The organism is Billgrantia sp. Q4P2 (genome assembly GCF_052806135.1).
In genome coordinates, this window is record NZ_JBRBAI010000006.1 from 223256 (window position 1) to 278268 (window position 55013).

The following is a 55013-nucleotide window of genomic DNA, read 5'->3' on the forward strand; positions in this document are numbered from 1 at the left end:
CCACGGCGATACTGCACCTCAACCGCCTGGGCGCGTTCAGCTCGCCCCGTGCCACAGCGGGTACCAGCCACCAGCGATTGACCGCGCCGAGCAAGAGCAGCAGCGCCACCAAGGCCAGCTTTACCGAGAGCAACTGGCCATAAAGGGTATTCAGCAGTGAGACGGGGCGTCCACCAAGGAGCCATATGGCCAGGCTACTCCCGGCGATGAGCAGCAGCGGCACCAGCAACAAGCCGAAGCGTCCGAAGCGCAGCAGCAGCCGGGCCGACTCGCCAGGCGAGCTGCTTCTGGCCAGGCGGTAGAGCGGCAAGAGTGCTGCGGCCCAGAAGGCAGCCAGACTCAGGTGCAGCATCAACAGCGCACTTTGCCATGGTGAACCTCGAGTGTGGCCAACCTGGGCGAAACCCACCAACACCAAGCCGATGCCGAGCACACTGACGACATAGCGCACGGCCAGCGGTGTGCCCTGCCACAAGACCAGCGGCAGCAGCAACAGTCCCACTATGGCCAGGCGCAGCCGCTCGCCCTGGGCACTTTCGCCAACGATGCCGAGCAACACCGGATTGAAGGCCGAACTCCAGTTGCCGCCTCCCAGGTAGGCGGCTTGCAGCAGCCACAGCAGCACAAGCATGCCGGCACCGCACCAGGCGGCGATACAGGTGCAGCGGTCGAGAACGAGGGTGTCACGTGGCGGTAGTGCGGGAAAGGCGAAGCGAAACAGCACGCCCCCCACCGCCAGCAAGGCGGAGACGTAAAATCCCGCCAGGACGTGAACACGACCGATCGTCCATGCATCCAGGTCGGCCAATGTCATACCGTTCATTGCCTACTCTTGGATCGTGAAGCGATAACCACCTGACATAGCATGGCCGTCTTCGGCGATACCACGCCATACGACCTCGTACTCCCCTGGTGCCAAGGGTTCAGCAGGCACGGCGGCATGCTCCGCCGCCATCGGGCCGAGCAGATCCTCGCTCAGCTCCACCACGCCTTCCGGGCCAATAACGTCGAACTGGGTGATACGGATCGGCGAGTCGAACTGGAGCGCCAGCCGCTCCGGCGCCTGTTCCAGCGTCGCACCAGCCTCAGGGTATGTGGCAGTTACGTGGGAGTGCGCCCATAGCAGCGGGCTTGCCATCATCAGCCAAATCACCGCGACCAAGGACGCCAGCGTGCCGATATACTTGGCTACTCGCGCTGCACCGGAAGCTCTCTTCTCGACACTCATTCTGCTCTCCTTCGATTCTTGCTTGGGGCCGGGCCACGCCCCGACGCAAGGTTCGGGGGCGTGGCCGCAGGGCTATCCCGCCTTCGCTCAGGAAGGATGCCTCTGCTGGTGGCCCGTATCGTCGCGCCCAGGCTCTTGCTGATGTTGCTCGTCACTGTTCCGTTCGGGCTTGGCCGAGCCTTGGTGCGTCAGGCGTTCGGCCTGGTCGAGCCGCGGGTGGTTGTCGAGAAATTCGCGGTGCGAGTCCGGCAGGGCGTCCAGCGCCTGGAGCGTGTAGGTGAGCGCATGAATGGCGGCCAGCACGTCCTGGGTATTGCCGGTCTCCGAGATGGTGTGCATGTTGCGAATGGGAAAACCGATGGAGGTTGCGGCGCAATCGATGGCGGCCAGCACGCCGGCCATGCCGTCGGTACCGGTATCGGCGCCGACGATGTCGCGCTGCATGGGAATGCCATGCTCCCGGGCGGTGGTTTCGATAATACGATTGAGCTGTTCGCTGGCGATCGCGCCCACCGACATGGTGAAGCCCTTGCCCATCTCCAGCGGCTGCATGCGCCGCTCGCCGATACCAGGAGCAGCCACGTAGTCGTGGTTCACGTCGACACCGATCACCACGTCGGGTTCGAGTTCGCCAGCCAGCACGCGGCTGCCGAAGCGGCCGATCTCCTCGTAGCTGGCGATGGCGAACAGCATGCGCACCTTCTCGGTACCGCCGGCCTCGGCGATCAGCCGCGCCACTTCGGCGGTGACGAAGCAGCCCAGGCCATTGTCCAGGTAAGCACCGTAGAAGGTGTTGGGGCTGAAGCCGCGACGAATGGGGCGGTCGAAGATGATCGAGTCGCCGGGGCGCACGCCGAGGTTGAGCACCTGCTGCTTCTTGTTCTCGCCGTGGATCTGCAGGTCGAGGTAGATCTGCTCCTTCTTGATGCCCTTGCGCCCCTCGCGCTGGGCCGGATCGGAGAAGTGGATCGCCCCCAGCGCCTCCACGGTGCCGCCCTGAATGATGCGATAGCGGCCAGGCTGCTCCGGATCTTCGCTGAACAGCTTCACCTCGTGGCCGACCAGCACATTGGGCAGGAAGGCGTCGGTATTGATCCAGATCTTGCCATCGTCGCCGATGCTGCGCACCTGCATGCGGATCTTGTCGGCGTGCCCGATGATCATCACCTTGAACAGGTCGTCACGGCCCGGGTGGGTGTCCCACACTACGCCAGCGTGGCCCTTGTACTGGTGCAGGTGCCAGCCCTCGGGGGCGAAGCTTTCGAAGTGGGGCTTGAGCACGCCGTAGGTCATTGCCCCTTCCAGCCCCACGGGGCTTGGGGCATCCAGGATGCGCTGCATCAGGGTGAACTGCGTTTCCGACATGGGCTCGGCCCATGGTCGATGCGTCTCGCTCATAGGGCTTCCTTTCTCGACGGATCAGGATACGGTTCAGCGTAGTCTGCCAGATGTCGTGCGACATCGCCTGACCGAGCAGTTCTTGACCACAGGGGCGGCGCTCCCGGCCATGGCAAGAACTCACAATAAAGGCAAGGCCAAATGGCCTTGCCTTTGCTATCGCCAGCGGCGTTGCCGGCTTGGGAACCTCAGCGCGGCGAGTTACTGCCCCCAGGCATCGCCCAGGGTCATCTCATCGTCGTCCAGCTCGGTGTAACGCTCCTCATCGTACTCCTCGGCGGACTCCTCGAGCTCTTCTTCGCCATAGGCTTGCTGGGTTACCAACTGGTCGTCCTGCAGCCGCATCTCAGCCAACGGCAGGGTAATGTCGGTGCCACCCATGCCCCACAGGCCGCCTACGGTGACGACGACATGCAGGTCGCCGGTGTCGTTGTCCCGAACGACGTTCTGGACGTCACCGATCTCTTCGTCTTCTTGATTGACGACGGTCATGCCCTCGATTTCGCTGACCTGCTTGTCGCGCAGCGAGTCGTCCAACTGGTTACCTGTCGCCATGTCATCGGCACCCGTTGTGCCGACCTCAGCGCCTGGAGCCGCCTCATCGGCCTCCATGTCTGGCGCATCTTCCATCAGGTCGGCATCGTCCTGGTTGCCTTCAGGCTCCATGGTGGATTGCTCTTCGCCTACGGCGGCATCGCCATCGAGAACGTTCTCCTCGTCTGCGTTGTCCTGGGCCAGGGCACCTCCTGCCAAGCCAGTGGAAATAGCGCCGATCATGATGGCCAATAATGTCCTTTTCATCACACTCCCTCCTAGAGTTGACTCAATACCCACCTTCTGACAATAGCGCTTACCCTGGCCGCCAAAAGAAAAATTAGGATACGGATGGCAACCGAAGGTAACTGCTACGTTGTTTCCCTGCCTCTCAAGAAGCAAGGCAAGGCCACTGGCCTTGCCTTGCCCATTACCCAATACCTCATACCCGAAGGGAGAAAGCTAGCGACCCATCGCATCGGACAGAGTCATGTCACCATCCACTTCGCTGTAGCGATCCTCGTCGTAATCGGTGGCCAGGTCATCGAGCTCGTCCTGGCCGATGTTGTCCTGTAGCACCAATTGCTCGCCTTCGAGCTGCATCTCGGCCAGCGGCAGGGCGACTTCGGAGCCACCGAAGATCCAGAAGCCACCCACCGAGACGATGGCATGCAGGTCGCCGGCATCATCATGACGCAGCACGTTTTCGACCTGGCCTATCGTCTCGCCTTCGGCATTGACGATGGTCATGCCTTCGATCTCGCTGACCTGCAGGGAGGCAATCGACGGATCCAGCGAAGCGCCCGTCGGCTCCATCTCCTCGAAGCCCGCCTCGGGCTCGCTCTGGGCGGCTTGCCCGGCCGGGTCTTCCTGCTCGCCTTCGGGGGCCTGTTCGGCCTGCTCCGCGGAAGGTTCGGCTGAAGTCGCCTGCTCGCCCGGATCGGTCTGCATTTCTTCGTCGGCGTTGGCTTCCGGGTCTTCTGCAGCAGCCTGATCGCCGTTTTCGTCCTCTTCGTCTACCGAGACATCGGCCTGCTCGTTCTCCTCGTCGGCTGGAGCATCCTGTTCTTCCTCAAGTCGCTCCCTCTCCTCTTGCGCTTGCTGGGTTTCGACAGCCTGTTCTTCGCCCACCGCGGCTTCGTCATCGAGTTCTGCCTCGTTGTCCTGCGCCAAAGCGCCGCCGACGAGCCCGGCAGAGATGGCACCGATGGCGATAGCCAGTAAGGTCCTTTTCATGGCAGTTTGCCTCCTTGGGGATCCTCTCTCGTCAAGATAGGCGGGTGCAACCGCGTACCGCCAGAAACGTAGCGAAGCAAAACGTTAACGAATAGCAACCTGCGTTGTCGTTACGCAACCCAACCTTACTCCGTGATATGGAAACGATAGCCTCCCACCGAAGCGGTACCGCCCTCGGCCGTGCCGCTCAGGACGATAAGAGCAACGAGGCGCCACGGCCCCAGGCTCATGCTTCTGGATACACGTAGCCACGCCACCCCTGGCCGGTGCCCAGGTGCGTGGCCTCGCCAATCACATCCGGCCGATGCGTCGAGATGGCCGCCCGCCCCTGCTGGGTACCCAGGTGGGTGGCCACCATGCGCTGCGGTGCCTCCTGACGGGCCGGAATCGTCGTGCCACGAGGCAACGGCAGGTGCGTGTCGCCAGCGCGTACTGGTCCCCGCGCGCCGGAGCGCAGTTGGGAGGCGACCAGCCAACCCAGGCCAACGCCAGCCACCAGTGCAGGCATGGGATGCTCGCGGATCGAACGCCGCAGGCTGGCGAGAAAACTGGCCGTTGCCCCATGTCTGCTGGGCATGTGCTGCAGGGCGTTTTGCTTGAGCCGTGCCGGTGCAAGCCGGTTTTCGAGTTCATGCAGGGTGTCGTTGAGCTGGGCACGGGACTGACGGATATCGGCCTCGAGTTCGTCGGCCCGTCGTTGCTGATAGCGGCTCATGTTCTCGCCTCCTTGGCTTCCCTGTTGATGCTGACTTCCCTTGTCTTCAAGCTGGCCCCGGTAGCGAGCTTCGTCAAGGCGACGCCCCCCGAGTCGCAGCGGCACTCAGGCCGCCACGGCCTCGAGAGTCTGTTCGATGGCCTCGCCGCTGGCAGGGCGCACCAGCCGAGCCACCTCTTCGCCATCCTGAAGAAAAACCAGCGTCGGCCACAGCTTGATGCGAAACGCCCGCCCCAGGCGCCGGCCGGGGCCATCCTCGACCTTGAGATGATGCACGTCGTGGCGACGCGCCAGAGCCCGTTCGAGGCCGGGCTGGGCGATCTGGCAGTAACCGCACCAGGGGGTGCCGAACTCGAGCACGGTGACACCGTCGAGGGAGCTCACCTCCTCGAGGCTCGGCGCCGACGCCATGTAATCGACCTGCATGGTCATGTCTCGTCCTCCTTGATAAGCCCTGAGGGAACGATAGCAGCCGCGAGCATCGGTGAGATGTTGCAAAATGCATCCCGGATGCGGCAGGCCGGTGCCTACGCGGATATGCTAGGGGTATCGTTCTAATACTAACGGGGTAAGCCATGTCCGCTCTGTATCGTCAGCACCGTCAGCGCGGCGGACGGTGGCCGACACGCATCGCCGGGTTCAGTGTGCTGTTGCTGGTGTTGGCCGCGTTACTGCTGGCCGGTGCCGGACCCGCCTACCGGCTGGACCTGCTGACGCTGGGTGGGGCCTTCAATATGCTGCGTTTGGGCGGCCTGCTGGGCCTCGGCGCTATCGCAATCGCCCTGCTGGCGCTGCTGGTGGCACTCCTATGTCGACGCAAGCACGTTGCCTGGACGTCGTTATTCGCGATGGCCGCTACGATTGCCCTGTTGGCGATACCCTGGACGTACTGGCAGCGAGCCCAGACGGCTCCACCGATCCACGACATCACCACCGACCTGGAAAATCCTCCGGAATTCGTCGCCCTGGCTCCTGCTCGCGAGGCCGCGCCCAACGCTGTCGACTACCCCGGCGAGTCATTCGCCCGCCGCCAGCGCAGGGCCTATCCCGATATCCAACCTCGCCATTTCCCCCTGCCCCTGGCGACGGTTCGTGCCGCCGCCGAAGCCGCCGTGCTGGATATGGGCTGGGAGATCGCCGACATCTCCATCGATACCGTCGATACCATCGAGGCCACCGCAACGACACGCTGGTTCGGCTTCAAGGACGATGTGGTGATTCGGCTGACGCAGGAGGCCGACGGCATACGGGTCGACGTGCGCTCGGCTTCGCGCCTGGGGCGCGGCGATGCGGGCGCCAATGCGCAAAGAATTCACGACTATTTCGATGCGCTGGAGCGACGCACCGGCTGAGGCATCGCCCGATTGATGTTCGGGAAGCGAAGCTCGACTCCCGGCCGGCACGACAACATCCAGCCGGGAGCCGCGGAGTCCATCATGCTTCGGGCGGCAGTGCCTCGATGGTGCGCAGCGCCTCGTTGACGATGCCTTGACGCTTGGGCAGATCGGCCATGCGGTTGGGCGTTTCCATGTTGAGAGCGAAGAACACCGGGCCGCTCGGGCGCTCCACCCAGCCTACCCACCAGCCGAGCTTGCCGCTCCAGCCGGTCTTGCCCCGTAGGATCCAGTCGCTACCGGCGGCGGTAATCATCAGGTCCTTGACCAGGCGCTGGTCCGCCTCGTCGAACGGCAGCTCGTTGCGGTAAAGCCGCTCGAGGAACTCGATCTGCTCCTCGGCGGTGATTTCCAGCATGTCTTCCTCGAGCCAGAAGTTCTCGACGTCGTCGCCGATGTCGGCGTTGCCATAGTCGATCGCTTCCAGATAGCTTTTCTCCCTCTCCTCACCGAGTTCCCGGGCGAAGAGCTGGTAGAGCCATACCACCGAGAGGCGCATGCCCGAGCGCAGATCGTGGTCGGCGTTCCACTGCGGGAAGTCACGCTCGACCCCATCCCAGGGAAAGACCTGGAACTCGTCTTCCACCACGTCAGCATCGAGGACGAAAAGGGTATGGGGAATCTTGAAGGTGGAGGCGGGCACGAAGCGCTGCCGGGCTCGCTCGCCATCGTGCACCAGCGTCGTGGTAGTACCGTCGCGCTTGTCGACCACCAGCAGCGTGCCGCTGGCTTCGTTGGCGCGGAAGATCTCGCTCCAGTCGGCACGCTCCTGCCAGGCATCGGCCACGGCACCAAAGGGCACCAAGGCCAGCACGAGAACACCGGCCATCAATGTCTTTTGCGTCAGATTTTTTAACTTCAAGGGTCTTGGGATCATGGTTCCATCCGCTCGTCATGGGTTCATTCCAGGGGGAAGCGACGCGTCGGAGGAGAGATTAGCGGGGGTCTGGCGACTGCCACAAACCATGATATCTTGCATGAGCCATAAACTGAGCTTGGGCTTATGACGAGACCCTACCTGCCATTGAATGCCCTGCGAGCCTTCGAGGCCTCGGCCCGCCACCTGAGCTTCACCCGCGCTGCCGACGAGTTGAACGTGACCCAGGCGGCGGTGAGCCATCAGGTCAAGTTGCTGGAGGAGCGCCTGGGCGTGGCGCTGTTCAAGCGCCTGCCTCGCGGGCTGATGATCACCGCCGAGGGCGAGGCGCTGCTGCCGGTGATGCGCGACGCCTTCGACCGCATGGCGAACATGCTGGAGCGGCTCGAGGGCGGCAAGGTACGCGACGTTCTCAATGTGGGGGCGGTGGGCACCTTTGCGGTGGGCTGGCTGCTACCGCGCCTGGCACGCTTTCAGTCCGCTCATCCCCTTGTCGAGGTGCGCCTTTCGACCCACAACAATCGGGTCGACATGCCCATCGAGGGGCTGGACTACGCCATTCGCTTCGGCGATGGCGCCTGGCACGGACTCGAGGCTCAGCGGCTGTTCGATGCCCCGCTTTCTGCCCTGTGCACCCCTCGCCTGGCCGAATCCCTGCGCACGCCGGCAGACCTGGCCCGCCACACCCTGCTGCGCTCCTATCGCGAGAACGAATGGACGCACTGGTTCGCGGCGGCGGGTGTGTCGCGGCCACCGGCAAGGGCTCATGGCGTGACCTTCGACTCGTCACTGGCCATGATGGAAGCTGCGGTGCAGGGCGTTGGCGTGGCCCTCGCCCCGCCGCGGATGTTCGGACGACAGTTGAGCAGCGGCCAGGTCGTCCAGCCCTTCGACATCCATGCCGCGCTGGGTAGCTACTGGCTCACCCGGCTCAAGTCGCGTACCCCGAGCCCCGCCATGGAGGCCTTCCAGACCTGGCTGCTCGACGAGGTGCACCACGCCTACGGCGACCAGGCCTAGACCAAGGGCAACACCAAACCTCTACTGCCGGCCCTGTGTTAGCCTGGGCGCTCAACACGATGAACGGGCAAGGGAGCGATGCTGCGCATTTCCCATACCGTGGAGCTGGGCGACCACGAGATCGAGATCAGCCAGATCCGCGCCCAGGGAGCGGGCGGCCAGAACGTCAACAAGGTGGCCTCCGCGGTGCACCTTCGCTTCGATATCTCCGCCTCGAGCCTGCCGCCCTTCTACAAGGAGCGGCTACTGGCGCTTTCCGACCGGCGTATCACCAAGGAAGGCGTGGTGGTGATCAAGGCGCAGAGCCACCGCACCTTCGAGCAGAATCGCGAGGATGCCCTGGAGCGCCTCAAGGAGTTGATTCGGGATGCGGTGAAGACGCGCAAGGCGCGCAAGCCCACCAAACCGACCCTCGGCTCAAAGCGCAGGCGCATGGACAGCAAGACCAAGAAGGGGCAGACCAAGGCGTTGCGCGGCAAGCCAAAGCTTTAAATAGCGGCTGGCTGCTAGGCTAAGGAGGCGTATGCCGAACCGAGGAGAGTCGATGCCATCGCCGAGAGCGTCACGCACCTTACCCCCCGGCCTGGAACGCCTGCACCTCGCGTGGGACCTGCTGATCATGGTGCTGGTCGTGGCCAACCTGACGCTGCTGCTGTTCGACAGCCTGTTCCTGCTGCCGCCCCTGAACGAGGTCTTCGCCGCCGTGGCACCGAGCATGCACGGTGCCTATGACCGCCACGTGCATGCCAATTTCATCGAGATCGATCTGGTCTTCGTCGCGATCTTCGTGCTCGACGTGTTGCTGGGCTGGGCCGCGGCGATCGCCGAACGGCGCTATCACCGCTGGTTCTTCTATCCCTTCGTGCACTGGTACGACGTGCTGGGCTGCATCCCGCTGAGTGGCTTCCGCCTACTGCGCGTGCTGCGTATCTTCTCGCTGCTCTTCCGACTGCAGCGCCTAGGGCTGATCGACGTACGCCGCTGGCAGCTCTACGCGTTCTATGCCAAATACTACGACGTCTTCTTCGAAGAGCTTTCCGACCGCGTGGCGATTCGCCTGCTGGGCAACATGCAGGAGCAGGTCCGTTCCAGCGATTCACTGTCGACGCGGGTCATCGACCGGGTGGTGATGCCGCGCAAGCAGCAGCTGATCCACGAACTTTCGCGGCGGCTGGAGGAGATGACCGGCAACGCCTACGCACGCAACCGCCAGGAGACGATGCACTACGTGAGTTCGCTGGTGGGCCGTACCGTGGCGGAGAGCCAGGAGATAAAACGCCTGCGCCGCTTGCCGATGGGAGATACGTTTGCGCGCAGCATGGAGTCGAGCCTGCGCGACCTGGCCTGCCGCCTGGTGGACGAGGCGATGGCGGGGCTGCGCTCGCCGGAGTTCACCGCGCTGGTGGAACGCCTGGCCGACAGCGGCTTCGATACCTGGCTGCAGGTCGACGAGCACACCGACCGGGTAACCGAACAGGTGCTCGTCGACATGCTCGAGCTGGTCAAGGAGCAGATCGCCGTCAAGCAGTGGCGGCGCCGCTACGACTGAGGCGCTGCGGCCCCGGTCAGGGGTGGCGTGAGCTGAGAATGTGATGCACCCCGCCACAGTCGACCATCGGATCCTCGCAGTTGACCACGATTTCCGAGCGCGCCAGCACGTAGCTCTTGCCGGTGATGGTGTTCTCCACCACCTGGTGCTTGCCGCCGGCCTCGCGGGCTTCGACGAACTGGCCGATGAAGCCGGTCTCGCGCAGGGAGACGGTCTCCAGCTTGTCGCCGGGTTTGATGGTGCCCTCGTAGTGCATCAGCGCCAGCCGCGCCGAGGTGCCGGTGCCGGTGGTGCTGCGGCAGATCACGCCCGGGTGAACGTAGGTCGCCGAACGCGAGCGGTAGAAGTCATCGGCGATCTGCTCCACCGGCCCCATGAAATGCAGGAACGGCAGCGGCCCCACGTCGCCCAGGGTGTAGTGGGAGAAGCCGCTATGAGTCTGGATCGCCTCGACGATGCGATGGGCGCACTCGGCCAGCGCCCGCTCCTCCTCGCGCTTGAGCGAGAAGCCGAGCTCCTCGGCGTCCACCAGGGCATAGAAGCCGCCGCTGTAGGCGATGCTGTAGGTCACGTCGCCCACCTCGGGCACGTGGATGCGCGCGCGATGGGTGTCGATGTAGCTCGGCAGGCCGCCGCAGGTGATCGCTTCGACCACGCCGTTCTCGACCCGCGCCTCGATCTGCACCAGGCCGGCCGGGGATTCCAGCGTGAAGTGCTGGATGCCCTCGCGCTTGGGAATCAGCCCGGTCTCGAGCAGCGCGGTGGCGGTGCAGATGGTGTTGGAGCCGGAATAGACCGGATAGCCCATCACCTCCATGATGATGTAGCCCATCTTCGCCCTGGGATCGGTGGGAGGCACGATAAGGTCCACCGACATCTCGGGGATGCCGTAGGGTTCGTTCAGCAGCAGCTTGCGCAGGCCATCGGCGTCGTTCTCCAGGTACTCCATCTGCTGGCGCACGGTGGCGCCAGGCAGCGGGTCGATACCGCCGATCACGATGCGGCTGACGTCGCCGCCGGCATGGGTGTCGAGCAGTTGCAGGGTGAGTTCGTGGCTCATGCCTTGTCCTTGAAAACGTTGCCTTCGAGCGCGAAGGGCGCGCCGTGTTCGGCCCACTGAGCGTCGGGCACGACGACTATCTTGCCCAGGTAATTGCTGCCGCGATTGACGAAGTAGCGCTCCGCCTCATGCAGTTCGGAGAGCTTGAAGGCGGCATGCAGCACCGGCTTGAGCTGGCCGCCGCGGATCCACTCGACCAATTGCTCGGCCTCCTCGCGAGTACCGTGGGAGACGCCGAAGATCTGCACCTGGTAGAGATAGATGCGCGTCCACATGATTTCGCTCAGGTTGCCGCCGCTGGCTCCGGCGATGGAGAGCCGCGGGTAGGTGGTGCGGGCCTTCATGTCGCCGATCATGGTGTCAATGAACAAGTCGGTCATCTCGCCGCCGACCAGGTCCATCACGGCGTCGATGGGCGCACCGCCGGTGGCCTCGAGCACGCGCTCGACGAAGGTGGGCAGGTCGCCGCGGTCGATCACCGCCTCGGCGCCCAGCTCAAGTAGCGCGTCCGCCTTGTCGGGCTGGCTCACCGCATAGGGAATCGCGCCGACGATGCGGCACATCTGGATCAGCGCGGCGCCCACGCCGCCGCTGGCGCCGCTGACCAGCACCCGTTCGCCCGCCGCTACCCTGGCCGAGGTCATCATGTGATAGCCGGTCTGGTAGGAGCACATGCCCATCGCCGCCAGCTCGGCGTCGGCGAGTTCGGGGTTGGCCACGTGGTGGAACTGGTCCGACGGCACGGCGATGTACTCGGCATAGCCGCCGTCAGCGCCGTGGCCGTAGTAATCGGGTGTCAGGTTGATGTCGCGGCGCTCGTCGGCGTAGAGGTTGAAGTCGAGCAGCCCTCGCTCGCCAATGCGCGAGGCGCTCACGCCCTCGCCTACTGCCACCACGCGCCCGGCCACGTCGGCGCCCTGTATCCGCGGGAAGGTCAGGGTCGGCTCGCCGCCCATGGCGAACGAGGTCACGTCACCCTTGTCCTTGGTGGGATAGAGCCCCTCACGGGCCTTGCGGTCAGTGTTGTTCTTGGCCGTGGCGGTAACCTGCACCAGCACCTCGCCCGGCCCAGGGCGCGGGGTGGCAACGTCGTCGCGATAGACCAGCTTGTCGATGTCGCCGTGGCCGGTCAGGACCATGGCTTTCATGGTGGCCGGAATGGTCGGCACGTTCTCTTTTGGCACGGTGGTCCTCCTGGCTGAGCCTCGATGGCGGTCGCTTTCCACACCTGGCAAGCGGCTCCCCTCGCCATCATCGCCTCGGCGTTTCCAGGCAACGACATGCCGATAAGCCAGCACGCTGTTGGCGCCGACCGGGTGTCGTGGTGGAACGGGGAAAACGAATGAGGTGGGGCAGCCTGTCCGGCGTGTCGATATGGGGCAGATTGAATCATGCCCTGCCCGGGGCTGCATACCGTTGAGCCCGTGGATTTTTTTCTGTTTTGAAGGGCTCCGAGTGGGTGTTCTTTCGGCGAACAGGCATCACCCAGGCTAAGGCGCAGCCAATGATAGCTCGCTATTCTTACAGCCAGGAGTGGACCGAGGTGAAGGAGACACCGATGAACTACTGGCTGATCGTCAACGAGGCCGCCGGCGATGGCCGCCGAGGCGAGAACTATTGGCGCGAGCACCTCCAGGCAGCGGGCATCGATGAGGTACATGTTCGCGTGCTCGCAGATACCGCGTGGGAGCACGCAGTGGCGCCGGGTGACCGGGTCCTGGCAGCCGGGGGCGACGGCTCGGTCAACCGGGTAGCCTCCGTCTGCATCGAGCGTAATGCCGTCCTTGGGGTATTACCCTCAGGCACGGCGAACGACTTTGCCCGCAACCTGGGCTTGCCGGAGGATCCTGCCGCACTGTGTCGCCTGGTGCGGTCGGGCCAGAGTGTGGAGGTCGACGCCGCCTGGCTCAACGGCCACTTGTTCCTCAATGTCGCCCATATCGGGCTTGGCACCCTTCCCGCCCGGGATGCCTCGCAAGCACAGAAGCGGCGATTGGGCCGCTTCAGCTATCTACTCACCCTGGCGCAACGGATCGGCCTGCAGAGAGGTATCCAAGGCCGCATAGAGTGCGGCGACCAGGTTGCCGAGGGACGCTGGCTCACCATTGCCATTGCCTCAGGCGCTTACTTCGGCGGCGGCCATGATATCGCCGAAGCCCGGATCGATGATGGCCTGCTGGACGTGGTGGCGGTGCGCCAAAGCTCCTGGCCGCGCCTGTTGGTCGCCTTCATCATGGTCCGCCTGCTACGGCGTACGCCCCAACGCGACGACACCGTGGTGCACCTCCAGGCGCCCCAGTGCCATATTCAGTTGCGCCATCCCCATACCCTGACCGCGGATGGCGAGAATCTGGGCCGCATGGCCAACGTCTCCGCCTTCACGCGATGCGGCGTACTCGAAGTGCTGTGCGAACGGCTCGTCTCGGCCCAGCCTTCGTCGCCGGAGACGGTGCGCGACACGCCCACCGATGCGCCCCCGATGGTGCGGCCAAGCCCCGGGCCGCTCTGACGTTTCGATGGCCCAAGCACGAGAACAGGGCATTGCCGCGGCAATGCCCTGTGCGGAGGAGCGCCCATCGTTCCAATGACACGCTGCAAGAGTGGCACTCTGCGATAATGCGCTTCCGATGAATACGCGCTCAGTGATAATGCTTGCTGCAGTTGGCGATCTCGCGGGCTATTTCGTCATCCTCACAGCGATCGGCAATGTCGCTGAGCGTCACCACACCGACAAAGCTCTTGTCGTTCTGGTTGTTGAGCACCACCAGACGCTGCACCCGTTGTTCCTGCATGTTGCGCAGCACATCCTTCACGTCCTGATCCTCGAAGGCGTACAGCACATCGGTAGTCGCGACGGAGCTTGCCTTGTCGTCTGGGCTCTTGCCCTCGGCGAGGGCGCGAATCGTCAGATCGCGGTCGGTGACGGTGCCGATGATCCGGTCGTTTTGAACCAGCGGCTCGAACCCGGAATCATCCTTGCGCATGCGCTCGGCAACCTGGCGAATGGTAGCGTCGGCTGGGCAATAGTCGGGACGCTTGGTCATTACTTCACGTACTTGCATGATCACACCTCCTTTCTTACCTGTCGCACGGTCGAAACCGCGCTGCTTCCTGCTGGATGTACCTAAAAAATAGTTCCTGGCATTGCCCGTATCAAAACTAACTCTGTCTTTGTTTATTGCCATTGGTTAAGGGAGGTTTCTCCTGAAGTAAAACGCGAGCCGTGGGGAGCGAACCTCCACCACCGGGCAGGCTGGCGGGACATGATCGCGGTCGATGTCACTGACTGGCCGAATCAGGCCTGGCGGGGGGATCGCAGCAGCCAGGAAGCCACGGCCACCAGCAGCAGGCCGACCAGCGCCCCGGGACGGGCCCCCAACACCAGGCTGACGGCCAGGCCGGCGAATAACGCCAGACCGCCAGCCACGATTCGGCCCGGCCGCTCCGCCGCGGCGACGTGCTGCTTGCGATAGCGCTCGAAGGCCACCACCGCGAGCATTACCGGTACCACCATCAGGGCACACAGCCCAATCCATTCCAGGCGACCGATCCAGAACCCCGGCTCGCCCGGCAGGCCTGCATCGATCGGCCAATCCAGCCGTTCCCCCAGCCAGGTCGCTGGCAGTTCGGCAAGCTTGTGCCAGAGATAGAGCTGCAGCCCGAATGCTCCGAACATCGCCATCCAGCGGCCCAAGTGCTGGCGCCGCAGGAAGGTACGCACCGGCGTTTCGAACAGCACGACCAGCCCGACCTGGAACCACATCACGCCAAGCAGGGCCAGGGTCGGCGGCAAGACGTTGGTTGCCCCTCCGGGGTTGCCATTGACCATCGAAGGGGGATAGCCCAAGGCTACCGCCGAGATCAGCCAGGCCAGGCCGAAAAGCATCAGCACGATCCCCGTGTGCCGCCCGGCGAAGCGACCGTTCCACCAGGCGATGCCGAGCTGCTGGGGGAGCAGCCAGAAGAACAGCGTATTGATCCAGGCGAAATAGTCGTGACGATCAACGACCAGAGAACCCAGCTGGAGCCACTCGTCGACCGACGCGGGACGCGAGCGCAGCAGGTCTACCGCGGCGATGCCCACGATCAGCATCGCCGCCGTCCACAGGCCGAAGCGCCGGTCGGCCCAGACGCAGAGGGGCAGCATGAGCTGTACCCCGAGCAGAGCCAGCAGGAACCAGAGATGTACGGTCAACGAGTGGTTGAGGGGCCCCAGCACGCCTTCGCGAGTGAAGAAGGCGATCCCCACGAAGACGGCCAGCACGGCCAGGTAGGTCACGGTGGGCCGGGCCAGGCCCAGGGCACGCTCCGCCCACCAGTGTGCATGAGGCTCGCCGGCCCGATAGCGCTCCCACACCCCTTCCGAGCTGACGGCAGCGGAGACGAAGATGAACAGCGGCACGACCTGAACGCCCCAGGTGAAATACCCTGCCGGCGCCCAGGCATTGAGAATGTGCCCGGTCTCCACCAGTATGCCATTCTCGATTCGCGGCAACGTGGCGACCCAGTGCCCGAGCACCACGATCAACAGTGCGATGGCGCGCAACGCATCGGGATACGGGTCGCGTGCGCTGCTCATGATCTCTCCTTCCCTGAACGGATGATGACACACCCGCTTTCAGCCAGCAGCCTAGCCCAGGCTGGCTGGGCGAGCCAAAATTGACCGATTCGCATTCGAAGAGCCGCGCAATCGTTGCTACGTTGGGAAAGCATGGCATCGGCAAAGGATAGGCTCGAGAATGCAAGGTCCCCGCAATATTCGCGCGCCGCTCTCCAAGGCGGTGCGCAGACTCTCCGTGCTGGCGCTCGTGGGAGGCCTGCTCGCCAGCTTTTCAGCGGCGGTGAAAGCGCAGTCCGGGCAGGTCGGCCTACCGCGCTTCCCCTCCATCAGCCCGGACGGTTCGGAACTCATCTTCAGCTGGCGCGGTGACCTGTGGCGCGCCTCGACCGACGGCGGCGAAGCGGTACGCCTGACCCGTCACGATCTCGACGACCTGCACTCCAGTTGGAGCCCCGACGGGGAGTGGATCGTGTTCGCCTCGATGCGTGACGGCTATCTCAACCTATGGCGAATGCGCCGCGACGGTAGCCAGCTTGCCCAGCTCACCCACGGCGACCAGCACCTGCGCAACCCATCCTTTGGCCGCGACGAGGACGGCGAGCCGGTGATTGCGTTCTCAGGCATGCTCGAGGCCGACGTGTACCGCGACCAGCGTCCCTACCTGCTCTCTCCGGAAGGCGGGGAGTACACCCGCCTGCACGATGCCTTCGGTTCCGAGCCGCAGCTCTCGCCCGACGGCCAGCGCGTCGTCTTTACCCGCGGCGGCGCCTATCACGACTGGAACCGGCGCCACTACCGCGGCCCGGATGCCATGAACGTCTGGCTACACGAACGCGGCACCGATCGTTTCGAGCCGCTGACCGAGCGTGACGGCGACGACGGCATGGCCCGCTGGGTCGACGAGGACACCCTGCTGTTCATGTCCGACCGCGAGGACCAGACGGTCAACCTCTACCGCATGGAGCTCGACGCCGAGCGCACCATCGAACGGCTCACCCAGTTCGACGAGCATGATCTGCAGCATTTCGATGTCTCCCGGGATGGCAACACCGCCGTGCTGCAGATCTGGGATACCCTGATGACCCTCGACCTGGCGGCGCCGGACGCCGAACCCAAGCCCATCGCCCTGCGCGCGCCCGACGATGGCCGCGACAACCATTCCCTGCGGCGTATCGACCGCGACGTCAGCGAGGCGGCATTGAGCCCGGACGGCCAGACCATGGCCTACATCGCCTATGGTCGCGTCTACGTGCGCCACGTGGACGAGCAGAGCCCGACGCTGCTGGTGACGCCGGGCTCCCACGCCCGCCACCGCAGCCTGGCCTGGTCGCCCGATGGCCTGCGGCTCTATTTCGTCAACGATGCCGACGGCAGCGAGTCGATCTACGAGGCACGCGTGATACTGACCCGGGACGAGGTGCGTCGCAGCCACGAGCGTCAGCGGGCGCGGGGGCGGGTCTCGCCCCGTCACTGGGACGGCGCCCCCACCGTCTCACTGGTCTCGCAGGCCCCCAGCGCCGCTCCCGACAACACGGAAGAGCCTGAAGCGGACTACGACCCCGACCTGGCGGTGCGTGGCGAGGAGCCGGAGGATCCCTTCGCGCCGCAGGACCCCGGCTTCATTCTGGATCCCGTCCTGATCCCGCAGCCCGGCGACCCCACCGACGTGCCGCCACCTCCCCAGGAGCCCCAGGTGGAGGTCGAGAGCATCCCCGAAGAGGAGCTGGAAGAGGAGCTGCCTGACGATGTTCCCGCCGACCGCGACCCGACCCGCTGGCACGATGCGATCCAGTTCGAGGTCACCCCGGTGGTCGCCGAGGCGACCAACGACCGCGGGGTGTCGCCTTCACCGGACGGACGCTCCCTGGCCTTCCGTCGCGGACGCGGCGATCTGGTGATCCTCGATCTCGAGAGCGGCGAGGAGCGCACCCTGGTCGAAGGCTGGGACAGCTTCATGCAGTGGCGCTGGTCTCCCGACAGCCGCTACATCGCCTACTCCCAGAACGACCTCGACTACAGCGCGAATATCTTCGTGGTACCGGCGGATGGCTCGGCGAAGCCGGTCAACATCACCCGTCATCCACGCAACGACCTCAACCCGCGCTGGTCGGCGGACGGTCGCAAGCTGACCTTCATTTCCAACCGCTCCGGCGAGAACTACGACCTCTACCGGGTCTACCTGGACCGCGACATCGAAGCCTACACACCGCGTGAACTCAGCACCTATTACCGCAACGCCCGGGACGAGGCACTGGGCAGCTCACCGTTGCCGGTGGATGACGAGGCCGAGGAGCCAACGGCAGCACGGGAAGAGGCGGAACTCGAGCTGGAAGACGCCTGGCGTCGCGTCGAGCGCATCACCGCCTCGCCGTCCCATCAGACGGCCAACGAGATGACCCCCGGGGGCGACCGCTACGTCTTCAATGCCGGCAGCGAAGGGCTCGTGGTGATGAACTGGGACGGCAGCAACCGTACCCGCATCGCCCCCACGGCCAACGTTCAGCATCTCAATATCACCGGCGAGCAGGTCGTCTACATCGTCAATGGCCGGGTTGGGGTCGCCAGCCTCTCCGGCGGCGGCTCTCCCCGCTACCTGGACATCTCCGATCGGCTGCGCATCGACCTGCGCCGGCAGGCGCTGCAGAAATTCCACGAGGCGGCCCGGGTCATCGGCGAGAACTTCTACCGCACCGACCTGAAGGGCTTGGACTGGCCCGCCGTGGTAGAGGAGTACGCTGCACTGATTCGCCGCGCACGCACGTCCAGCGAATTCAGCGATATCGCCAACCGTCTGATGGGCGAGCTGGCGGCATCGCACATGGGGGTATCCAACCCCGGTCCGGTGTCGGCCCTGCGCGAATCCTCGGGCCGGCTGGGCATCGAATACGAGCGCATCGTCTCGCAGCAGGACGGCCGCATCGGCTATCGCGTCACCGCGGTGATACCTGAGGGGCCGGCCAGCCGCGGCCCCATGCCGCTGGCCCAGGGCGATATCATTACCGCGCTCGGCTTGCAGCCCTTCGAGGAGAACGAGACGCTGCTTCAGCGACTGAGCGGCCAGGTGGATCAGGAGGTGATCGTCACCTTCGACCGCCCGGGCGATGACGGCTACACCGAATACCGCACCATGCTGCGCACGATCGGCCTTGCCGAACTGGCCCGGCTCAAGTACGACGCCTTCCGCGAGGAGAGTCGGCGCCGCGTCGACGAGCTATCGAACGGACGGCTCGGCTACCTGCACATCCAGGCCATGAACCAGACTTCGCTGGAGGGTTTCCAGGGCGACCTCTATGCCGCGGCGGCCGACAAGGACGGCCTGATCATCGACGTGCGCAACAACGGCGGCGGCAACACCACGGATCGCATACTGACCTCGATCATGGCCGGCGAGCATGCCTATACGATCCCGGCAGGCGCCGACCGCGACGAGACCGGCCACTACCCGCAGGATCGCCTCGATGCGCCGCGCTATACGCTGCCGATCAACATGCTGGCCAACGAGAAGAGCTACTCCAATGCGGAGATCCTGGCGCACGCCTTCACCACGCTCGGTCGCGGCACGCTGGTCGGCCAGCAGACCTACGGCGGGGTGATCTCCACCAACAGCCACACCCTGATCGACGGTGCCACCGTGCGACGCCCCTTCCGCGGCTGGTACCTGCCGAACGGCACCGACATGGAGCACAACGGCGCCATGCCGGACCTGCTGGTCGAACAGACACCGCAGGACGAGGTGGCCGGACGCGACCCCCAGCTCGAACAGGCGGTGGCCGACCTGCTCGAACGCATCGATGGCGAGGAGTAGGCCCGCCCCGGCACCTCGGATGCCGGGGCGGTTCAGTCCTCGAAGTCGCTGCGATCGCCGAAGGCGTAGTCGCGTTCGACCTTGGCGATGCGTACCTGGAAGGCGGCATACCAGTCGTTGCGCCCGAGGCGCTGCGCTTCGCGGTGTTCCACGTGCTGCTTCCACTGCTTGATCGCCTCCAGGCTCTCCCAGTAGGAAACCGTCACGCCAAGTTCCTCGCGTGCCGATTCCAGCCCGAGAAAACCCGGCTGCTGGGCAGCCAATTCGGCCATGCGCTCGGCCATCAGCCCATAACCGTTATCGCCCGCGGTGCGCAGCGAGGTGAAGATGACCGCGTAGTAGGGCGGCTCCGGGGTGTTCGCTATGCGCGACATAAAGCCTCTCTGGTTGCGTTCTTGGTTTTCTACGGTATTTCCCCTAACGCCATTCTCGGAGAGTATAAGCGCGCACACATACTGCTCGCCTCTTTCCTCAACCCTGGGAGAATGCATGCCGTCGCTGACGAACGATCACGGTAGCCGGGTCACCCTGACCTATTTCGTCACCTTCATCGCCATTGGCATGTGTGTCGGTCTGCTCGGTCCGGCGCTGCCACACCTTGCCGACATGACGGGATCCGGCATGGGCCAGATCGCCATCCTGTTCACTGCTCGTGCCCTTGGCACCATGCTGGGCTCGGTGCTGTCCGGCGTGCTGATCGATCGTTTCGATGGACACCGGGTACTGGCGGCAATGCTGCTGCTATTGGCCGTCGGGCTCGCCGCGGTACCGTTCAGCCAAGCGCTGGCAGTGCTCACCGCCGTGATGTTCCTGCTCGGCCTGGCCGAGGTATCGGTCAATGCCGGCGCCAACACCCTGCTGCTGTGGACCCACGGCACAGCGTCGCCGCCCTGGATCAGCGCGCTGCATTTCTGCTTCGGGCTGGGCAACATGCTGGTACCGCTGGCCCTGGTGGCGGTGCTGCGCCTGCAGCTCTCCTTCGCCTGGGCGTTCTGGCTCGTCGCCCTCTATGTTGCGGTTCTGCTGATCCCGATCTTGCGCCTGGCGAGCCCGCGCCCGCCCGACATCAGCGTTGGCGAACGCGCCGCCCCACCGCCCCAGGATGGCTGGCGACTGGCGATCTTCCTGCTGATGTTCGGCCTCTACGTCGGCATGGAGGTCACTTTCGCCGGCTGGATAACCGCCTACGGCGTCCTCAGCGGCCACGCGCCGGGGGATGCTGCCCTGCTGGTGACATTGTTCTGGCTGACGCTGTCGGCCGGGCGCCTGCTGGCCATCCCACTGGTTCGCCTGCTGTCGCCCTGGAAGGTGCTGCGCGGCTGCCTCGGGCTGGGCCTCTTCAGCGCCCTGGCGCTGCACTTCCTGTGGTTGCCGTTGCCGCTGGTGGCCCTGCTCTTCGGCCTCGCGGCATCGGCCATCTTCCCCACCCTGTTCGGGTTGAGCAATCAGCTGATGCCCATCAGCGGGCGCACCACCGGCTGGATCTTCCTGGCCTGCGGGCTCGGCGGCATGGCGCTGCCATCCCTGACCGGCCCGCTGCTGGAACGCGCCGGTACGAATGCCTTTCCTTTGCTGCTGGCCGCCCTGGTCGGTCTGTTGATGCTGGGGCTCGTTGTCCTCCGCGCCAGGGTGAGGCACAGCACCGGTCGTTGATCTCCTCTCAGTGCCGCTTTACCCGCCAGATTCGCCAGGCCAGCAGGCCAACGATCAACACGCCAAGCGGCCCGAGGATGGTCGCCGCGGTGTGGGGCGGGACCGCGACACCCAGCGCCTCCAGGCTCTCCAGGCCCAGCTTGAACAGGCTGAAGATGTAGTAGCTGATGACGATGATCGAGAGCCCTTCCACGGCCTTCTGGATCTTCAGCTGGCTGCTGGCCCGCTCGTTGAGGCTGTTGAGGATGCTCGAGTTCTGCTCCTCGATCTCCACCTGGGCGCGGGTGCGCAACAGGTCGTTCAGCCGGGCGGCACTCTCGGCCAGGCTCTCCTGGCGCCGGTGAATGGCGGCACAGTAGTGCACCGTGGGACGAAAGCGCCGCAGGATGAAGGTGCCAAGGCGCGGGCAATGATCGACCCGCGTCTCTCTCAACTCCTCGATGCGCGAAAAGACGATGCGCGCGTAGGCATCGGTCGCGCTGAAGCGCTGGCGCGACCGGGTACCGCTGCGCTCCAGCCGTGCCGAGAGCTGCGACAGAGCGGTCAGCAGCGGCCGGGGGTTGGCCTCTTCCTGCTCGGCATTACGATCGGAGAGTTCGCCCAGTTCCACCTCGTACGCCTGGAGTTCGAGCGCCAGCTCCTTGGCCAGGGGCAGCGACAGCGAAGCCATCATGCGGTAGGTCTCGATCTCCAGCAGACGACGCACCATACGCCCCAGCCGGAAGGCATTGAGGCCATGATTGAGCAGCAGCAAGCGGTTGATGCCTCCCGTGTCGAGATGAAAGTCGCCCCATACCGTGGCGTCGCCACCGCCGACCTGGGAGCCGGCCGGGTCAATGAAACCGTAAGCCTCGGCGCTGCCCCGCCAGGTATCGCTGCCCTCCACCAGTACCAGGGTGGCATTGATCAGGGCATCGTTCTGAGACTCGATGACCTGCGCCAGCCACGCCGGCGGCGCAGCCCAGGAATCGTCGTCACCGGCTTTCGGCACCATCAGGGTCAGGGTGGAGAATTCGGTGTGCCTCTCCCACTTCAGCACCTTGCCCTCGTGAGTGAGGATCTGCTGGACCACCTCGCTGTCGAAGACGAGGCCGGTCGTCTCGCCCAGCCGCGCCAGGAGATCGGCATGACCCTGGGCATCGGCCAGGAAGGCGTAGTGGTAGAGATGCGCCGGCTCCGAGAAATAGATCGACGGACGGGCATGCAGTTCGTTGTGCAAGCGTTCACGTTGTGGATGCATCTAGTGGGCCTGAAAGGGAGTCGAGCCTTGAGACTAAGGTCTACAGGGCGCGGCGCCAACCCCGCTTTCGACTGTCATCACACGCGCTTTGGTAGCATCAGGGACTGGCGGCGATAGATGCCTCTTCCGCGGCGGCGTCCTCGGCCAGGGTCTCGAGCGGCACCGGCCCCTGCAGAAAGCGCCCTATCCAGGCCAGGGCATTGGGCAGGCTAGCTCGCCAGACACGCCAGGTATGCCCGCCGTTCAGCACCTCCATGGCCACCAGGTCTGGCTGGTGCGGGGCCAACGCTTGGCGCACCAGCCGGGCGTAGTGCACGGCATTGTAGGCGTCACGGTTCCCGGCACTCAGGTAGAGTGGCACGGTCTCCTCCCGCTCCAGGTAGCCATCGAGATAGGCGGTGTAGTTGCGACGCTGCCACAGCGCCTCGTCGAAGTTACCCGCTGCATCGAGGTAGGCGGGGTGCCGCCACGCCGAGGAGTGTCTCGGTGGCAGCGGGTGATAGCTCGCCGGGCTGAGCGCCGCAGCGGCAGCAAACAGCTCCGGGCGTTCGAGCACGAAATTGAGAGTACCGTAGCCCCCCGCGGAAAGCCCGGCAATGGCACGCCATTCCCGCTGGGGAACGATTTGCCAGGTTTCCTCCACGTAGAACATGAACTCATCGAGGAAGGCCGAGCGCGCCGCCTCGTTGTGACCGTCGATCCACCAGCTCTCGCTGCCAGGCATGACGATGACCGTCGGCGGTATGACGCCGTTTCGAATCATGCGGTCGGCGATCTCCTTGAGATTGCCGCTCTCGACCCAATCCCGCTCGCTGCCGAACGAGCCGTGCAGCAGGTAAAGGATGGGGTAGGCCTGGTTCGTCTCGTGATAGCCGTCGGGTAAATAGAGCGAGTAGTGGTAGTCTCGCCCCAGAATTTCCGAAGAGAAGCGGTGAAAGGTGATCTCGCTGGCCTGGGCCACCGGTCCGTACCACAACGCCGCCAGCAGAGCGGCAATGGTGCGCTTGAGTGTCATAGCACTTGGCTCCCTGTGCCGGAAAAAGACGTGCTGAAAACAGCTAGCGTGTTAATGGAATTTTTCCGCCTCGTCATGGTCCGACAGGGAAACGACGACCGATGTTCCTTGCTCCAGGGAAGGCTAGGCGCTCATGAGGCGGATCGAAGAGATATACTGGCTGCGCTTCTATGGCTGCCTGGCCGTGTTCGGCTTCCATTTTCTCGACCGCTTGAACCAATACCTCAACAACGTCTACATCGACCTGGCACGTATCCCGACCGTGCTCGGCACACCCATCTTCATCTTCATCTCGATCTTCCTGTTCTCGGCCCGCTATGGCGACCGGCCGCCTTCCGGATTCCTGGCCAAGCGCCTGCAGTACGTGATGGTGCCCTACGTCGTCTATGGCTTGATCTACTCACTGACGAAATACGTGAACCTGCGCCGCGAGGACGTGCCGGTCGACCTCGTCGACACCTTGGTCGACTACCTGATCTATGCCGGCTGGCACGGTTATTTCCTGATCATCGCCATGCAGTTCTATGCCTTCTACTGGCTCTATTCCCGCTACGGCCTGGAGCGCTGGCTACCCCCCGGCCCCTGGCTCGTGCTCGGCAGCCTGATCGGTATCGCCTACTGGGGGCTGACCCGTCACTTCGCCATCGACCCGCCAGGCTACCTGCTATGGATCGCCCCGCTCGGCTGGATCTACCTGTTCTTCCTGGCCATGCTGGTAGTACGTCATTATCCGCAGCTCGCTTTGCAGCGGCTGCACGAGGTGCCCTGGATCAAGTGGCTGTCGCGGCCGGAGCTACTGCTGGCCTATGTCGTTGCGATCGCCCTGTTCACCTGGTTCGGATGGCTGGAGCACTCCTCCAAGGAAACCTGGGTCGTACCGCTCTTCATCCTGTTCACGCTGTTTACCGTCACCCGGCTGCGGAGTGTACGGGCCACGCCCCTGGTCAAGTTCGTCAATCGCTACTCGTTCGGCATCTATCTGGCCCACCCCATGTTCTTCGCCATGGTGGACTTCGCCCATGAGTTCGTTCCCTTCTCGCTGTTCGTCTATTCGCTGTTGCTGATCGTGGTGGGCATGGCCGGCTCCATCACGCTGAACCGGGTCGCCAACGGCATCCCCGGGGGCGGCATGCTGTTCGGCAAGACCCTGCATGTGCCAGCAGATCGGCAGACGCCCGCCCCTCAAATACGCTAGGCTATATGCCTGAAAATGGCAGCTCTCTTCTCGAAATCAGGGGGAACCTTGCATGAGTGATCACATTTCGCTCGTGATCGTACCGGTCGATGGCTCGCCCACGACACACGCCGCCACTCGCCATGCTGCACTGCTGTCCCAACTGCTCCACGCTCCCCTGCGGCTGGTGCATGTCATGCCTCTCAATCCGGCAGAACTCAGCGACGTTCCAGCCAACCGGCAGGCCGAGCAGGATCGCGACCGCTCTCAACGGCTGGCGGCGGCCAAGGATGCCTTTGCCAGTGCCAGACAAGCCTTAGACCCGACGCTCGACCCGCCCCCGCAAGAGGTCACGCTGGAAGAGAGCGGCTTTGTGCGCCACCCTGCCCGCACCCTCGTCGATTACGCACGCCAACACGAAGGCTGCCTGCTGGTGGTCGGCGCCCGTCACCTGAGCGACCTTGGCAAGTTCGTGGAGGGCAGCATCAGCGACGAGATCGTGCACAAGGCCACTTGCCCGGTCACGATAGTGCACCCCGAAGCAGCCGCCGGGGATGTCAGGCGGATTGGCAGAGTGGTATTGCCGGTCGACGGTTCTCGCCACAGCGACCACGCCGCCAGGCTGGCGGGTGACATTGCCCGCAGCGCCGGGGCCCAGGTGGAGTTGCTGCTGTGCCGTCCAGCCGGAGTGCAGCCCCCTCAGAAGAATGGAGCGGACGAATCCGAGCAGGTCTTCAGCCAGGCGCTGGAGTATCTGGGCGAGGTGCCGGCGGGCGTCACGACCCACCTGCTGGAGGGCGAGCGCTACGCGGAAGCGATCACCGAGTTCGCCCATGGGCTGGAAGACGACCCGATCATCGTCATGGGCCGCAGGGGAATGGGGTCCTTGCGCGAGAAGCTGGTGGGCAGTGTCAGCCATCGCGCCATCGACTTGGCCCACTGCCCGATCACCGTGGTGGTGTAGCGACGCCTCCCGCTCGAGCTCGTCTCAGTTGGCACCCTCGTAAGCCGACTTCAAGCGATAGAACTCGGCGACGATGTCGTCCATGGCGGCGGCGTCGTAGTCGCTAAGGCCGCTGACGACCAGCTTCTTCGAGCCACTGCCGACCGGCTCGCCATGGTCGGTGATGCGAAACTCGAGCCTGACGTCACCGCGCTTGCCGGTAACCTCGAGGCTCGAGTCGACCAGTTCCAGGGAAGGGGCGGCCAGATCGAGCCTGTCCAGGGAAAAGCCCATGCTGTCGTAGATCACCAACGGCCGCTTGGGGTTGAACATCACGCCCCGAGATTCGAGCAGTGGCTTCAGCACATGGGGAAAGTTCTTGCCCGAGAAGGCCACGTAGCAGCGCGTGAAGGCTTCGATGGCGGCGACATCAAGGTTAGTATCGCCTTCCCGGTTCACTTCCAGGTACTGCTTGCCCTCTTCGTCCCTGACCTCGACCTGTCCTGCTGCATTCTGCTCCAGGCTCAGCAGGGTCCCGTCGCCCACCATGCTGCGAAAGCGAAAGTCCATGTGCCGCGAGAGCCCGAACCGGCTCAGCACCAGCGCGAACAGCAGGTCACCGGGCACGCAGAACCGCCGGGCTCCCGCATCGTGTATGGGGTTGAAGTCGCCGGCGACACGTTTGGCGAAATCGCTGGCCTGCTGCGCGGAAATGCGGATGCCCGCACCCGCTTGCGTGTGGTAAGGGTCGAGAAACATGCGTGTTCTGGCCTGTCCTTGGTTGGAATAGCTCGAGTTGGCGATAATGCCATTTTTTTCATCGACGCGGCCACTTTGGCCCGGGGCGAGCACACACGACACCCGCGGCGGCGCCTCCCCGGCCTTGCCCCGGCCTGCTCATCGCACCGAAACATAAACCATTGAATTCATGCTACTGTGCCAGCTGGAGGCGGCCAGCACCATGGACATTGGCACCTTTATCCGTCCTCGTCATTATTGTGATATACGTATATCGTACAACGACACCTAGCGGCTAAAGTACGATACATAATCACTAGGGAGCATGACGCTACGGGCATGGTCGCTCCAGCTCAGTCAGGGATCGGGGGGATAACATATCGATACGCTCATGAAGTCCTGGCCAGCCATCTATGCCGTTGAGCCAGGCATGGGAGCCGTTTTTCGGGGTCGCGCTGGTTCAGCGCAGCAAAGCCTTCGGGAAGGTGGCGCGTGGCTGGACTGACACGTTGGCTGCTATTGCCGCTGGTGCTGGCACTGCTGCCCTTGTCCGTGCAGTCAGCGGAGCGGCAGATCGTTCTGATCGCCCACCCGAATGTAGCCAACGCCTCTCTGACCCGCGACACCACTCGGGCAATCTTTGCCATGCGCCAGCGCAGCTGGCCCGATGGCCAGGCCGTGCGTGTCTTCGTATTGCCCAATGCCCACCCCGTCCATGCACGCTTCGCCAAGGAGCGGCTTACCGTTTACCCCCATCAACTGCAGTTGGCCTGGGATCGCATGGTGTTCTCGGGGATGGGACAGGCACCAAGCCAGGCCAGCAGCCAGTCAGAGATGCTGGAACGCGTCGCCACCACACCTGGCGCCCTTGGGTATCTGGAAAGGGAGTATCTGGATGAGAGAGTCCAAGTCATCACCATGGAGTAGCCGTCGCTCACGCCCAGTGCTCCTGGCGCTGGTTCTCGCCTGGACTCCCATGGCCGTGGCGGAAGGCGTCATGGAGACCTTGCAGGTACACGGCTTTCTCAGCCAGGCGCTCGTCATCACCGACCACAATGATTTCTTCGGACCCAGCAGCAGCAGTGACGGCAGTCTCAAGTACACCGAGATCGGTGCCAACGCTTCGATCCGGCCGCGCCATGACGTGCTCGTGGCTGCCCAGATACTCAGTCGCAGGGCCGGCGGAGACGGCAGCGAAGCTCGCCCGGCACTCGACTACGGGGTGATCGACTACCAGCCGCTCTCCGACCAGCGGCGTACCCTGGGCATCCAGGTGGGGCGCTTCAAGAACCCCTTCGGCTTCTACAACCAGACCCGGGACGTGGCCTTCACCCGCCCCAGTATACTGTTGCCCCAGTCGATCTATTTCGACCGCACCCGCTCGCTCGGTCTTTCCGCCGATGGCGTCAGCCTGTATGCCGAGGAGCGAATGCAACACGGCACGCTGCGCTTCACGGGTGGGGTCGGCACCCCCACCACACGCGACCTGGATAGCCAGCTCTACCCTGCCCAACTGGGCATGGACGTGAGCGGCAGTACTTCATCCATCGCCCAGTTGCGCTACGAGCACTCCGGAGGACGTTTCACGGCCGCTCTCAGCGCCGCGGACGTCAACCTGGACCTGGGGCTCGGCCCCAGCGAAGGAGAACTCAACTTTCAGCCCTGGATCCTCTCGCTGCAGTACGACAAGGAGCGCTGGGCATTGACGGGCGAGTATGCCCTGCGCCAGGTGTCGACGACCGATACCGGTCCATTGCCCGGTTCCGATGTCACCGGCGAAAGCTGGTACATCCAGTATACACGGCGCTTCCTCGACGATTGGCAGTGGCTGATTCGCTACGACAGCTTGGTGAGCGATCGCGACGACCGCTCGGGCCAAGCCTACGAGACCCAGGGACGTGGGCCCTCCCATGCTCGCTATGCGGATGACATCACGCTCGGGCTGCAATGGCGGATCAATCCCCGAGTGCTGGTGGCCGCCGAATACCACCACGTCAACGGTACCGGCTGGCTGCCGTTACGCGACGAACCGGACCCTGCCGAGACCCAGCAGCGCTGGAACATGGTGCTTTTTCAACTCTCACTGCGCTTCTGATCGACGAGCACACTACTCTTCAAGAACCGGCCAGGGATTGCCAGCATGAGCGTTTCCTCCCCACAAGCACCTCGTTCCCGACTGAGCCTGACCTGGCGAGTGCTTGCCCTGAGCAGCCTGCTGCTGCTGGTGCTGGCAGGACTGTTCACCTGGCTTGGGCACGCCAACCTGACCCGTCAGTTCGAGGAGGGTCGCAAGGAGAGCCATAGGCGGGAAGCACGTGAAATCCAGCTTGCCCTGCAGCGCTCCGAGGCGAGCCTGCAGCAGATAGCGGCGCTGACGGCCGCGTCCCCCGACCTGGGGCCGGCGTTGGCGAATGACGAACAGGCGATGCTGATCGGATCGCTCTCATCCCAGTGGCCCACGCTTCAGCTCGAAGCCGGTATCGACGAGATTCTGGTATTCGATGCCCAGGGTCAGCAACTGGCCGAGTGGGGCGAAGGCCAGGCGGACCAGGAGCGGCCGATTCAGGATTGGATACGCCAGGTAATGGAAAACGAGTATCCACTCTCGGCACTGCGCTGCGCCAACGACTGCCGGCAATATGCCGCCGTGCCCATCCTGGTCGAGGGCGAGAGCGTTGGCATAGTAATGCTATCGCGCTCGCTGGCGGACGTGACCCGCCAGGCCCAGCAGGTATCCGGCAGCGACGTCGCCCTGTTGATCACCGGGTCTCAAGAAACCGGAGTGCCCCCGGAGCGGCACTTGACGAACTGGAGCGGCCACCTGGTCGCACTGACGCACCCGGATCACTACCTGCCGATGCTTCAGCAGGCTACCCGAATGGCCATGCTCAGCGAAATCCTCGAAACACCGCTGCGCCTGCAGCATGCCGGTCGCGATTACGAACTGTCCGCGATACGCATGGAGGCCGACAACAACCGGCGCAGTAGCGGTTTCTTCCTCATGGCAACGGATATCAGCGCCCAGATTCGGGCCATCCAGGAGAACACCGGCAACCTGCTGCTGGTCGGTATCGGCGGCTGGCTGGCGGCCGAGCTACTGCTACTTGCCATCCTGCTCCGCCCGATGGCAAGACTGCGCCGGCTGGCCGGCGTCCTTCCGGCCTTGGCCCACGGTGGCTTCGCCGAGACCCGCAGCGCCATTCCCGCCCCCCACAGCCGTTTCGAAGACGAGATCGACGTGCTGGAAGGTACGACGCTGGCGCTCTCCGATCAGTTGGAAAGGCTGGAGAGGGAAGTCACTGCCCGTGGATTACAGCTTGCCGAGCGAGTGGACGAATTGGCTCGTGAGCGCGATTTCGTCGGCAGCCTGCTGGATACCGCGCGCGTCTTCATCGTCACCCAGGACGATCAGGGACGCATCACGCTGGTCAACGATTACGCCCTCACGACCCTGGCCATGCAAGAGGAGCGACTGCTGGGCCGTCCCTTTGATCATGTCTTCACGCCTCGCAAAGGCAACGATCCCATCGAGAACATCCCTCAGGAGGAACGCAGCCTGGTGACGGCGGATGGGCGGCAACGAACCATCGCCTGGTACCATGCGCCACTGGCTTCACACAACGATTCCCGGGCGACACGAATCTCGGTCGGGCTCGACATCACCGAGCGCAAGCTGGCCGAAGCACGCCTCACCTGGCTGGCCGAGCGCGATCCGTTGACAGAGCTATACAACCGGCGCTACTTCCAGGAAGTCCTGGGCAACGTCATGCGGCGGGGACGCAGCGGTGCAGTGCTGTTACTCGACCTCGACCACTTCAAGGACGTCAATGAGCTCAGCGGGCACCACACGGGTGACCAGCTCCTGCGCATGGTCGCCGATGCGCTGTTTCAGGAATTCGGCCACTGCGGCACCATCGCGCGCCTGGGCGGCGATGAATTTGCGCTGCTGCTGGAGGGCGCCGACACCCGTCAGGCCATCGCTATCGCCAAGCAGATCACCCCGCTGCTCGACAGCACCGGCCTGGATGCCGGCGGCCAGCGTCATCGGGCAACCTCGAGCCTCGGGATCGCCCTGTTCCCGACCCATGGCGACAACCCCGCCGACCTGATGGCCAACGCCGATCTGGCCATGTACAAGGCGAAGGAGAGCGGTTCCCAGCGCTGGCATCTGCTCTCGACACTCGAGCGCGCCAAGGACGAGTTGCAGGAGCGGGTCTACTGGGTGGAGCGAATTCGACAGGCGATCGACGAGGAGGGATTCGAGCTGATGGTGCAGCCAATCGTTCGCCTGAGCGATGGTGATGTGCGCCACTACGAAGTGCTGCTGCGCATGCGTGGCCCCAAGGGAGCCCTCATTTCCCCCGCTCACTTCATTCCCATGGCGGAGCGCAGCGGCCAGATCGTGCAGATCGACCGCTGGGTGCTACGCCAGAGCCTGCGCGCCCTGAGCCGCGTTCAGGCCCAGGGCATCAGCCTCGCCGTCAACCTCTCGGGCCAGACCTTGCACGACCAGGGACTCAAGCAATTTCTCATGGAAGAGCTGTCGGCTACCGGCGCGGATCCACACCACCTGATCCTAGAAATCACCGAGACCGCGGCCGTCACCGATTTTTCCAGCGCGCGTGGGGTACTCCAGGCCCTGCGCGATCTGGGCTGTCGCACCGCCCTCGACGACTTCGGCGTCGGCTTCAGCAGCTTCCACTACCTCGGCGAGCTGCCCGTCGATTTCATCAAGATCGATGGCGCCTTCATTCGAACCCTGAACACGAACACAGACAGCCAAGTCATCGTCAAGGCCATTGCCGACATCGCGGCAGGCTTCGGCAAGCTGGCCATCGCCGAGTTCGTCGATCAGGAGGTACTGATCCCACTTTTGACTTCCTACGGCATCTCTTACGGCCAGGGCTACCATCTTGGTCGTCCCACACTTCTGGCAGAGACCATTCCGGGAGTTTCACATGGTGACACCACGTCATGAGTCGAATTCCAGCGAACGTGACATGCCCCAGGGTGACCGGGTGCGCGAGTTCCTCGAGCAATACCGCTTCATCATTGCTCGCAGCCAGAGTAGCCGCTACCGAGCCTATGCCCTGCGGCACCAGGTCTTCCGCGAGGAACTCCAGTACCGCCTGGGCGAAGATACCGACCTTCCCTTTGAAAAAGATGCCCACGACAAGCATTCAATCCTCTGCTTGCTCAACCACCGAGCGAGCAGCAGCGACGCGGGCTGTCTCAGGGTGGTCCTGCCCATCGACAATGCCGGGCAGCCGCAGCGTTTACCGCTGGAAGAGAGTTGCTCCCATGGCCTGACCGACCCACAGCTGCACCCGGACCGGTTCGAGCGCAGCTCGCTCTGCGAAGTCTCGCGCCTCGCCGTGCACCCTGATTTCCGCCGCACGCGAGAATGTGCCCTGGGGCTACGTGAACAGGATCTGCAGCCACTCGAACATAATCGCCTGCCTCCCCCTTCCCCGTTGGTGACCCTGAGCCTGTTTCTGGCCGCCACTGCCATCGTCGGCCTTTCGGGCAGGCGCCATGTCTTCTCGATGATGGAGCCACGCTTCGCACGGCTGCTAAAAATCTCGGGGCTGAAGTTTCGACAGGTCGGCGACATCATCGATTACTGTGGCCCCCGGGCGGCGTACTACATCGACCAGCACCAGGCCGAGCGGGATCTCAAGTCCAGCCTGCGGCCGCTTTATCGCCACATCAAATCGACACTCGCTCCGCAAATGGCGAACGCCACCCAGATCGTCTAGCGAGGATCACGACCAGCCCCGCGCCGGCATGATCGCGCGGCCGGTGCAGCGCACCTGCGGCCGGCAGCACTCCTGCAGACAAGTCAGGCCCGGGGTGCAAGCGTCCCGGCCAGGTGAGCACCATGACCGCCAGCACGTTGCGATGTTCGCCTCGCGCCAGGCCGGTCTCGCCTTTCGGCGAAGGTATGATGCCTGTGGCAGGGTCGATGGCCGCGGCCAGGCGCTGGCGTATCCGCGCCACGACAGGATGCCCTTCGTTACCCGTCAGCAGGAAGGCAAGCGCCACCTCGGCTTGGATGTCCTCCGTGGCCTGATCGAGAATGCGCTCGATCTCGGCGCTGAAGGCATCGAGGATCCAGGCGTGCCGTTCGGCCGGCACCCGGCGCTGATAGTAGCGACTGTCGGCGATCACCATATGGGTCATGCCATACAGCCGGTTGTGGTAGTCGGCTTCTCCCATCGCGGCCACGGCATCCCTGGGATAAACCACCCGGAACGCCTCGATCATCTCCTCACGCAGATCGACGATGCCAAGCTGATGCAGGAACCAGGCCTGGTTCGCCACCTGGGCGGCATAGATACGCATGACCTCGGGGTCCGTCAGGAATCGATGCCATTCCAGGCTCGACAGGTAGTCCAAGGCCAGTCGACGCCCCGGCAACTCTTCCAGCAAGCCATAGTAGTCCGCCTGTATCAGGCGAAACAGCAGCTGCCGGCCAAAGGCGATCTCGCCCCATTCCGCCAGCATGGCCTTGCGCGCCCTTTGCTTGACGGAGCGCAGCGGATAGTTGGCCACGATCTCCAATGCACGAGCCGACGCATAGCCAGGCTCCTCGAGACCGGCAATGTCACGCTCGAGCTGGGTCAGGAGCAGGCGGCCATGCGCCTCGAGGAATTCGAGATAGCGCGCATCACCGCTCATGCGATAGAGCCGCTGGGCATAGTGGCGCTGCTTGTCGCGGGGAAGCTCGGGCAAGGCAGCCTCATAGACGGCCTGGATCGCCTGACCTGCGGCCCGATGATCGTCCGATGGCGACGAGGCATCGATCGCGCAGCCTGCCAGCCACGCCAGCAAGAACGGTATGAGCCAACGACCGGCCAACAGGCGGTGCAGGGTGCCTTCAGCCATCTTTCCTGCTCCGCTGTCGAGGCGAGATCATGCGGACCCTCACCTTGGGACGTGCCGCCCTCCTTCCGGCCGTGTTGTCGGCGACCACGTCGACCCGGGAGTCGCCGTCCGTCGACGGCGGCTCGACCGGCGGAGGAATGACGACCCAGGCAAACACCGGCAGCGCGAGCCCCCAGTTAATGGCCGCCAGGCGCAGGCCCAGCGTCACCGCGAGCGCCAGGCCGATGGCGATCCCGACCGGCACGTCCAGCGCCCCCAGCCCCACGTAGGTGATCCCGCCGGCGATGGAGGCCGTGGCATACACCTCCTGGCGCAGCACCATGGGGACGCGGCGCGCCAGCACGTCGCGCACCATGCCCCCCGCCACCCCTGTCAACAGCCCCATCAACACCGCCACCACCCCGGGCGCCTCCAACTGCAATGCCTTGTGGGCACCGATCACCGTGAACAGCGCCAGGCCGAAGGCATCGGCCACCGGCAGGAAGACGCGCGAGAGGCGGTGGATATAGTGGAAGCCAACGATCGACAGGCCCACGGTCGCCAAGATCACCCACAGGTAGGTGGGGTCAGCGATCCAGAACACCGGGCGCACGCCGAGTACCAGGTCGCGCAGGGTGCCGCCGCCGATGCCCGTGACCGCCGCCAGCACCAGCATGCCGAACGGATCCATACGCGAGCGGCAGGCGAGTATCACCCCCGAGAGGGCGAAGACGATCACGCCCACCATGTCCAGCCAGTACACCAGCCCCGTCAAGTCCACCTCCGCTTGCCCTATTGGTAGGTCACGACGAGAAAGCTCACCAGCTCCTCCTCGCCGCAGTTCTCGATGGTGTGTTCCAGGTCGGCATGATAATGAGCCGAATCGCCCGGGTTCAGCTCACAGCGGTTCTCTCCTGCCACAACCCGCGCCTGGCCCTGGGTAACGGTCAGCAATTCCCGGGTTCCCTCGAAGTGGGCGGCGCTCTGCAGGCGCGCTCCCGGCGCAAGCCGGATCTCGTAGAATTCGACGTTCTTCTCCATATGCAGCGGCGAGAGCGTACGAATGCGGCAGTCGTGATCGTCGCGAAACAGCTGGCTGGCGTCATTGCCACGCACCACCTCGATGCGCGAAGCCGTCCAGGGCTGGTCCACCAGGTCGCCGATGTTCATGTCGAAGGCCTGGGCGATGCGCAGCGTCACCGCCAGGGTCGGGTTGGCCTTGCCGCGCTCGATCTGGCTGAGCATCGAACGGCTGACCCCCGACGCCGCCGCCAACTGCTCCAGGGTGAGCCCGCGCCGCTTGCGCAGTTCGATCACACGGGTGGAGAGACTGCCGGCTTCCGCCTGCGATTCGGTCATCGTTCTATCGTCCACCTACACTTCTCCTCACCGACCCAGACATCTCCAGGCGCTTGGGTTCGAGGGCCATCCTGATGGCGAACGAAACTTCCACCATGAAGGAATTTTTTCTTGCATCAGGGAAATGTTCTGCAATACTGGAATTCATTCTTCTATAGTAAACGTCTCATTGGGAATTGCCACAAGCCTCTCGTAGCCCACCCACCTGAATCCTCCAACCACAAGTCAGGAAGGTAGAGAAATGAAAGCACTGATCAAGAAGGAGGCAGCATCCGGCCTCTGGCTGGACGAAGTGCCGGAACCAAAGGTCGGCATCAACGACGTGCTGATCAAGGTGAAGCGCACCGCCATCTGCGGCACCGACGTGCACATCTACAAGTGGGACAGCTGGGCCCAGAAGACCATCCCGGTCCCCATGGTGGTGGGCCATGAGTTCGTCGGCGAGATCGTCAAGGTCGGCTCCAATGTCAACGACTTCCATCCCGGTCAGATCGTCTCCGGCGAGGGTCACGTGGTATGCGGCCGCTGCCGCAACTGCCTGGCCGGGCGCCGCCATCTGTGCGCCCACACCAGCGGCGTGGGGGTCAACCGCCCCGGTGCCTTTGCCGAGTACGTGTCGCTGCCCATGTCCAACGTGTGGGAGCACAAGCCGGGCATCGACCTCGACGTGGCTGCGCTGTTCGACCCGCTGGGCAACGCCGTGCACACCGCGCTGCAGTTCGACCTGCTCGGCGAGGACGTGCTGATCACCGGGGCCGGGCCGATCGGTGCCATGGCCGCGGCGGTATGCCGCCATGCCGGTGCGCGACACGTCGTCATCACCGACCTCAACCCGGGGCGTCTCGAGCTGGCCAAGCGCCTGGGCGCCACCCGCACCGTGGACGTACGCCACGAGAAGCTGTCCGACGTACAGCGTGAGCTGGGGCTGACCGAGGGCTTCGACGTGGGCCTGGAGATGTCCGGCAGCCCGGCCGCCTTCCGCGACATGCTGGCCAACATGTGCCACGGCGGCAAGGTGTCGATGCTTGGCATTCCCACCGAGGAGGTCGCCATCGACTGGAACACGGTGATCTTCAACATGCTGACGCTGAAGGGCATCTACGGCCGTGAGATGTACGAGACCTGGTACAAGATGTCGGTCATGGTCGAGTCCGGCCTCGACATCTCGCCGGTGATCACCCATCGCCTGCCCTACACCGAGTTCCAGCACGGCATCGATGCCATGTTGAGCGGTGAAGCGAGCAAGGTCGTTCTCAACTGGGAGTCATGATCATGTACGGAGCCTTCAAGCAGCACCTGAGCGGCGAACTCGACGCCATTCGCCAGGCCGGGCTATACAAGCACGAGCGTCAGCTGACCACCCCCCAGGGCGCTCATGTCGGCATCAACGCCGGCCAGGAAGTGCTCAACCTGTGTGCCAACAACTACCTTGGCTTGGCCCAACACCCCGAGGTCAACGCCGCGGCGAAGGCGGGCCTCGAGAAGTGGGGCTACGGGCTGGCCTCGGTGCGCTTCATTTGCGGTACCCAGAGCCTGCACAAGCAGCTCGAACAGCGCCTGACCGACTTCCTCGGCACCGAGGACACCATTCTCTATCCCTCCTGCTTCGACGCCAACGGCGGGCTGTTCGAGACCCTGCTCGGCGCCGAAGACGCAGTGATCTCCGACGAGCTCAACCACGCCAGCATCATCGACGGCGTACGACTCTGCAAGGCTCGACGCTACCGCTACCGCAACAACGACATGGCCGATCTGGAAGAGCAGCTCAAGGCCGCCGAACGCGACGGCGCACGCTTCAAGCTGATCACCAGCGACGGCGTGTTCTCCATGGACGGCTACATCGCCCGGCTCGACGAGATCTGCGACCTGGCCGAACGCTACGGCGCCCTGGTGCACTTCGACGACTGCCATGCCACCGGCTTTCTCGGCGAGGGCGGCCGCGGTACCCACGAGTACCGCGGCTGCATGGATCGCATCGACATCACCACCGGCACCCTGGGCAAGGCGCTGGGCGGCGCCAGCGGCGGCTATACCAGCGGCAAGCGCGAAGTCATCGAACTGCTGCGCCAGCGCTCGCGGCCGTACCTGTTCTCCAACACCGTGGCGCCGCCGGTGGTGGCCGGCGCGCTGAAGGCCATCGAATTGGCTGCCGGGTCGCGCGACCTGCGCGAACGACTCAAGGAGAACACCGCCTTCTTCCGTGAAGGGTTGGAGCGACTGGGCTTCGAGCTGCTGCCCGGCGAGCACCCCATCGTGCCGGTGATGCTGCACGACGCCGGCCTCGCCGCCCGCTTCGCCGAGGAAATGCTCAAGGAGGGTGTCTACGTGATCGCCTTCTCCTATCCGGTGGTGCCCCAGGGCCGCGCGCGTATCCGTACCCAGATGTCCGCCGCGCTATCCCGCGACGACCTGGAGTTCGCCCTCGCCGCCTTCGGCCGGGTGAAGGAGCGCCTGGGGCTGTAGCCGAGATACCTGCAGCGGCATTTCGGCCGGGCTCAGTTGGCCCGGCCTTTTCCTTCTCGAACGTTTCTACACCCTTGGTCGTAGAACACACGATCAGAGTCAATCAATCGACTTACAGAACGGCGCCAGCGAACACGCCTAGGCTCGCCAATCGCGGCGCAGGCGTCCTCCTCCCCGGGGGGCGTAGCGGTGGCGTATGGGTGGGGCGTAGCGGGACGACGGGGGCGTATGGGTGGGACACGGCGATGGCACGCGCTGCGTGCCATCGACAGGTTCAACGAAAGGGAAGTGGGTTATTCACTCTCGTGGCCATGTTGCACCAGCCAGTCACGCAGAAAGGCGATCTCCTCCTCCTGGGCTTCGATGATCTCGCGGGCGAGGTCGCGAATCGCCTCGTCCTCGCCGTGGGCGAGCACCACATTGGCCATGTCGATGGCGCCCTGGTGGTGAGGGATCATGCCACGGGCGAAGTCGACGTCGGGGTCGCCGGTGAAATCGCCCCTCATGTCCTCGTGCATGCGCTCGGCGATCTCGCGATAGGCCTGCACCGCAGGGTTATCGGCATGCTCATCCTCCTCGGGTTCGATGACATGCTCGGTGTGCCCGGCATGATCGGCCTCGACGCCGGTCTCGTCCTCCTCCGGCTCGTCGCCCTCGCTTGCCTCGTCCCCGACGTCATTGGTCTGCGCTTCGCCCTGCTGCGCCTCGGCCTGGTCGGCAGCCTGTTCGATCCTTTCCTGAGCCTGGGCTTCCTCTTCCGAGGCCAGGGCAGGCGCCACCAGCAGTGAGCTGCCGGCGAGAATGAGGGCCAATGCTGAAAAAGGACGTACTGCCAGGGTGTGCGACATGGTGCTCTCCTTTACCATGGGGGTCCTACGACTACGATAGAATCAGGCGCCGCGCAGGTCATTGCACCGGCGCACCGGGAAACAATTCATTACCGAGACTACCATGGACTGGAATCCCGCCTTGATCTGGCTGGCCATCGCCCTGCTCCTGGGCCTGGCCGAACTCTCCTCCGGCGGCCTGGTGCTGCTGTCGCTGGGCGTGGCTGCCGCCCTCACCTCGGCCCTGGCGGCAATGGGATTTACCCTGCCCTGGCAGCTGCTCGCCATGGGCGTGTTCTCGGGCATCCTGATACCGCTTGCGGTCAAGGTGATCCGTCCCTGGTTCTCTCCCAGGGGAGTGTCCTACGGCACCACCGGCACCGGCGTGGAGCGGGGGCACACCTACACCACCCTCAAGCGCGACTTCGACGGCGCCAGCGGGGTCAAGATCAACGGCGACTTCTACCGCCTGCGCGTGGACGAAACCGGCGAGACCGAGCTGCCGGAAGGGAGCCTGGTGACCTTCGAACGCTTCGATGGCACCACGGCCATCGTCAGCCACGCCCAACCGCACTGAACCGAGCATGACCGTTTCGGGTGCCGCTCGATGGCCCCGTCACACCCTACGCCACTGCATGGAGAGAATGTGAATATGGATCTACCCATCAACCCGGGGCTGCTGCTGGCCCTCATCGTCGTAGTGATCGGTATCCTGATCGTAGCCAAGGGGCTAGTGATCGTACGCCAGTCGGAAGTCATGGTGATCGAGCGCCTGGGCTCGTTCAACCGCCTGCTGGAGAGCGGCATCAACATCATCATTCCGTTTATCGAGCAACCCCGCGCCATCACCATGATTCGCTATCGCAAGATGGGCGAGGACTATCATCCGGTAACCAGCAGCGAGGTCCGTATCGACCGCCGTGAAACGGTCATGGATTTTCCGGGCCAGCCGGTAGTGACCACCGACAACGTCACGGTGAACATCAACGGCGCCCTCTACTACCAGATCATCGACCCGCGCCGCGCCGTCTATGAGGTGGAGAACATGAGCCAGGCGGTGGAGGTGCTGGCCAAGACCACCCTGCGCTCGGTGGTGGGCAAGATGGAGCTCGACAAGCTGTTCGAGTCCCGCGCCGAGGTCAACAACGAGATCCAGGCTGCCATGGAAGAAGCCGCTTCCAAGTGGGGGGTGAAGATTTCGCGGGTCGAAGTGCAGGACATTGCCATGCCCGAAGAGGTGGAGTCCGCCATGCGCCTGCAGATGGCCGCCGAGCGCAAGCGCCGTGCCACCGTAACCGAAGCGGAGGGCGAGAAGGCCGCCGCCATTGCCATGGCCCAAGGCCAGCGCGAATCGGCGATCCTCAACGCCCAGGGCGACAAGGAGTCGGCCATCCTGCGCGCCCAGGGCGAGCAGGAGTCGATCAAGCTGGTGCTCAGCGCCATCGGCGAAAGCGACGAGCACAAGCGCACCGTAGTGGGCTACCTGCTCGGCCAGAGCTACATCAAGAGTCTGCCCAACATGGCCAAGAACGGCGAGCGGGTCTTCGTGCCCTACGAGTCCTCCGCCCTGCTCGGCTCGATGGGCATGTTCCGCGAGATGGCCGGCTCGCCGGAGGACACCGTGGCGAAGCACCTGCGCGACAGCGACCGCCAGGGCGGCCTGCGCGGGGGCGTCGTCGGCGGGGCGGGCAGCGCCGGCTAGCCATCCACGCCGAACCTCGCCAGCTGCATCTCGTGTAGCCGGCTGAGGGTGCGCCGGAAGGCGAATTCCAGGTAGCCATGGGCATACAGCTCGTCCATGGCGACTTCGGCCTCCACGTAGAGCGGCACGCGGCGGTCGTAGCATTCGTCGACCAGGGCGATGAAGCGTCGCACACCGTCGTCGCGCCGCGATAGCGGCGGCAGCTCGCGCTCCCCGGCCTCGATCCGCTCGGCGCCATCCTCGGTTCCGCGGGCGATGCGTCCCACTGTGCCGGCATCGTTCAGCCGGGGTACCTCGCTCAGTAGAACGTGCTCGAACTCATCGGCCAATGCGATGAAATCCAGCGCCGCCAGCGGCAGCTCGCACAGCTCGGCATAGCGACACCACACCACCCGTTCGCTACGCCGCTCCACCGCAATGCGACGATGGCCCAACTCGATGGGCTCACGGCTCGTCGGCTGGCCCTCGCTCAGGCGCGCAAAAACGCTGGTGAGGGCGCTCGGCCGGCCGGGCTCCGCTATCCAGTAGCGCTGGCACGCCCGGCCGGGATGCAGGCGGTGGTCGTAGCCGCCATCCAGCTCCACCATTTCCATGCAGCGCTCGATGGCGGCAATCGCAGGCAGGAAGCGCTCGCGGTTGAAACCGTCGGCATAGAGCTGGCTCGGCGCCTGGTTGGAGGTGCATACCAGCACAACGCCTTGTTCGAACAGCGCCTGCAGCAGGCGACCGAGCAGCATGGCATCGGCGATATCGCTGACGAACAGCTCGTCGAGGCACAGCACGCGAACTTCCGCCGCCAGCTCTCGCGCCAGTGCGGACAGGGGGTCGGCGGTGCCATTCAACTGGAATTGGCGCTGGTGCACCCAGCGCATGAAGCGATGAAAGTGCTGGCGACGCGCGGGCGCCTCGAGATGGCGGTAGAAGCCATCCATCAGCCAGGTCTTGCCGCGGCCCACCGGGCCCCAGAGATAGATACCGGGTATGGCTCGACGTTGCTTTTCCCTGGCTTCATCGTGCAGCGCCTGGAAGCAGGCGTCGAGCCGTGCTGCGGCAATTCGCTGGGCCTCGTCCGGGGCAAAGCCCTGGCGCTCCACCGCCTCGCGGTATAGCCCAAGGGGCGACGCCGCCGTCATGCCTCGAGCCGGCGCAGCATGATGGAGACCTCCTCGCCGCGATAGCTCAGCTCCTCGTGGTCTTGCCAGCCGAGCCGACGATAGAGCCCCTGCTGGTCGGGGGTATACAGGTAGAACTGGTCGAAACCGCTGTCGGCGGCTTCCTCTTCGACACGGCGGATCAATCGCGCGGCAATGCCTCGCCCGCGCCATTCGGGCAGGACGAACACCGAGGCCAGCCAGGGCGTGAGTTCGCCGCGGCTGGCCATGTCCTCGGCCATCAATGCCGCCGTGCCTACAGGCTGGTCACACTGCATTGCCACGAAGACCGATGGCACACCGCCCTCGCCGCATTCACGGCGAAAGGCCTCGCGCCAGGTCTCGGCCGTATGGCCGGGGTTGAGGTGCCCCCACTCGGCGAAGGTCCAGCTCGCCACCGTGGCGACGTGGGGCGAGTCGGGGCTCAAGCGTACGATGGTGATCCCGCGCATGATGTCCCTTATCTCAACTGGAAGGGATAGACCGAACCAATTTGAAGGATGCGAGTGAGTTCGTCCAGCGCGGTGAGGGTCTCATCAGCCAGTTGCGGGTCGGCCAGGTCATCGGGCGCCAGGCGGTCGCGGTAGTGGCGCTCGACCCAGGCGGTCAGCTCGCCGTGCAGGACCTCGGTAAGCAGCACGCGGCCGGTCAACGCGGCACGCTCGGCATCCGACAGGACCACACGCAGGCGCAGGCAGGCCGGGCCGCCGCCGTTGCGCATGCTCTGCTTGACGTCCTTGACGACCACCTCGCCAATAGGGTTGTGGCCGGCCAGCAGGTGGTCCTGGATGGTACGCCACACTGCCTCGCGCTCCTGGCACTCGCCGGGCACCACCAGGGTCATGCTGCCATCGGGGTTGCTGAGCAGCTGCGAGTTGAAGAGATAGGAGGCCACCGCATCCTCCAGGCTCACTGCCTCGCTCGGCACGCGCACCGGAATCAAGGGCGAGGCCATCTTGCTGCGCAACTCATCGAGGGTCGCCTGCTCATCGCGGAAGGCCATCGCGTGATAGAGCAGCACCGGCCCATTGCCCACCGCGATCACGTCGTTGTGAAACACCCCGGCATCGATGGCATCGGGATGCTGCTGGGCGAACACCGCCTGGGACTCCGTGAGGCCGTGCTGTCTGGCCACCGCCTGACTCGCCTCCAGGGTCTGGCGTGCAGGGAAGCATTTGGGCTCATGGGCGGGGTCCCCGCCGAAAGCCTGACGACCGTAGACGAACAGGTGCACACCGGCATCGCCGTGGTCGCCGCACAGGCGTGTGTGGTTGGCCGCGCCTTCATCGGAGAAGGCCGGCGTGGCCGGCAACACCGGGTGATGGGCGAAGTGCGCCTCGCTGCGGAAGATGGCTGCCAGCACGCGGCCGGTGGTCTCCGGTTCGAGGAAGCGGTGGAAGCTCGACTGCAGGTTGGCCGGCGTGAAGTGCACCCGGCCGTCCGGCGCATCGCGGCTGGGAGTCACCGTGCCGGCGTTGGCCGTCCACATGCTCGAGGCCGAACACACCGCGCGCAGCACCTGGGGCGCCTCGCTGGCCGCACGCGCCAGCACCTCGCGGTTGCTGCCGGAGAAACCTAGCGAGCGCAGCGCACCGAGGTCTGGGCGCTGCTGGGGCGGCAGCACGCCCTGGGCGTAGCCGGCCTCCATCAGCGCCTTCATCTTGCCCAGGCCCTGCAGCGCCGCTTCACGGGGATTGGACACCAGTCCGCCATGACGCATCGAGGCCACGTTGCCGTGGGCCAGGCCCGAATAGTTGTGAGTCGGGCCCACCAGGCCGTCGAAGTTCACTTCCCGGTAGTCGGCGGCATTCGTCGTTTCGCTCATAACACGACTCCCGGCGGCAAGTTGTCAGGCAGGGTCAGGGACTCGGCCTCCATCGAGGCCACCGGGTAGGCGCAGTAGTCCGCCGCGTAATAGGCACTGGGGCGATGGTTGCCGCTGATGCCCACGCCGCCGAAGGGGGCGTCGCCGGAGGCCCCGGTGGTCTGGCGGTTCCAGTTGACGATGCCGGCGCGGATGCGCAGCAGGAAGTCGTCCCAGTCGGCGCGTTCGCCGCCGATCAGCCCCGCGGCGAGGCCATAGCGGGTGTCGTTGGCCAGTTCAATGGCGTGATCCCAGTCCCTATAACGGTATACCTTGAGCAGCGGGCCGAAGTGCTCCTCGTCGGGCACCGGCAGGCCGGTGACGTCGATCAGCGCCGGGCTGAGCAGGCTGGTGCCCTCCTCCAGGCACTCCATACGCGCCAGCACCACGCCGCCCAGCGCTTCCAGCTCGTCCTGGGCCTTGAGCAGGCCCTCGGCCGCCTCCTGGCTGACCAGGCCGCCGTAGAACGGCGCCGGCTCCGCGAACTGGCCTGCCACCCGCAGGCGGGCGATGGCATCGACCAGCGCGTCGAGCAGGTGATCGCCGACCTGCCCTTCGGGCACGATCAGGCGGCGCGCGCAGGTGCAGCGCTGGCCGCCGGAGAGGAAGGCCGACTGCAGGATGGTGAGTACCGCGGCGTCCTGGTCGTGCACGTCCTTGACCACCAGCGGGTTGTTGCCGCCCAGTTCCAGCGCCAGGATCTTCTCCAACTGGTCGGCGAACTGACGGTTGAGCAGGCCCCCGACCCGGGCGCTGCCGGTAAACAGCAAGCCGTCGATACCCGGGTGCGACGACAGCGCCTGGCCCACCGGGGCGGCGCCCTGCACCAAGTTGATCACACCGGCGGGCAGGCCCGCCTCATGCCAGCACTGCAAGGTCAGGTCGGCCGTCAAAGGCGTCTGCTCGCTGGGCTTGAACACCACCGTGTTGCCGGCCAGCAGCGCCGGCACCATGTGGCCGTTGGGCAGGTGGCCGGGGAAATTGTAGGGGCCGAACACCGCCATCACCCCGTGGGGGCGATGACGCAGCACCGCCGTGGTGTCGCCGACCTCACGGCTACGCTCGCCGGTACGCTCCTGATAGGCGCGTACCGAGATCGCCACCTTGCCGATCATGGCACCCACTTCGGTACGCGCCTCCCACAGCGGCTTGCCGGTTTCCGCGGCGATGCCCCGAGCCAGGTCCTCGCGGTGGGTCTCGAGAAGCTCGCGAAAGCGCTCCACCACGCTCAGGCGTTCGGCGAAGGCGAGCCGGGCCCAGCCCGGGAAGGCGCCGCGGGCGGCCTCGACCGCTGCCGCTACCTGGCTGTCGCTGGCCGCCGCGCCCTGCCACAGGGTCTCGCCGGAAACCGGATCGCGCTTGGTGAAGCCCGTCGCCTCGCCCGACTGCCAGCGGCCGCCGATCATCAGCTGTTGCATCGCTTTCATGAAGTCTCCTCGGTATCCAGTACGCGCAGGGAGTCGCCGGCCGTCACGCCCAGCCGCTGTGCCTCCGTCTCGCTCAGGGTGAGGGTGCCGTCCTCGTCGGGGCCGTGAGCCACCCAGGCGGCACGAAAATCGGCCATCACCGTGCTCGCCGCCAGCCAGCGCGGTCGTGCTAGCGGCGTGTCGCTGGCGCTGCTGATCTCGACCCGGCAGCGGTGCGACTTGCGCACCGCGCGCACGTCGTCGATATAGGCTTCCACCGTCGGCCCGCCGTCGAAAATGTCGATGAAGCCTTCCCAGCGCAGGCCCTCCTTCTTGAGCATGGCCAGCGCCGGTCGGGTGTGGCGGTGCACCTGGCCGATGCAGGCCCGCGCCTCGTCGGAGAGAAACGGCGTGTAGATCGGGAACTTGGGCATCAGCTCGCCGATGAAACTCTTCTGGCCGAGCCCGGTGAGCCGGTCGGCCTCGTCGAAGTCCATGGGAAAGAAATGGCTGCCCAGGCACTCCCAGAACGGACTCTTGCCGCGCTCATCGAACACGCCGCGCATCTCGGCCAGGACCTTGTTGGGGAACTGGTCGCGGAACTCGGCCATGAACAGCCAGCGCATCATCGACAGCAGCGCGCCGTTGCGCTGGTGCTGGCGCTCCTTGCCCCGGTATGGCGGGCGCAAGAACAGTGAGGCCACCTCGGCGTCGCCGGTGTGGTCGGAACTGAGAAACAGGGTGTCGATGGTGCGGTGCAGGTCGAGCTGCACCGAGGAGTGGGCCAGGGTGCCCAGGCGGTAGTGATAGAACGGCACCTCGCGGCCCACCTGGCCCTCGATGGCGCAGCAGCCGGCCAGTTCGCCGCTCTCTTCGTCTTCCAGCACGAAAAAGTAGTTGCGCCGGTCGGCCGGCGTGCGCTGCTCGAAGGCGGCCACCGCGGCGTCGATCTTGGCCGCGAGAAACTCGCGATTATCGGGCAACGAGGTGAAGCCGACACCGGTCTCGCGAGCGATCTTCTGCAGCTCGTCCAAGTCGCCCTCGGCGATCGGTCGGATACGCATCACAGCTCTCCCTCGTCGAAGCCCAGTTCGTCCTCGCCCGCGGTCGGCAGCGCCAGCGGCGCGGCCAGCACCGCCCGCCCCTCCTCTACCCCGAGCAGCTCGGCATGCTCCGGCGAGAGCATCAGCTGCCCGGTGGGCGAGAGCGCGTAGCGCGCCACCACGCAGCGGAAGTCGGCCAGGCGCTGGTTGGCGATCATCGCCGGCTCGGCGTCCGGCAGGGCATGGGCCGGGCGCACCCGCACCGGATGCCAGGCAGCACGACGGAAGGTGTGCAGGCGGTCGCGCTCGCCCTTGATCACCGGGCCGGCGTCGAACAGGTCGACGTGGCGCGAACGCATGAAGCCCTCGGCCAGCATCTCGGCCATGGCCGCCTCGTGGGCGGGGTGCTCGCGGCCGATGGCGGCCCGTGCCTGGGGCGTGAGCAGCGCCAGGTAGAGGGGGAACTGCGGCATCACCTCGGCGATGAAGCTCTTCGAGCGCACCCCGGCAAGGTAGTTGATGTCGTGATAGTCGCGCACGAAGAAGTGGCGCCCCACGCTGTTCCAGAATGGCGACTCGCCCTGCTCGTCGAGATAGCCCGGGAAGGCCATCGCCAGCACCTCGGCGAAGCGCTCCGGGTACTGGGCGATGAACATCAGCCGCGCCCGGCGCAGCAGGCTCTCGGCGCTGGTACCGCGATAGCGCGGGTCCAGCGACAGGGCGCACAGCTGAGTGGTCTCGGAGACCTCGTGGGAGAGCGACAGGGTCTGCACCTCGCGACGCACGTTGAGCTGCTGCGAGGCGTGGATCAGGGTTTCCTGGCGGTAGGTGTAGTAGGCCTCCCGCGCACCGGCCTCGGCGCGCAGGGTGGCCGTGCCTACCACCTCGTTGCGTTCGAGGTCCTCGAGCACGAAGGTGTAGTGCTCGTCACCAGGGAAATCCACCTCGCGGCCGAACGACTGACGCGAGCGGGCGATGCGCTCTTCGAGGCGGTCGCGATGGGCCGGCAGGTTGGTCAGGCTCGGGGTGGCCAAGCCCGCCAACCGCTCCAGGGCCGGCAGGTCGGCCGGCCGAACGGGGCGTACGACCATCATGGCGGGATCTCCTGATCGATTGGCGGAGGTGTCGCGCATGGCAGGGCCGGACGTCACTTGGCCGCCACCAGCCGCGCAATGGCACGCTCGAGCCGTGCCATGCCCTCGGCGATATCGGCCTCGGGAATCACCAGCGATGGCGCCATGCGCAGCACGTTGGGCCCGGCGATCAACGCCATCAGGCCCTCCTCGATGGCCAGCGGCAGGATGTCCTTGGCCCGGTCTTGGTACTCGGGCGTCATCTCGGCGCCAATCAACAGCCCCATACCGCGGATCTCCTTGAACACGCCGTGCTTGCGGTTGATCGTCTCGAGGTGCTCGCGGAACAGATCATGGCGCTGCTTGACACCATCCAGAACTTGCGGCGTGTCGATGTGCTCCACCGCGGCCAGTGCCACGGCCGAGGCCAGGGCGTTACCGCCATAAGTGGAGCCGTGGGTGCCGATGGCCAGCGCCGGGGCGACGCGATCGGTGGTGAGCATGGCACCGATGGGGAAGCCGCCACCCAGTGCCTTGGCACTGGTAAGAATGTCCGGCTCGATACCGTACTCCATGTAGGCATAGAGCGAGCCGGTACGGCCGACACCAGTCTGCACCTCGTCGAAGATCAGCAGCGCATCGTGGGCGTCGCACAGGTCGCGCAGCCCCTGCAGGAATTCCTGGCTGGCCGGCAGGATGCCGCCTTCGCCCTGCATCGGCTCGACCATCACCGCACAGGTGTCGTCGTCGATCAGATCGCGCACGCTGTCGAGGTCGTTGAACTCGCCGTGGACGATGCCCCCGGGTATCGGACCGAAGCCCTGGGAGTACTTGGGCTGGCCGCCGACGCTGACGGTGAAGAAGGTGCGGCCGTGGAACGACTGGCGAAACGAGACGATGCGATGCTTGTGCTCGCCGAAGTTGTCGTGAGCCCAGCGCCGCGCCAGCTTCAGTGCCGCCTCGTTGGCCTCGCCGCCGGAAGAGCAGAAATAGGCCTTGTCGGCGAAGGTGCGTTCCACCAGGGCTTTGGCCAGCTTGAGCGAAGGCTCGTTGGTGTAGACGTTGGAGAGGTGCCACAGCTTGCCCGCCTGCTCGGTGAGCGCCTCGACCAGCACCGGGTGGCAGTGTCCCAGCGAGTTCACGGCGATGCCGCCGGCGAAGTCGATGTACTCGCGTCCCTCCTGGTCCCACAGTCGGCTACCCTCGCCGCGCACCGGAATGACCTTCTGGGGGGAGTAGTTCGGCACCATGTATTGGTCGAAATCGGCGCGGGTCGGGGTATGGCTCATCTCGGTCTCCATTCCTGCAAAAGGGGGTAACAACGCAGTGATGTCGTTCGAGTATAAGGAGCCTTGCCGATGTCGGCTTTCAGCAATGGGACCCGGAATTGTAAATAAAGGCTTAGAGTCGCTCTTCGCGCGGGGTGACACCGAAATGGTTGCGGTAGGCGGTAGAGAAGTGTGCCGGCGAGGAGAACCCCGTCTTCATGGCGATCTCGCCGGCGGGCAGATCGCTCTCGCGCAGCAGGCGCCGCGCCTCCTTCAGGCGTAGATCCAGGTAGTAGCGGCCGGGCACGGCCTGCAGGTACTTCTTGAACAGGCGCTCGAGCTGACGGCGCGAGATGCCGAGGTGCTCGGCCAGCTCGTGGGTGGTCAGCGGCTCCTCGATATTGGCCTCCATCAGCATCACGGCATCCACCAGCGGTGCCGGGGCATGCCCCAGCCGGGCGCGCAGCGGTACCTGCTGCGGCTCGTCGGCCATGCGCACCCGCTCCAGCACGAAGTGCTCGGAGACCCGTTCGGCCAGCTCGCTGCCGTGGTGGGAGGCGATCAGCGTCATCATCATGTCCATCGCCGCCGTACCGCCGCCGCAGGTGAGGCGGTCGCGGTCGATCTCGAACAGCTGCTGGGTCAGCCGCACGCGGGGAAAGTCACGGGTGAAGGCGGCAAAGCGCTGCCAGGGTAGCGTGGCACGGTAGCCATCCAGCACGCCGGCACGGGCCAGCAGCTCGGTGCCCCCACCAACCCCCACCAGCACCACGCCGCTGCGCCCCAGCAGGCGCAGCCGGCCCAGCATGCTGCTCTCGTGCATGGCCGGCAGTGGGCTCGGTGCGCAGACGATCAACATGTCCAGCTCTGTCGAGGCCAGCTCGAAAGGGGTACAGGCTGCCTGGCTGATATCGGCCATGCTGACCACCTCGCCGCCCTCGGGCGTGAATGCCTGGAGCCGATAGAGCCGCCGGTCGGCCAACTGGTTGCCCACCATCAACGGTTCCAACGCGCAGGCCTGGGCCAGCAATGAGAAGCCTGGCAGCGTCAGCACCCCCACCCAGCGGGCCGGACTGTCGCGAAAATCGAAGGTGGAGGTGTCAGGCATTGCGCAGCGCCATGTACCGGATCGAAGCGGAAATGGTACTCGATCGGCAGCGTTGGCAATACCGTGCTTTAAGCACGGCGACTAGACATGCGCCCCCGTGGCCGGGAGACCACGGGGGCATCGATCAGGGCGACGGTGAAGGAATCAGACCCAGGCCACCGACAAAAGCCGGTAGGCCAGGAGCAGACCAACGGCTATCGCCACCCCCAGCAACAGCCAGTGCCAGCCCTTGGCCGGCCGCTTGGCTTCCGGCTGTTCGGCATCGGGCTCCGGGTGTTCGAAGTCCTCGGGGGTCCTCACTTCCCTGAGATGCTCATACTCTTCCTGCGGCGTCTTGCTCTCCCGGGTATCCATGGGCACCTCCTCTGGCGCTGGATTCACCCGTCGGGAAACCGGGGTTCCGCAATGACGGGCCTATAAGGTCACGACATCGAAGTTGACGTCCGGGTTCACATCGGCATCGTAGTCGACGTCACCGCGCTCGAACCCGAACAGCTTCAGGAAGTCATGCTTGTAACCAGCATAGTCGGTGATCGCGAACAGGTTCTCGGTGGTCACCTGGGGCCACAGATCCTTGCACGCCTGCTGCACGTCGTCGCGCAGCTCCCAATCGTCCAGGCGCAGGCGGCCGGCTTCGTCGGTCGTCATCTCTCCACCGTAGAGCCGTTCGCCGAATAGGCGATTGAGCTGCTCGATGGTGCCCTCGTGCAGGCCCTTCTCCTTCATCACCTTGTAGACCATGGCGATATAGAGCGGCATGACCGGGATGGCGGCACTGGCCTGGGTCACCACCGACTTGAGCACCGCCACGTTGGCACCACCGCCGCTGGCCTTGAGCCTGGCGTCGATTTCGCCGGCGGCACGGTCGAGGTCCTCCTTGGCCTTGCCCAGCGCGCCGTGCCAGTAGATCGGCCAGGTGATCTCGGTGCCGATGTAGCTGAATGCCACGCTGCGGGCGCCAGGAGCCAGTACCCCGGCCTTGTCCAGCGCGTCGATCCACAGCTCCCAGTCCTCGCCGCCCATCACCGCCTTGGTATCCTCGATCTCCTGCTCGGTGGCGGGCTCGACCTCGGCCTCGATGATGGTGTCCTTGTTGGTGTCGATGGCCGTGGCGCGGTAGGTCTCGCCGATCGGCTTGAGCGCTGAGCGCTTCAGCTCACCGCTATCGGGCAGTTTGCGCACCGGCGACGCCAGCGAGTAGACCACCAGGTCGACCTGTCCCATATCCTGCTTGATCAGCTCGATGGCCTTCTCGCGCGCCTCATGGGAGAAGGCGTCGCCGTTGATCGACTTGCTGTAGAGCCCCTCGGCCTTGGCGAACTTGTCGAAGGCCGCAGCGTTGTACCAGCCTGCGGTGCCGGGCTTCTTCTCGCTGCCGGGCTTCTCGAAGAATACGCCCAGGGTGTCGGCGCCGTAGCCAAACGCTGCGGTGATGCGCGCCGCCAGGCCGTAGCCGCTGGAAGCGCCGACCACCAGTACCTTCTTCGGTCCGTTGGCCTTGTCGAACTGGCGCGCACGGGTCGCCTCGATCTGCTCGAGTACGTTCTTCTCGCAGCCAACCGGATGGGTAGTGGTACAGATGAAACCGCGAACCTTGGGTTTGATGATCACGACAGACCTCATTATTGGTGTTGCAGCGCCGCGCAGGACGCCGGATCGATACGAATGGGCAGTGGCGACATTCTAGCGGCCACGCTTGCGTCTGTCCGCTCTTGAGCGATGGTGACGTCTAGGGCACGATGCAACCCCGGCAATGCCATGGCAGGAGGTGGGTATGAACGCACAGGCGCTAGTGGACGAGCGCGGCGAGCTGTGGCTGGCACTGGCCCCACTGTGGCTGGACCGCGAGCCCAGCGAACGCCAGTACGCGCATATGGTGGAAGTGATCCAGCGCCACGAGCTGACGCTGCACGAGCTGGAGTGGATCTTTCGCCTCGAACTGGCCCCGGTGCTGGCGCGCAACCAGATGTCGATCGCCGGCAAGTGGCGCGAGTTCGACGACTATCGGCTGATGCAACAACTGGTGGCTCACAACCTGAGGCTCACGGGCTGGCGTCGCAAGAGCTGGGCGCTGTTCTCGGGGCTGACCACGATGATGACCCGGCACCGCTGGAACGAGCTGATGGCCCGGGTGATGATGGAGCGCGGCGAGTCGCCCCACCCCTGATTCAAACCTGAAAGTCTTCGTCCAGCGCCTGCTCCAGGGCTCGCTCCAGCTCCTGGCCGCTGGCCCGTGGCGAGAAACGCTGTATCACCCGGCCATCCCGCGCCACCAGGAACTTGGTGAAGTTCCACTTGATCATCGTGGTATGCATCACGCCCGGCGCCTTGCGCTTGAGTTCGACGAACAGCGGATGCGCACCGCTGCCGTTTACCTTGACCTTCTCCATGACCGGGAAGGTGGCGCCATACTGACTCGAGCTGAAGGCGCAGAAATCCAGGGCCGTCTCCGGCGACTGACGGGCGAACTGATTGCACGGAAAGGCCAGCACGGTGAAGCCGCGATCGCGGTGACGACGGTAGAGGCGCTCCAGCTCACCGAGTTGGGGCGTAAAACCGCAGCGGCTGGCCACGTTCACGATCAACAGCACCTGCCCCTGCAGGGCACGCAGGTTGAAGGGTTCGCCGCGAAAGGTGCGGCATTCGTGTTCGTGGATGGCCATCTTTCGCCCGCCTCGCTGTCACCTTTCATCACGCCACGCTTTACACGTAGCACCACTCAGCGCGCCGGGGCAGCGTCTTCACGCAACCGGCCCAGCCAGACATTCTTCGTACGCCAGCCCCAAGCCTACCGAGAAGCGGCAGTGTCGTCACGCCCGGCACGCGTTGACCGTGCTCGAACGACTGGCCATGCTGCGATAGATACGCAACCAGAAGCAACGCACGGAGAACAGGTGACATGCGCAACGATGCCCCCCGTAGCCGCCTGGCCACCCACGAAGTGCTCAATCAGCCCGAGCCCGCCGGCGACAGGGATCTGCTGGCCTGCGACCTGCCGCTGCGTGAAACGCTGGAACGCGAAGCCCCGCCCTGGGTGGCCGAGCGCCTGGCACCGTTGGCTCGCTCTGTGGGCAGCGTGCACGTGCAGGAGCTGGGGGAGACGGCCAATCGCCACCCGCCGGAGCTACGCCTGTTCGACCGCCACGGCCGGCGGCTGGATGAAGTGCGCTATCACCCCGCCTACCATGAACTGATGCGCCTGGCGCTGGAGGGCGGCTGGCACGCCGTGGCCTGGCAGGAAGAGGGCCGCGGCGGGCATCAGGCCCATGTCGCCGCCCTCTACCTGCTGACCCAGGCCGAGCCGGGCTTCTGCTGCCCCGTTACCATGACCCACGCCGCCATGCCGGTGCTGCGACGCAGCCCCGCGGTCGAGGCCGAGTGGGCCCCGGGGCTACTGGCCCATGCCTACGACCCTCGCCCACTGCCACCGGACAACAAGCATGGCCTTACCTTCGGCATGGCCATGACCGAAAAACAGGGCGGCAGCGACGTGCGCCGCAACACCACCCGCGCCGAGCGCGACGGCGAGGGCTGGCGCCTCACAGGCCACAAGTGGTTCTGCAGCGCGCCGATGTCCGACGCTTTCCTCACCCTGGCGCAGACCGACGCAGGACTCTCCTGCTTCCTGGCACCGCGCTTCACGCCGGATGGCGAGCGCAACGCCATCGAGATCCAGCGGCTCAAGGAGAAATGCGGCAACCGCGCCAACGCCTCGGCCGAGATCGAGTATCGCGGTGCCTGGGCCACATTGGTTGGCGAACCGGGCCGTGGCGTAGCCACCATCATCGACATGGTGCAGCAGACCCGTCTGGATGCCGCCACCGCGCCGGTGGGCATGATGCGCCAGGCGCTTGCCGAGGCATGGGGGCACGTGCGCCAGCGTCAGGCCTTCGGCCGCAAGCTCTCGGAACAGCCATTGATGCAGGCGGTGATCGCCGACCTGGCGCTGGAGGTGGAAGCCGGCCTGGCCTTGGTCCTGCGTACCGCCCGCGCCTTCGACGGCGATGCCCGCGGCGAGGCCCACGAAACGGCCCTGGCGCGGGTGCTGCCCACCCTGGCCAAGTACTGGCACAACAAGCGTGGCCCGGGCTTCATGGCCGAGGCCATGGAGTGCCTGGGCGGGATCGGCTACGTGGAGGAGACGCCGCTGGCGCGGCTCTACCGCGAGGCGCCGGTGAATTCCATCTGGGAGGGGTCGGGCAACGTGATCTGCCTGGACCTGCTGCGGGTGCTGGCGCGTCATCCCGAATCGATCGCCGCCCTGCGCGACGAACTACGCGCGGCGCAAGGCCTGCAGCAGGACCTCGATCTGGCCCTGGCCGGGCTCGAGCACGACTTGGCGCTGCCCGCCGAGGAGCTCGAGCCACGCGCCCGCTGGCTGGCCCAGCGCCTGGCCCAGAGCCTGCAGGCCGCGCTGCTGCTGCGCCATGGCCCCAGCGAGGTCGCCGAGATCTTCTGCCGCTCGCGCCTCGGCGTGGAGGCCAGCCCCGTCTACGGCGTGCTGCCGGCCGGCTCGCCGCTGGCGGCGATCCTGGCGCGAATCGGCGACTGACCGGATGCCAGCAGCGGAATCTCGTCGGCCGGAACCGGCCGCGACAGGCCGAAGCCCTGCACGTGGGTACAGCCGTAACGCGCCAGGATGGGCAGGCAATCGAGTTCCTCGATGCCCTCGGCCACCACGCGGATGCCCAGGCGACGGCCAAGCAGGGCAATTGCCTCGACGATGGCCGCGTCCTGGCTCTCCTGTTGCACATGACGGACGAAGCTGCGGTCGATCTTGATCTCGCTGATGGGCAGCATCTGCAAGCGTGCCAGCGACGAAAAACCGACGCCGAAATCGTCCACCGCCACCTCCATGCCGCTCAAGTGCAACCGCGCGGCGATCTCGGAGCCCAGCAACTCGTCGTCCATGGCCGCCGTTTCGGTAATCTCGAGCACCACCAGCGGCGAATCGCCCGGAACGAGATGGCGAGTCAGCGCCGGCAGCTGCGATTCCATCAGGTCGTCGGCGGTGACGTTGACCGACAGCGACAGCAGTACGCCCTGCTCGCGCCAGCGTTTGGCATCGGCAAGCGCCCGTTCGAGCACATGGCAGGTCAGTCGCCGGCTTTGCGCGGCGGTGAGCATGGGCAGGAAGCTCGCCGGACCGATCAGGCCTATCTCGGGATGCGCCCAGCGCACCAGCGCCTCCACGCCGCTCAGGCGCCCGGTGGCCAGCTCGAACTGGGGCTGGTAGTGCACGGTGAGTTCGCGGCACTGAAGTGCCGATTCCAACTCCTCGGCGGAGAAAAAGGGGCTGTCCTCGGGCACGATGCTCGGCTTGCAGCCGGGGCGCAGACGCTCCAGGCGCTGGCGTAGCTCGGCCAGCCGCATCGGCTTGTCCAGCGAACCAAGCATCTGCAGCCCCAGGGTTTGGCCAACTCGTTCGGCGATACGCGAGATCTTTCGCTCGACGCCCCCCAGCAGCAGCACCCAGCCGGTGAAACGCTGTTCGGCCAGCAGGCGCAAGAGTTCGATGCCATCCGGGGCGCCGAATTCCAGCCCCATGATCACCAGCTGCGGCGCGCACTCGTCGAGCTCCGCCAGCAATGCATCGGCCCGGCGATAGCAGCGACTCTCCAGCCCCAGCACGTGCAGCTGTAGCGACAGGATCGCCACCACGTCGGGATCCTCGTCGAGCACCATGACCAGGGCTCGCTCGTCTTCCACATCCGCTAAAAGGTTCATCAGGGGGGATCCGCTCTCGAATTATCCTGAGGCTACCATCTTCCCTGACGACAAACCGGCTCGTTTCTCAACGCTGCCCCTTAAACGATGGGGCCAGCCACCACGCGCAGCGCAAGGGCCAGCAGCATCACACCTGTGATGCGATGAATCCAGTGCGCTCGCGCCTGCAACCAGGGCAGAACGCGTGAGTGGGTCAATGATACCGCCACCAGCACGTACCAGCCCCCGTCGATGATCATCGCCGTGAGCACGATCACTGCCTTGGCGGCGAGCGACATCTCCGGGGTGACGAACTGGCTGAGCAGGGCGACGAAGAACAGGATCAGCTTGGGATTGCCCAAGGCCACCAGCATGCCCTCGCGGGCCGCCTGGCGGCGGGTGGTCGCCACGCCGGCCGCCTCCAGCGCTGCCGCCCTACCGGCACGCAGGGCCTTGATGCCAAGCCAGGCCAGGTAGGCCGCCCCACCCCAGGTAATGACCTGGAACAGCGTGGGAAAGCGCACGATCAGCGCCCCCAGCCCCAGCACCGTGAGCAGGGCATAGAAACCCACCCCCAGGGCATGGGAGAGCGCCGCCACGATGCCGGGCATGCGCCCACCGCCGAGCGTATGACGCAATACCAGGGCCAGGCTCGGTCCCGGCGACATCGCCCCCATGGCGCATACGGCCACCAGCGACATCCACAGTGAAAGCGGCATTCCCACTCCTCTTCGCATTTTGCGACGCCTCGGCGTCGTTACCTCAACGGTGGAACTGGCCTTCCCGCTCGGGCTGCCAGAGGATCGCATCGATACGCAGGCGCGCCTCCCCCCCTCCGGGCAATGGCCAGTCGATCTCGTCGCCGATGCGCAGGCCGATGAGTCCGGCGCCGATCGGCGCCATCACCGAGATGCCGTCTTCGGTGCTCGCCAGCGCATGGGGGTAGACCAGCGTGCGTATCATCTGACGGTTACGTGTCAGATCGGTGAACTGCACCTGGCTGTTCATGCTGACGACATCTTCTGGAATGTCTTCC

53 protein-coding genes (2 of these 53 running past the window's edge) are annotated in these 55013 nt (G+C 65.1%); 19 read left to right on the forward strand and 34 right to left on the reverse strand.

Annotated features, from left to right (window positions below; translation table 11 throughout):
* The 7 genes from ACUY1T_RS12860 to ACUY1T_RS12890 form a co-directional block, all read right to left on the reverse strand.
* Nucleotides 1-823, reverse strand: the 5' portion of a protein-coding gene (locus tag ACUY1T_RS12860) for a CopD family protein (RefSeq protein WP_446023379.1). The gene continues 71 nt to the left of window position 1, outside the view; only the first 823 of its 894 coding nucleotides appear in the window; the start codon lies at nucleotides 821-823; the stop codon falls past the left edge of the window.
* Nucleotides 824-826: 3 nt separating this feature from the next.
* A complete protein-coding gene (locus ACUY1T_RS12865; RefSeq protein WP_446023381.1) occupies nucleotides 827-1228 on the reverse strand; it encodes a copper resistance CopC family protein in 402 nt (133 codons plus the stop codon).
* A gap of 87 nt (nucleotides 1229-1315) precedes the next feature.
* Nucleotides 1316-2626, reverse strand: coding sequence for a M20/M25/M40 family metallo-hydrolase (locus tag ACUY1T_RS12870; RefSeq protein ID WP_446023382.1), 1311 nt, complete (start codon nucleotides 2624-2626; stop codon nucleotides 1316-1318).
* A gap of 201 nt (nucleotides 2627-2827) precedes the next feature.
* Nucleotides 2828-3427, reverse strand: coding sequence for a PRC-barrel domain-containing protein (locus ACUY1T_RS12875; protein ID WP_446023383.1), 600 nt, complete (start codon nucleotides 3425-3427; stop codon nucleotides 2828-2830).
* Between the two features lie 195 nt (nucleotides 3428-3622).
* Nucleotides 3623-4396: a PRC-barrel domain-containing protein gene (locus ACUY1T_RS12880; protein ID WP_446023385.1), complete on the reverse strand. Its 774-nt coding sequence runs from the start codon at nucleotides 4394-4396 to the stop codon at nucleotides 3623-3625.
* A gap of 226 nt (nucleotides 4397-4622) precedes the next feature.
* The gene (locus ACUY1T_RS12885) at nucleotides 4623-5111 is read right to left on the reverse strand and encodes a DUF3618 domain-containing protein (RefSeq protein WP_446023387.1); all 489 of its coding nucleotides are present in this window, start codon (nucleotides 5109-5111) and stop codon (nucleotides 4623-4625) included.
* Nucleotides 5112-5216: 105 nt separating this feature from the next.
* On the reverse strand, nucleotides 5217-5543 hold the full coding sequence (locus ACUY1T_RS12890) for a thioredoxin family protein (protein ID WP_446023389.1): 327 nt from the start codon (nucleotides 5541-5543) through the stop codon (nucleotides 5217-5219).
* A 143-nt stretch (nucleotides 5544-5686) separates the two neighbouring features.
* On the opposite strand from ACUY1T_RS12890, the gene ACUY1T_RS12895 reads away from it, so the two are divergent.
* Nucleotides 5687-6463, forward strand: coding sequence for a DUF1499 domain-containing protein (locus tag ACUY1T_RS12895; RefSeq protein WP_446023391.1), 777 nt, complete (start codon nucleotides 5687-5689; stop codon nucleotides 6461-6463).
* A gap of 82 nt (nucleotides 6464-6545) precedes the next feature.
* Here the strand turns inward: ACUY1T_RS12895 and blaOXA are convergent, their stop codons facing one another.
* On the reverse strand, nucleotides 6546-7334 hold the full coding sequence (gene blaOXA / locus ACUY1T_RS12900) for a class D beta-lactamase (RefSeq protein ID WP_446023393.1): 789 nt from the start codon (nucleotides 7332-7334) through the stop codon (nucleotides 6546-6548).
* 174 nt (nucleotides 7335-7508) lie between these two features.
* Here blaOXA and ACUY1T_RS12905 point away from each other — a divergent pair, with 174 nt between their 5' ends.
* From ACUY1T_RS12905 to ACUY1T_RS12915, 3 genes are all read left to right on the forward strand, one after another.
* Complete coding sequence (locus tag ACUY1T_RS12905; protein WP_446023395.1) at nucleotides 7509-8402, forward strand: LysR family transcriptional regulator; 894 nt, start codon at nucleotides 7509-7511, stop codon at nucleotides 8400-8402.
* Nucleotides 8403-8480: 78 nt separating this feature from the next.
* Complete coding sequence (gene arfB / locus ACUY1T_RS12910; protein ID WP_446023397.1) at nucleotides 8481-8894, forward strand: alternative ribosome rescue aminoacyl-tRNA hydrolase ArfB; 414 nt, start codon at nucleotides 8481-8483, stop codon at nucleotides 8892-8894.
* Nucleotides 8895-8946: 52 nt separating this feature from the next.
* Nucleotides 8947-9951, forward strand: a complete 1005-nt coding sequence (locus tag ACUY1T_RS12915) for an ion transporter (RefSeq protein WP_446023398.1) — start codon at nucleotides 8947-8949, stop codon at nucleotides 9949-9951.
* Between the two features lie 16 nt (nucleotides 9952-9967).
* Here ACUY1T_RS12915 and ACUY1T_RS12920 read toward each other — a convergent pair whose 3' ends face one another.
* Both ACUY1T_RS12920 and ACUY1T_RS12925 read right to left on the reverse strand, forming a co-directional pair.
* On the reverse strand, nucleotides 9968-11011 hold the full coding sequence (locus ACUY1T_RS12920) for a proline racemase family protein (RefSeq protein ID WP_446023400.1): 1044 nt from the start codon (nucleotides 11009-11011) through the stop codon (nucleotides 9968-9970).
* Nucleotides 11008-12159, reverse strand: a complete 1152-nt coding sequence (locus ACUY1T_RS12925) for an alcohol dehydrogenase catalytic domain-containing protein (protein WP_446023539.1) — start codon at nucleotides 12157-12159, stop codon at nucleotides 11008-11010. Before ACUY1T_RS12925 ends, ACUY1T_RS12920 begins: the two co-directional genes overlap by 4 nt.
* A gap of 410 nt (nucleotides 12160-12569) precedes the next feature.
* Between ACUY1T_RS12925 and ACUY1T_RS12930 the strand changes: the two genes are divergently transcribed.
* Nucleotides 12570-13520, forward strand: a complete 951-nt coding sequence (locus ACUY1T_RS12930; protein WP_446023402.1) for a diacylglycerol/lipid kinase family protein — start codon at nucleotides 12570-12572, stop codon at nucleotides 13518-13520.
* Between the two features lie 130 nt (nucleotides 13521-13650).
* Here ACUY1T_RS12930 and ACUY1T_RS12935 read toward each other — a convergent pair whose 3' ends face one another.
* Together ACUY1T_RS12935 and ACUY1T_RS12940 are read right to left on the reverse strand one after the other, a co-directional pair.
* Nucleotides 13651-14073, reverse strand: coding sequence for a CBS domain-containing protein (locus ACUY1T_RS12935; protein ID WP_446023404.1), 423 nt, complete (start codon nucleotides 14071-14073; stop codon nucleotides 13651-13653).
* 233 nt (nucleotides 14074-14306) lie between these two features.
* Nucleotides 14307-15590 (reverse strand): acyltransferase family protein, encoded by a 1284-nt coding sequence (locus ACUY1T_RS12940; RefSeq protein WP_446023406.1) that lies wholly within the window; start codon nucleotides 15588-15590, stop codon nucleotides 14307-14309.
* 160 nt (nucleotides 15591-15750) lie between these two features.
* Between ACUY1T_RS12940 and ACUY1T_RS12945 the strand changes: the two genes are divergently transcribed.
* Entirely contained in the window at nucleotides 15751-19377 is a 3627-nt protein-coding gene (locus ACUY1T_RS12945; protein WP_446023408.1) for a S41 family peptidase, read from the forward strand.
* Between the two features lie 32 nt (nucleotides 19378-19409).
* Here ACUY1T_RS12945 and ACUY1T_RS12950 read toward each other — a convergent pair whose 3' ends face one another.
* Nucleotides 19410-19751 (reverse strand): antibiotic biosynthesis monooxygenase family protein, encoded by a 342-nt coding sequence (locus tag ACUY1T_RS12950; protein ID WP_446023410.1) that lies wholly within the window; start codon nucleotides 19749-19751, stop codon nucleotides 19410-19412.
* A 115-nt stretch (nucleotides 19752-19866) separates the two neighbouring features.
* Here ACUY1T_RS12950 and ACUY1T_RS12955 point away from each other — a divergent pair, with 115 nt between their 5' ends.
* Entirely contained in the window at nucleotides 19867-21030 is a 1164-nt protein-coding gene (locus ACUY1T_RS12955; protein ID WP_446023412.1) for an MFS transporter, read from the forward strand.
* A gap of 7 nt (nucleotides 21031-21037) precedes the next feature.
* Here the strand turns inward: ACUY1T_RS12955 and ACUY1T_RS12960 are convergent, their stop codons facing one another.
* Both ACUY1T_RS12960 and ACUY1T_RS12965 read right to left on the reverse strand, forming a co-directional pair.
* Complete coding sequence (locus ACUY1T_RS12960) at nucleotides 21038-22270, reverse strand: DUF3422 domain-containing protein (RefSeq protein WP_446023414.1); 1233 nt, start codon at nucleotides 22268-22270, stop codon at nucleotides 21038-21040.
* Between the two features lie 97 nt (nucleotides 22271-22367).
* Nucleotides 22368-23285, reverse strand: a complete 918-nt coding sequence (locus ACUY1T_RS12965) for an alpha/beta hydrolase (RefSeq protein ID WP_446023416.1) — start codon at nucleotides 23283-23285, stop codon at nucleotides 22368-22370.
* 133 nt (nucleotides 23286-23418) lie between these two features.
* On the opposite strand from ACUY1T_RS12965, the gene ACUY1T_RS12970 reads away from it, so the two are divergent.
* Both ACUY1T_RS12970 and ACUY1T_RS12975 read left to right on the forward strand, forming a co-directional pair.
* Nucleotides 23419-24480 (forward strand): acyltransferase family protein, encoded by a 1062-nt coding sequence (locus ACUY1T_RS12970; protein ID WP_446023418.1) that lies wholly within the window; start codon nucleotides 23419-23421, stop codon nucleotides 24478-24480.
* 52 nt (nucleotides 24481-24532) lie between these two features.
* Entirely contained in the window at nucleotides 24533-25423 is an 891-nt protein-coding gene (locus ACUY1T_RS12975) for a universal stress protein (protein ID WP_446023420.1), read from the forward strand.
* Nucleotides 25424-25447: 24 nt separating this feature from the next.
* Here the strand turns inward: ACUY1T_RS12975 and ACUY1T_RS12980 are convergent, their stop codons facing one another.
* Nucleotides 25448-26161: a DUF3581 domain-containing protein gene (locus ACUY1T_RS12980; protein ID WP_446023422.1), complete on the reverse strand. Its 714-nt coding sequence runs from the start codon at nucleotides 26159-26161 to the stop codon at nucleotides 25448-25450.
* Nucleotides 26162-26632: 471 nt separating this feature from the next.
* Between ACUY1T_RS12980 and ACUY1T_RS12985 the strand changes: the two genes are divergently transcribed.
* Genes ACUY1T_RS12985 through ACUY1T_RS13000 form a run of 4 tightly spaced genes read left to right on the forward strand, consistent with a single transcriptional unit; the run spans nucleotide 26633 to nucleotide 31899 of the window.
* Nucleotides 26633-27067: a hypothetical protein gene (locus ACUY1T_RS12985; protein ID WP_446023424.1), complete on the forward strand. Its 435-nt coding sequence runs from the start codon at nucleotides 26633-26635 to the stop codon at nucleotides 27065-27067.
* Nucleotides 27036-28235 carry a hypothetical protein gene (locus ACUY1T_RS12990; protein ID WP_446023426.1) on the forward strand — a complete coding sequence of 400 codons (1200 nt, stop codon included), beginning with the start codon at nucleotides 27036-27038 and terminating at the stop codon, nucleotides 28233-28235. The genes ACUY1T_RS12985 and ACUY1T_RS12990 overlap by 32 nt, the downstream gene beginning before the upstream one ends.
* A gap of 45 nt (nucleotides 28236-28280) precedes the next feature.
* On the forward strand, nucleotides 28281-31118 hold the full coding sequence (locus ACUY1T_RS12995) for an EAL domain-containing protein (RefSeq protein WP_446023428.1): 2838 nt from the start codon (nucleotides 28281-28283) through the stop codon (nucleotides 31116-31118).
* Entirely contained in the window at nucleotides 31099-31899 is an 801-nt protein-coding gene (locus ACUY1T_RS13000) for a PEP-CTERM/exosortase system-associated acyltransferase (protein ID WP_446023430.1), read from the forward strand. The genes ACUY1T_RS12995 and ACUY1T_RS13000 overlap by 20 nt, the downstream gene beginning before the upstream one ends.
* Here the strand turns inward: ACUY1T_RS13000 and ACUY1T_RS13005 are convergent.
* From ACUY1T_RS13005 to ACUY1T_RS13015, 3 genes are read right to left on the reverse strand one after another with little or no spacing between them, the layout of a single operon-like run.
* Nucleotides 31850-33028: a DUF3541 domain-containing protein gene (locus ACUY1T_RS13005; protein ID WP_446023431.1), complete on the reverse strand. Its 1179-nt coding sequence runs from the start codon at nucleotides 33026-33028 to the stop codon at nucleotides 31850-31852. The two genes, ACUY1T_RS13000 and ACUY1T_RS13005, sit on opposite strands and share 50 nt — an antisense overlap.
* Nucleotides 33021-33782 carry a trimeric intracellular cation channel family protein gene (locus ACUY1T_RS13010; protein WP_446023433.1) on the reverse strand — a complete coding sequence of 254 codons (762 nt, stop codon included), beginning with the start codon at nucleotides 33780-33782 and terminating at the stop codon, nucleotides 33021-33023. Before ACUY1T_RS13010 ends, ACUY1T_RS13005 begins: the two co-directional genes overlap by 8 nt.
* A gap of 17 nt (nucleotides 33783-33799) precedes the next feature.
* Nucleotides 33800-34381, reverse strand: a complete 582-nt coding sequence (locus ACUY1T_RS13015) for a helix-turn-helix domain-containing protein (RefSeq protein ID WP_446023435.1) — start codon at nucleotides 34379-34381, stop codon at nucleotides 33800-33802.
* Nucleotides 34382-34607: 226 nt separating this feature from the next.
* Between ACUY1T_RS13015 and tdh the strand changes: the two genes are divergently transcribed.
* Nucleotides 34608-35636 carry an L-threonine 3-dehydrogenase gene (tdh, locus tag ACUY1T_RS13020; RefSeq protein ID WP_446023437.1) on the forward strand — a complete coding sequence of 343 codons (1029 nt, stop codon included), beginning with the start codon at nucleotides 34608-34610 and terminating at the stop codon, nucleotides 35634-35636.
* 2 nt (nucleotides 35637-35638) lie between these two features.
* Nucleotides 35639-36829, forward strand: a complete 1191-nt coding sequence (gene kbl, locus ACUY1T_RS13025; protein ID WP_446023439.1) for a glycine C-acetyltransferase — start codon at nucleotides 35639-35641, stop codon at nucleotides 36827-36829.
* A 293-nt stretch (nucleotides 36830-37122) separates the two neighbouring features.
* Here the strand turns inward: kbl and copM are convergent, their stop codons facing one another.
* A complete protein-coding gene (gene copM / locus ACUY1T_RS13030; protein WP_446023441.1) occupies nucleotides 37123-37677 on the reverse strand; it encodes a CopM family metallochaperone in 555 nt (184 codons plus the stop codon).
* A gap of 103 nt (nucleotides 37678-37780) precedes the next feature.
* Here copM and ACUY1T_RS13035 point away from each other — a divergent pair, with 103 nt between their 5' ends.
* Nucleotides 37781-38233 (forward strand): NfeD family protein, encoded by a 453-nt coding sequence (locus tag ACUY1T_RS13035; RefSeq protein ID WP_446023443.1) that lies wholly within the window; start codon nucleotides 37781-37783, stop codon nucleotides 38231-38233.
* 75 nt (nucleotides 38234-38308) lie between these two features.
* A complete protein-coding gene (locus ACUY1T_RS13040; protein ID WP_446023445.1) occupies nucleotides 38309-39358 on the forward strand; it encodes an SPFH domain-containing protein in 1050 nt (349 codons plus the stop codon).
* Here ACUY1T_RS13040 and zapE read toward each other — a convergent pair.
* The 10 genes from zapE to fabV form a co-directional block, all read right to left on the reverse strand.
* Complete coding sequence (zapE, locus tag ACUY1T_RS13045; protein ID WP_446023447.1) at nucleotides 39355-40491, reverse strand: cell division protein ZapE; 1137 nt, start codon at nucleotides 40489-40491, stop codon at nucleotides 39355-39357. The genes ACUY1T_RS13040 and zapE overlap by 4 nt on opposite strands.
* Nucleotides 40488-40961: a GNAT family N-acetyltransferase gene (locus tag ACUY1T_RS13050; protein WP_446023449.1), complete on the reverse strand. Its 474-nt coding sequence runs from the start codon at nucleotides 40959-40961 to the stop codon at nucleotides 40488-40490. Before ACUY1T_RS13050 ends, zapE begins: the two co-directional genes overlap by 4 nt.
* Nucleotides 40962-40969: 8 nt before the next feature.
* The gene (astB, locus tag ACUY1T_RS13055; protein WP_446023451.1) at nucleotides 40970-42334 is read right to left on the reverse strand and encodes an N-succinylarginine dihydrolase; all 1365 of its coding nucleotides are present in this window, start codon (nucleotides 42332-42334) and stop codon (nucleotides 40970-40972) included.
* Nucleotides 42331-43800 (reverse strand): succinylglutamate-semialdehyde dehydrogenase, encoded by a 1470-nt coding sequence (gene astD, locus ACUY1T_RS13060; RefSeq protein WP_446023453.1) that lies wholly within the window; start codon nucleotides 43798-43800, stop codon nucleotides 42331-42333. Before astD ends, astB begins: the two co-directional genes overlap by 4 nt.
* Nucleotides 43797-44843, reverse strand: a complete 1047-nt coding sequence (gene astA, locus ACUY1T_RS13065; protein WP_446023455.1) for an arginine N-succinyltransferase — start codon at nucleotides 44841-44843, stop codon at nucleotides 43797-43799. Before astA ends, astD begins: the two co-directional genes overlap by 4 nt.
* Nucleotides 44843-45916 carry an arginine N-succinyltransferase gene (locus tag ACUY1T_RS13070; protein WP_446023457.1) on the reverse strand — a complete coding sequence of 358 codons (1074 nt, stop codon included), beginning with the start codon at nucleotides 45914-45916 and terminating at the stop codon, nucleotides 44843-44845. The genes astA and ACUY1T_RS13070 overlap by 1 nt, the downstream gene beginning before the upstream one ends.
* A gap of 53 nt (nucleotides 45917-45969) precedes the next feature.
* Nucleotides 45970-47184, reverse strand: a complete 1215-nt coding sequence (locus ACUY1T_RS13075; protein ID WP_446023459.1) for an aspartate aminotransferase family protein — start codon at nucleotides 47182-47184, stop codon at nucleotides 45970-45972.
* Between the two features lie 112 nt (nucleotides 47185-47296).
* Nucleotides 47297-48271, reverse strand: a complete 975-nt coding sequence (locus ACUY1T_RS13080; RefSeq protein WP_446023462.1) for a GlxA family transcriptional regulator — start codon at nucleotides 48269-48271, stop codon at nucleotides 47297-47299.
* 144 nt (nucleotides 48272-48415) lie between these two features.
* Nucleotides 48416-48625 carry a hypothetical protein gene (locus ACUY1T_RS13085; RefSeq protein ID WP_446023463.1) on the reverse strand — a complete coding sequence of 70 codons (210 nt, stop codon included), beginning with the start codon at nucleotides 48623-48625 and terminating at the stop codon, nucleotides 48416-48418.
* A 60-nt stretch (nucleotides 48626-48685) separates the two neighbouring features.
* Nucleotides 48686-49882 (reverse strand): enoyl-ACP reductase FabV, encoded by a 1197-nt coding sequence (gene fabV, locus ACUY1T_RS13090; RefSeq protein WP_446023465.1) that lies wholly within the window; start codon nucleotides 49880-49882, stop codon nucleotides 48686-48688.
* A gap of 163 nt (nucleotides 49883-50045) precedes the next feature.
* Here fabV and ACUY1T_RS13095 point away from each other — a divergent pair, with 163 nt between their 5' ends.
* The gene (locus ACUY1T_RS13095) at nucleotides 50046-50438 is read left to right on the forward strand and encodes a DUF7079 family protein (protein ID WP_446023467.1); all 393 of its coding nucleotides are present in this window, start codon (nucleotides 50046-50048) and stop codon (nucleotides 50436-50438) included.
* Nucleotide 50439: 1 nt separating this feature from the next.
* Here ACUY1T_RS13095 and ACUY1T_RS13100 read toward each other — a convergent pair whose 3' ends face one another.
* Nucleotides 50440-50934 (reverse strand): glutathione peroxidase, encoded by a 495-nt coding sequence (locus tag ACUY1T_RS13100; RefSeq protein ID WP_446023469.1) that lies wholly within the window; start codon nucleotides 50932-50934, stop codon nucleotides 50440-50442.
* Nucleotides 50935-51170: 236 nt separating this feature from the next.
* On the opposite strand from ACUY1T_RS13100, the gene ACUY1T_RS13105 reads away from it, so the two are divergent.
* Nucleotides 51171-52823, forward strand: a complete 1653-nt coding sequence (locus ACUY1T_RS13105; protein WP_446023471.1) for an acyl-CoA dehydrogenase family protein — start codon at nucleotides 51171-51173, stop codon at nucleotides 52821-52823.
* Here the strand turns inward: ACUY1T_RS13105 and ACUY1T_RS13110 are convergent.
* The 3 genes from ACUY1T_RS13110 to rnk all read right to left on the reverse strand — a co-directional run.
* The gene (locus tag ACUY1T_RS13110) at nucleotides 52763-53998 is read right to left on the reverse strand and encodes an EAL domain-containing response regulator (protein WP_446023473.1); all 1236 of its coding nucleotides are present in this window, start codon (nucleotides 53996-53998) and stop codon (nucleotides 52763-52765) included. The two genes, ACUY1T_RS13105 and ACUY1T_RS13110, sit on opposite strands and share 61 nt — an antisense overlap.
* Nucleotides 53999-54078: 80 nt before the next feature.
* Nucleotides 54079-54696, reverse strand: coding sequence for a LysE family translocator (locus tag ACUY1T_RS13115; protein WP_446023475.1), 618 nt, complete (start codon nucleotides 54694-54696; stop codon nucleotides 54079-54081).
* A gap of 43 nt (nucleotides 54697-54739) precedes the next feature.
* Nucleotides 54740-55013: the 3' portion of a nucleoside diphosphate kinase regulator gene (gene rnk / locus ACUY1T_RS13120; RefSeq protein WP_446023477.1), read on the reverse strand. The gene runs 140 nt beyond the window's last position; 274 of the gene's 414 nt are visible here — the last part of the coding sequence; the start codon falls outside the window, past its right edge; the stop codon is at nucleotides 54740-54742.

Excerpts from the sequence above, each read along its gene's own strand:
- ACUY1T_RS12865 (WP_446023381.1), bottom strand. The coding sequence starts at position 1,228 with ATGAGTGTCGAGAAGAGAGCTTCCGGTGCAGCGCGAGTAGCCAAGTAT.
- ACUY1T_RS12870 (WP_446023382.1), bottom strand. The coding sequence starts at position 2,626 with ATGAGCGAGACGCATCGACCATGGGCCGAGCCCATGTCGGAAACGCAG.
- ACUY1T_RS12875 (WP_446023383.1), bottom strand. The coding sequence starts at position 3,427 with ATGAAAAGGACATTATTGGCCATCATGATCGGCGCTATTTCCACTGGC.
- ACUY1T_RS12880 (WP_446023385.1), bottom strand. The coding sequence starts at position 4,396 with ATGAAAAGGACCTTACTGGCTATCGCCATCGGTGCCATCTCTGCCGGG.
- ACUY1T_RS12885 (WP_446023387.1), bottom strand. The coding sequence starts at position 5,111 with ATGAGCCGCTATCAGCAACGACGGGCCGACGAACTCGAGGCCGATATC.
- ACUY1T_RS12890 (WP_446023389.1), bottom strand. The coding sequence starts at position 5,543 with ATGACCATGCAGGTCGATTACATGGCGTCGGCGCCGAGCCTCGAGGAG.
- ACUY1T_RS12895 (WP_446023391.1), top strand. The coding sequence starts at position 5,687 with ATGTCCGCTCTGTATCGTCAGCACCGTCAGCGCGGCGGACGGTGGCCG.
- blaOXA (WP_446023393.1), bottom strand. The coding sequence starts at position 7,334 with ATGGCCGGTGTTCTCGTGCTGGCCTTGGTGCCCTTTGGTGCCGTGGCC.
- ACUY1T_RS12905 (WP_446023395.1), top strand. The coding sequence starts at position 7,509 with ATGACGAGACCCTACCTGCCATTGAATGCCCTGCGAGCCTTCGAGGCC.
- arfB (WP_446023397.1), top strand. The coding sequence starts at position 8,481 with ATGCTGCGCATTTCCCATACCGTGGAGCTGGGCGACCACGAGATCGAG.
- ACUY1T_RS12915 (WP_446023398.1), top strand. The coding sequence starts at position 8,947 with ATGCCATCGCCGAGAGCGTCACGCACCTTACCCCCCGGCCTGGAACGC.
- ACUY1T_RS12920 (WP_446023400.1), bottom strand. The coding sequence starts at position 11,011 with ATGAGCCACGAACTCACCCTGCAACTGCTCGACACCCATGCCGGCGGC.
- ACUY1T_RS12925 (WP_446023539.1), bottom strand. The coding sequence starts at position 12,159 with ATGAAAGCCATGGTCCTGACCGGCCACGGCGACATCGACAAGCTGGTC.
- ACUY1T_RS12930 (WP_446023402.1), top strand. The coding sequence starts at position 12,570 with ATGAACTACTGGCTGATCGTCAACGAGGCCGCCGGCGATGGCCGCCGA.
- ACUY1T_RS12935 (WP_446023404.1), bottom strand. The coding sequence starts at position 14,073 with ATGCAAGTACGTGAAGTAATGACCAAGCGTCCCGACTATTGCCCAGCC.
- ACUY1T_RS12940 (WP_446023406.1), bottom strand. The coding sequence starts at position 15,590 with ATGAGCAGCGCACGCGACCCGTATCCCGATGCGTTGCGCGCCATCGCA.
- ACUY1T_RS12945 (WP_446023408.1), top strand. The coding sequence starts at position 15,751 with ATGCAAGGTCCCCGCAATATTCGCGCGCCGCTCTCCAAGGCGGTGCGC.
- ACUY1T_RS12950 (WP_446023410.1), bottom strand. The coding sequence starts at position 19,751 with ATGTCGCGCATAGCGAACACCCCGGAGCCGCCCTACTACGCGGTCATC.
- ACUY1T_RS12955 (WP_446023412.1), top strand. The coding sequence starts at position 19,867 with ATGCCGTCGCTGACGAACGATCACGGTAGCCGGGTCACCCTGACCTAT.
- ACUY1T_RS12960 (WP_446023414.1), bottom strand. The coding sequence starts at position 22,270 with ATGCATCCACAACGTGAACGCTTGCACAACGAACTGCATGCCCGTCCG.
- ACUY1T_RS12965 (WP_446023416.1), bottom strand. The coding sequence starts at position 23,285 with ATGACACTCAAGCGCACCATTGCCGCTCTGCTGGCGGCGTTGTGGTAC.
- ACUY1T_RS12970 (WP_446023418.1), top strand. The coding sequence starts at position 23,419 with ATGAGGCGGATCGAAGAGATATACTGGCTGCGCTTCTATGGCTGCCTG.
- ACUY1T_RS12975 (WP_446023420.1), top strand. The coding sequence starts at position 24,533 with ATGAGTGATCACATTTCGCTCGTGATCGTACCGGTCGATGGCTCGCCC.
- ACUY1T_RS12980 (WP_446023422.1), bottom strand. The coding sequence starts at position 26,161 with ATGTTTCTCGACCCTTACCACACGCAAGCGGGTGCGGGCATCCGCATT.
- ACUY1T_RS12990 (WP_446023426.1), top strand. The coding sequence starts at position 27,036 with ATGAGAGAGTCCAAGTCATCACCATGGAGTAGCCGTCGCTCACGCCCA.
- ACUY1T_RS12995 (WP_446023428.1), top strand. The coding sequence starts at position 28,281 with ATGAGCGTTTCCTCCCCACAAGCACCTCGTTCCCGACTGAGCCTGACC.
- ACUY1T_RS13000 (WP_446023430.1), top strand. The coding sequence starts at position 31,099 with ATGGTGACACCACGTCATGAGTCGAATTCCAGCGAACGTGACATGCCC.
- ACUY1T_RS13005 (WP_446023431.1), bottom strand. The coding sequence starts at position 33,028 with ATGGCTGAAGGCACCCTGCACCGCCTGTTGGCCGGTCGTTGGCTCATA.
- tdh (WP_446023437.1), top strand. The coding sequence starts at position 34,608 with ATGAAAGCACTGATCAAGAAGGAGGCAGCATCCGGCCTCTGGCTGGAC.
- kbl (WP_446023439.1), top strand. The coding sequence starts at position 35,639 with ATGTACGGAGCCTTCAAGCAGCACCTGAGCGGCGAACTCGACGCCATT.
- copM (WP_446023441.1), bottom strand. The coding sequence starts at position 37,677 with ATGTCGCACACCCTGGCAGTACGTCCTTTTTCAGCATTGGCCCTCATT.
- ACUY1T_RS13035 (WP_446023443.1), top strand. The coding sequence starts at position 37,781 with ATGGACTGGAATCCCGCCTTGATCTGGCTGGCCATCGCCCTGCTCCTG.
- ACUY1T_RS13040 (WP_446023445.1), top strand. The coding sequence starts at position 38,309 with ATGGATCTACCCATCAACCCGGGGCTGCTGCTGGCCCTCATCGTCGTA.
- zapE (WP_446023447.1), bottom strand. The coding sequence starts at position 40,491 with ATGACGGCGGCGTCGCCCCTTGGGCTATACCGCGAGGCGGTGGAGCGC.
- ACUY1T_RS13050 (WP_446023449.1), bottom strand. The coding sequence starts at position 40,961 with ATGCGCGGGATCACCATCGTACGCTTGAGCCCCGACTCGCCCCACGTC.
- astB (WP_446023451.1), bottom strand. The coding sequence starts at position 42,334 with ATGAGCGAAACGACGAATGCCGCCGACTACCGGGAAGTGAACTTCGAC.
- astD (WP_446023453.1), bottom strand. The coding sequence starts at position 43,800 with ATGAAAGCGATGCAACAGCTGATGATCGGCGGCCGCTGGCAGTCGGGC.
- astA (WP_446023455.1), bottom strand. The coding sequence starts at position 44,843 with ATGCGTATCCGACCGATCGCCGAGGGCGACTTGGACGAGCTGCAGAAG.
- ACUY1T_RS13070 (WP_446023457.1), bottom strand. The coding sequence starts at position 45,916 with ATGATGGTCGTACGCCCCGTTCGGCCGGCCGACCTGCCGGCCCTGGAG.
- ACUY1T_RS13075 (WP_446023459.1), bottom strand. The coding sequence starts at position 47,184 with ATGAGCCATACCCCGACCCGCGCCGATTTCGACCAATACATGGTGCCG.
- ACUY1T_RS13080 (WP_446023462.1), bottom strand. The coding sequence starts at position 48,271 with ATGCCTGACACCTCCACCTTCGATTTTCGCGACAGTCCGGCCCGCTGG.
- ACUY1T_RS13085 (WP_446023463.1), bottom strand. The coding sequence starts at position 48,625 with ATGGATACCCGGGAGAGCAAGACGCCGCAGGAAGAGTATGAGCATCTC.
- ACUY1T_RS13095 (WP_446023467.1), top strand. The coding sequence starts at position 50,046 with ATGAACGCACAGGCGCTAGTGGACGAGCGCGGCGAGCTGTGGCTGGCA.
- ACUY1T_RS13100 (WP_446023469.1), bottom strand. The coding sequence starts at position 50,934 with ATGGCCATCCACGAACACGAATGCCGCACCTTTCGCGGCGAACCCTTC.
- ACUY1T_RS13105 (WP_446023471.1), top strand. The coding sequence starts at position 51,171 with ATGCGCAACGATGCCCCCCGTAGCCGCCTGGCCACCCACGAAGTGCTC.
- ACUY1T_RS13110 (WP_446023473.1), bottom strand. The coding sequence starts at position 53,998 with ATGAACCTTTTAGCGGATGTGGAAGACGAGCGAGCCCTGGTCATGGTG.
- ACUY1T_RS13115 (WP_446023475.1), bottom strand. The coding sequence starts at position 54,696 with ATGCCGCTTTCACTGTGGATGTCGCTGGTGGCCGTATGCGCCATGGGG.